Genomic DNA, 57671 nt, shown 5'->3' on the forward strand with positions numbered 1-57671 from the left:
GGAAATACGTTCCAGTTCAACACCATCCTGAGAATAGTGCACAATATGCGGCCCGTATTCATCAGAGATCCAAAACGTACCGTCGTGTAGCGCTACGATACCCTCGGCATCCAACCCAAAATCATCAAAAGGTAATTGATTTCCATCAATATCATAAGGAATTTCTCCGGTAGCACCTTTCCCTTCTGGATTAGGGATTCCTGAAATTGGGTTTCCATGAGGATCTTTTAATAAGATTTCTTTTTTGAGAATAATATTCCCTTCAGCAGTAACAGCAAATAACCCAATTCTTGGAGTGTAACTGGCAACAGGGAATTTTTTACCATCCAGAAAATCTGTATTGGGACCACGATCGGTAATGGCGTAAAATTCTCCCTTCTTTGTTGGGTGGGCGGTAGCACCTGATCCATATCCTCCATTTCTGATCTCTACACCTTCGGTAGTTGTGGTTAGCACCTCAAAAGGTAATTCGTATTGCGTATTTTCTTCTAATACTAATTGTGGTGGAACAGATATTGGACCTCCGGTATAGTCATCGAGGTAGTCACAAGAATACAAGAGTAGTGCCACCACAACAGGTAGCAAGGTTTTTAGAGTTTTCATAAGATTTAGATGTATTAATAAGACGTTGTGTGATTAGAAACCTGTAAAGCTTATATCTTTTTGTTCAAAATTGAGTTTATCAAGAAGGAAGGCTGTAATTCTTCCAAATCCAATCCGATATTTTCAACCTCTTCTTGAGGCTCTTCATAAGATTCCATTAATTCTTGATGGTAATGAACTAATTTCCACTCCTGATCATGATATTCTAAAGAGGTTAGATTCTCTATCCAATCTCCAGAATTCAAATACATACACGATCCGTTTTTATCTGTATATGTCCTCATTTGAGGTTGATGAATGTGTCCACAAACCACAAATTCGTAGTCGTTTTTCACGGCCAATTCTGCAGCAACATCTTCAAAATCACTAATGTATTTTACAGCTTTTTTTACGCTGTTTTTGATTTTCTTTGATAATGAGAATTTCTCCTTTCCGAATTTTACCAAAAACCAGTTGATCAATTGATTTAAGAGAATCAACATATCATATCCCCATCCTCCTAATTTTGCTAACCATTTTGCATTTTGGATAGACGCATCAAAAATATCACCATGAAAAAACCAGGCTTGTTTTCCATCAAGCTCTAAAACCAATTTGTCTACTAGTTTAAAGCTTCCCATCTCTGTATCACTAAATTTACGTAGCATTTCATCATGGTTTCCTGTAATGTAGATCACCTCAGTTCCTTTTGATGCAAACGATATGATCTTCTTAATCACCTTGAGGTGAGGTTTTGGAAAATAACGTTTCCTAAATTGCCAGATATCGATGATATCCCCATTCAGAATCAATATTTTGGGTTTGATACTGTTCAAATAATGAAGAAGTTCTTTGGCGTGACAACCGTAGGTGCCCAAGTGAACATCGGAAATAACAACAAGATCAACAGCACGTTTTTTCATAAAACAGGACTTATTCCTGCAAATAAAACATTCTTGAGTTAAAGTATAATTAACTAATTATAAGGAGATTGTTACCAGTAATTAAAGATTTAAACCTCGTATTACGTAAACATTATGTAAAAATTATTATCAAAAAGTTCTTAACATTACATGGATACTATTTAATTTTAGATAATTCGTCTATATAACTCAAATAATGAACTCTTGTCTAAAAAGTAACTCAGCTTTTAGACAAGGCGAAATAGAGATATGATTACAAAACCGGTGTTTATTGTTTATGGAGTTTCCGGAAGCGGAAAGACAACAATCGGCTCAGCATTGGCCAAAAAAATGGAGGTTCCATTTTATGATGCTGATGATTTTCATCCTGAGAAGAATATTCAAAAAATGGCCAAAGGTTTTCCCCTTAATGATGATGATAGAGCTCCGTGGTTACAGGATTTGGCAAATAACATTTCAAAATGGAGTAGTAATCAAGGTGCGGTTTTGGCTTGCTCTGCTCTCAAGGTGAGTTATCGTAATATATTAGCTTCTGTTGTTCCAGAAGCCGTAAAATGGATTTTTTTGGAGGGGAGCTATGAGTTGATCTTTGAACGGATGAAATCCAGGAAAGATCATTTTTTTACTTCAGAAATGCTTCAATCTCAGTTTGATACTTTAGAAGTTTGGAAAGATGGAATTTCAGTAGATATTGATCAGGAAATACAAAGAATTGTAAAGGAAATTGAATCAAAACTTAAGATGCAAAAATCAGAAATAGGAGTAATCGGTTTGGGAGTGATGGGTAGGAGTTTGGCAACAAATATATTATCCAAAGGATTTCGTTTGTCAGTTTTTAATCGTCATCTGGCAGGAAAAGAAGAAGATATTGCCAAGAACTTTGTAAGTGAGCATTCCAACATTCCACAAGGGTTTGATGATTTGTCATTGTTTGTGGCATCATTAGCTCAACCCAGAACGATTTTAATGATGGTCAATGCAGGACCAGCGGTTGATGTGGTGATAGAACAGTTATTACCTCTGTTAGACGAAAATGATTGTGTAATTGATGGGGGAAACTCACATTACAAAGCCACCTTGACTAGAGAAGCAAAACTCAGAAAAAAAGGAATTTTATACGTTGGGGCAGGAATATCTGGAGGAGAAGAGGGAGCGCTTTATGGTCCTTCGATTATGCCTGGCGGTTCTAAAAAAGGATATGAGAATTGTGGTCAATTTCTGGAAGTCATTGCCGCCAAAGATGAAAAAGGAAATCCGTGTTGTTCTTATATCAGTCCTGATGGAGCCGGCCATTTTGTAAAGATGGTGCACAATGGGATCGAATATGCAGAGATGCAATTGTTGGCCGAAATTTATCATTTTCTTCGATTTCATTTAGGGAATTCACCTGATGCTATCCATGAAATTTTTACGTCCTGGAGATCCAATAATAAAGACAGCTATCTTTTGGAAATTACAGCAGACATCCTTCAGAAAAAGGAAGGAGAAGATTGCTTAATTGATAAGATTTTGGACAAGGCAGGGCAAAAGGGTACAGGAGGATGGTCCACACAGGCAGCGTTAACCTATGGTATTCCAGTGTCTACGATTTCTGAAGCGGTAATGACTAGGTGTTTGTCCGCAAAAAAAGAAGAACGTATTGAAGCATCAAAAGCATATTCCAGAACTGCAAGTACAGTAGAGGCTGATACTGCAATTGTGGAGATGTTGGAGCAAGCATATTATGCGACCAGTCTGGTTAACCATGCTATTGGATTTGACTTGATGAAACAAGCCGCTAAAGAAAATAAGTGGGAGCTAAACTTCTCAGAAATTGCCAGAATTTGGACCAGAGGATGTATTATAAGAAGCGATCTGATGGAGAACCTTACAGTATTTTTTAAAGATAATAACGACACCCCACTATTGATGCTACAGGAAGTTGTAGAAACTCTGGATCAAAGTATAGATGCATTGACAACAGTGGTATCAAAAGGGATAGGTATGAAATGCCCTTTGCCTGTATTATCGGCTGCTGCTAATTATTTGTTGAATTATACATCGGAAACCATGTCTGCCAATATGTTGCAAGCACAGAGAGATTATTTTGGAGCTCATACGTATCAGCGGGTGGATAAAGGAGCTGGAGCATATTTTCATACAGATTGGAAAAATATATAACACATGGATTACAATTTATTGATTGCAGTAGGTATAGGCGTTTTTGCATTACTTTTTATGATATTGAAATTAAGAATGCAGGCCTTTATTGCATTGTTGATTGTATGCATAATAGTAGGAATTGGTGCAGGATTATCCCCAGACGTAATTTTTGAGAGTATCAAAAACGGAATGGGAAATACGCTAGGGTTTGTAGCCACAGTAGTGGGTTTAGGAGCACTCTTTGGAGGATTGCTAGAAAACTCAGGAGGTGCTCGAGGATTGGCTACCTATATCCTGAAATTGTTTGGAGATAAAAATGCTTCCTGGGCTTTGATGGTTACGGGTTTTATTGTGGCTATTCCTGTTTTTTTTGATGTTGCATTCATTATTTTGATCCCTCTGGTATACGCTATAGCAAAAAAGACCGGGAAATCGTTATTGTTATATGCGATCCCTTTGTTAGCAGGATTAGCGATTACCCATAGTTTTATACCTCCAACACCAGGTCCTATAGCGGTAGCAGATATATTAGGGGCAAATTTGGGATGGGTAATTGTATTTGGTTTTATCGTAGGTATTCCAGCGGCGATAATAGGAGGTCCTCTCTTTGCAAGTTATATTTCGAAACGAATACAAGTAGTACCTCCAGAGATGAGTTTGGTAGCTGATGAAGAGGTGACATCTCCCAATCCTTTTACTATTATTGGTATTATTGTACTACCTATTCTTTTGATAGTGATAAAAACTTTGTTGTTGGGGGATTGGTTTGATCATGAGTCTTTACCCAAACAAGTACTTTATATCGTGTCTTTGTTAGGGCATCCTTTTTCGGCCTTACTAATAGCTAACCTATTTGCATGGTATGTATTGGGAGTTCGGAGAGGTGTTGGTAAAGATGCGCTCTTAAAACTTTCTATGGAATCTTTTAAACCTGCTGGAGCGATTATACTATTAACCGGGGCAGGAGGAGCATTCAAACAAATCCTGGTGGATACCGAGGTGGGAGAATTATTGGCGTCTACATTGCAAGATGCTGCAATACATCCCTTGTTATTTGCTTTTATCATTGCTTCATTAATCAGAGTATTACAAGGATCAGCAACCACGGCCATGATTGCCAGTGCAGGAATTATGTCTCCTGTAATTGCTTCGGGTGATTTCAGTCCGGCTCAGATTGCACTTACAGTAATTGCAGTAGCTTCTGGGTCTACAATTTTATCTCATGTTAATGACAGTGGGTTTTGGTTGGTAGGGCAATATTTGGGACTCACTGAAAAGCAAACCTTTCGTTCCTGGACGGTAATGACCACTCTGATCGCTTTAACAGGGCTGTTTACAGCTATGATTTGTTGGTATTTGTTCTAAAAACTAGTGTAGGTATCCGCATACTAATCCCTTTTGAGACTTGTCTAATGTCAGATTTTCAAAAAAAATAAAGCTAAATTGAAATTGATTTAATTTAGAATAGACATTACCCATTTTTTCTGTCATATTACTAGCGGGTTTTTAGAGATTAACAATTACATTTGTTGAAAATAAGAAATGCATGGCAGGAAATACATTTGGAAACCTTTTTAAGCTCACCACTTTCGGTGAATCTCATGGGGTTGCAATTGGAGGTATTATTGATGGTTGTCCATCAGGTGTTACATTGGATTTAGAAGCAATTCAGCAGGAATTAGATAGAAGAAGACCAGGACAATCTGCAATCGTAACACAGCGGAAAGAACCGGATACAGTGGAGTTCTACTCTGGGATTTTTGAAGGGGTTACTACCGGAACACCTATCGGCTTCGTGATTAAAAATGCAAATCAAAAGTCGAAAGATTACTCCCATATCAAAGATTCTTATCGTCCTTCGCATGCAGATTATACCTATGACCAAAAATACGGGATTCGTGATTATAGAGGAGGAGGAAGGTCTTCGGCAAGAGAGACCGCTAGCAGAGTAGTAGCTGGAGCTATTGCAAAGCAAATCTTATCGGATGTATCTATTAATGCATATGTAAGTGGTGTAGGGACTTTAAAATTGCAAAAAAGTCATACTGAATTAGATTTATCACAAACAGAAAATAATATTGTTCGCTGTCCCGATCCAGAAATGGCTAGTGAGATGGAACAATACATCAAGCAGATACGAAAAGAAGGAGATACGGTTGGTGGGATCGTAAGTTGTGCGATCTCCGGAGTACCTGTTGGATTAGGAGAACCTGTTTTTGATAAGTTACATGCAGAATTGGGTAAAGCTATGCTTTCGATCAATGCAGTAAAAGGTTTTGAGTATGGTAGTGGATTTGATGGAGCTGCCTTAAAAGGAAGTGAGCATAATGATTTGTTTAATACAGATGGTAGTACAAAAACTAACCTCTCTGGTGGTATTCAAGGAGGGATTTCTAATGGAATGGATATCTATTTCAATGTGGCATTTAAACCTGTAGCTACCATTATGCAAGATCAGGAAACTATTGATAAAGATGGAAATACAGTGACCATGCAAGGAAAAGGAAGGCATGACCCTTGTGTAGTGCCTAGAGCAGTGCCCATTGTAGAAGCTATGGCCGCTTTGGTATTGGTAGATTATTGGTTAATGAATCGCACAATAAAAAAGTAAATACAAAATAACAGTATTATTAATTACGGTAATCTCAATAGGGTTACCGTTTTTTTGTATTTAATTCATATATTCGACCCACTTTATACAAATGACTTTTATGAAAAAGCTAGCACTGCACTGGAAAATTATGATTGGAATGCTATTAGGGATAGTATTCGGATTTATAATGACAACTGTTTCTTGGGGTAAAGGATTTACAGGAGATTGGATAGCTCCTCTAGGAACTATCTTTGTGAACCTTCTAAAGTTGATTGCAGTGCCTTTAATTTTAGCATCATTAATCAAAGGGATTTCTGATCTGAAAGATATTTCAAAATTCAAGGCGATAGGTGGAAGAACCATCGTGATTTATATTCTAACAACTGTGGTAGCGATTACGATCGGACTGTTGATCGTAAATGTGGCAAAACCTGGTGATGGAATTACTGAAGCTACTATCGAAAAGCTAACCAATGAGTATGCAGGAAATTCAAAGATTTCTGAGCGTATTGCGGAAGCTGGTAGACAGAAGGAAAGTGGTCCGTTGCAATTTATAGTGGATATGGTACCACAAAATGCGGTGGCTGCGATGAGTAATAACAAGTTAATGCTTCAGGTGATATTTTTCGCTATTTTCTTAGGAATAAGTATGTTGTTGGTTAAACCGTCAGAATCTGAGCCACTGAAGAAGTTTTTTGATAGTTTGAATGAAGTTGTGCTAAAAATGGTCGACTTGATCATGCTTACAGCACCATACGCAGTGTTTGCTTTGTTAGCCAATGTGGTAGTTACCTCTGATGATCCTGATATCTTATTAGCGTTATTGAAGTATGCAGGAGTAGTATTATTTGGATTATCCTTAATGATTATTTTTTACTGTATTTTGGTAGCTGTTATTACCAAAAAATCTCCTTTTTGGTTTTTAAAACAAATAAGTCCAGCACAATTACTAGCGTTCTCTACCAGTTCTAGTGCTGCTACGCTTCCTGTTACTATGGAGCGGGTAGAAGAACATATCGGAGTGGATAAGGAAGTTTCCAGTTTTGTATTGCCAGTAGGAGCAACTATTAATATGGATGGTACTAGTTTATATCAAGCTGTAGCTTCTGTTTTTATTATGCAGGTGTTGTGGCCAGAAGGGTTAACATTCAGTAATCAAATTACTATTGTACTTACTGCTTTACTAGCTTCTATAGGATCAGCTGCAGTACCTGGTGCAGGTATGGTGATGTTGGTGATTGTTTTGGAGGCTATTGGATTTCCTTCAGATAAATTACCGATTGGATTAGCATTAATCTTTGCGGTAGATCGACCGTTAGATATGCTTCGTACCACCATTAATGTAACTGGAGATGCTACTGTATCTATGATTGTAGCTAAGTCGGTTGGTAAACTAGGAGATCCGCATGTTAAAGATTGGGATGATAATTATCCTGGAGAATAAAGAGACTTTACTCCACAGACCAATTTTTTAAAAGTTCAAATAAGGTAGGATATTCTGATTCTCTTTCAGGATTCCATATCATAGTCAATTTGGCTTTTTGCACAATGTTATCCAATTCAATACTTTTTATTGGGAAATTGTGGTCATGTAATGAAGATATAGGCTCTAAGGATATTCCTAACCCAGCTTCAACTAATCTAAAACTGGAACTAGCAGAATCTGTTTCATGAACTACCTTAGGATTGAAGCCTGCATCAATACATATAGATTCTAGAATATGTACATAGTTGGGTCCATCTGCAACTGATGGGAAAATAAACTGATCAGTAGAGAACACAGAGAAATTAGTATAGTTGGATATCGTTACAGGATGATCTTCTGGCAAGAGCACGGCAAAATTATCAATGTGTAATACTTTACTGGTTAGATTAAAGGGGATCAAGGGATTGGTGGCAAATCCTATATCCAATTCATTTTGTTGTAATGCTAAGTACTGATCCCGGTTATTCATTTCTCGGAGTACGGTTTTGATTCCAGGGATTTGAGTATTCATGGTTTTCAATATGTTAGGTAATATGGTTTGCATAATAGAGTGTGTAAAACCAATTCTAATCTCTCCCACATCTCCATGATGAATGTATGCAGCCTGTTTAGTCATCCTATCTGCATTGGCAATGAGCTTTTTCGATTCTTTTACAAAGTATTCTCCTGCCGGAGTAAGCGCTACGTTACGTTTATCTCTTTTAAATAATATAGCACCAACTTCATCTTCTAACTGCTTGATCTGTCTGCTTAGGGCAGGTTGAACAATATTGAGCTCTTCTGCAGCTCGGGTAAAGTTTAATTTTTCTGCCAACACGATAATGTTTCGCAAAGTCTGAATATTCATTAATGCATTTTTGTTATTATTCTATCAAAATTAAGTATTTTTTATTATAAATAATGATGATTAATTTTGAAAACGAATAGATGTCTAATGGGAAAGATTTTTGCTATGAAAAAAAATGTTTTGGAGAATGTGTATGACCCATCAGTTTTTAGAACAATAGGGCATGAGCTTATTGATTTGCTTGCAGATCATTTGGAAAAAGTACAAAGTGACAGAGAACACCCGGTACTACCGTATAAAGATCCAGAAGTGGTTCTAGATTATTGGAAAAAAGATTTCTCTTCGGATACTGGGGTTATGGATATGTTTAGGAACATTTTGTCCCAATCGATCAATGTGCATCACCCAAGATATATTGGGCATCAGGTGGCAGTACCTGCATTTATTTCGAGTTTGTCGGGATTAATATCTGATGTGATGAGCAATGGAACAGGGGTTTACGAGATGGGAATGGCGGCTAATGCTATAGAACGAATTGTAACCGATTTGGTAGCTCAGCGAATAGGATACGATCAAAATGCCTCAGGATTGCTTACTTCGGGAGGAAGTTTGGCTAATCTTACTGCTTTATTAGCAGCTAGAAAAGCAAAAGCACCTTCTTCGGTATGGGAAAAAGGACATCAGGAAAAGTTAGCAATACTGGTTTCAGAAGAAGCCCATTACTGTATAGATCGAGCAGCAAGGATTTTAGGGTTAGGAGAAGAAGGTATTGTAAAGGTTCCGGTAAACAGTGATTATAGTATCGATACTTCAAAGATGGCTGGTTGTTTGGAAGATGCCCAATTAAAAGGATTGCATGTTATTGCTATTATCGGTTGCGCATGTTCTACAGCAACGGGATCTTATGATGATCTGGATTTTTTAGGAGATTTTGCGAATACACATAACCTGTGGTTTCATGTAGATGGAGCCCATGGTGCCGGAGTTATTTTTTCAGAAAAATATAAGCATTTGGTAAGAGGAATTGCAAAAGCAGATTCTGTAGTTCTGGATTTCCATAAGATGTTGATGACCCCTGCATTAAATACTGCTCTAGTATTTAAAAATTCAAGAGACTCGTATCGCACCTTTGAACAAAAAGCACAATATTTATGGGATTCTCAGCATTCTCAAGAATGGTATAATTCTGGGAAGCGAACTTTTGAGTGCACCAAATTGATGATGTCTATAAAAGTTTATGCGATTTTGAAAGCATACGGAGAAGAAGCTTTTACTCAAAATGTAAATACCTTGTATGATCTGGCAGAGACATTTTCTGAAATGATAGATAAACAAGAAAGTTTTGAACTTGCTCATCATCCACAAGCAAATATTGTGAATTTCAGATATGTTCCGGGACAGGTTGATATTGATTTAAATACATTGAATAATAACATACGACAGGCTCTTATTCAATCGGGTAAATTTTATGTAGTACAGACTACCATAAATGGAGAAAAATACCTGCGTACAACGATGATGAATCCTTTAACAACCAAGGATGATTTAATAGCATTGATAGAAGAGGTACATCATCTCGGAACCACGCTTGTAAAAGAAAAAGTATCTAATTCATTCTAATTTTTAACATTTTATCACGCAACGAACACTAAAAGGTCTTCATCTTCAGTTATATAGAAAGGATTAACCAAAACTTATTACAGATGAAAAGGGCACTCTATATAACGATATTAACCATTGTATTAGGATGCAGTGGAGATGATGATACTAATGTTATAATCCCGCTAACTGGTGTAGATGGAGTCTGGAATTTGGTAAATGTTACAGGTGGTTTTGTGGGTACAGATCATGATTTCGAAAGTGGGTTAATTACTTGGGATTTTGAAGAAAGTAGCCAAACCGTCACTATTACCAACAACAATACTGATAATACGCTGGAGGATTCTTTCCCTTCAGGGACCTATACGTATACGATCATTACTGCTCAAGGAGGTAATCAAGAAATGTTGGTTGATGGACGTAACATCGGTAATTTTGAACTCACAAGTAATCAATTTACCTTAGATGAGACTTTTAGAGACGGTTTTCGTTTTATATTTCGACGTTAAAGACTAATTCTTCTGCTACGTGGATGTTTTACTTGGTACGAAAACTGTTTCTCCAGTTTTTGGTTAGGTTGCATATCTAGCTTCCAGGTCATTATACCCTTTTTTGAATCGTAAACCGATTGATCTGTTTGAATTTCATCTAGTTTGATATCTTTATTTTGGGAAACAGGGATACGATCTTCTACCGTGATATTTATGTTGCTTTTTTTGTTGTTTTTGATGGTGATTTTATACGCTCGATTTACAATTTTACTATTACCATAAAAGTTTTTGCTTTTGAAATTTTTGAGTTGTTCTCTTTTCACCACAATATTAGGATCAACACCTAAAGAGACAGTCAAAGTGTCCGCAGTATGCAATGGATCTATATTTGTTTTGCCTGCATAACTACCTTCAAAGTAGATGTTGGCTTCTCCAGCAAGTAAATTGAACTGTTCCCAATTAGCAAGTTTTGCGGTTAGAAATACATTCTCATTTAATTCTGGAGCTACATAGTGATTGTAATCTGTTCGAATTTCAAAATTATCTATTTCTATTATCGTAATATCAGCATTAGAAGGGATACTGTATTTTTTCTTGATTTTGAATCGAGTATTGGTAATTCCTTCTTCTTTCACTTCGACCACCTCATTATAATACTCTTTTTTTTCTTTTTTTCTGGCATAACTAGATCTTGGAGAATAGCGACCAGATGACCCAGAAGTGGAATACCCTGTAATTACCACTTCATCTAAAACGGAAGCGTCTTCTTCTAAAGAAATATTCATCACCGAAGAATAAATCGGAAGGGATTGAGAAGAAAACCCTATGTACGAAAATGAAAGCTCTCTACCCTCAGTAACTTCTAGTGTGTAACGACCATCAAAATCAGTTTGCGTCCCATTTGAAGTGCCTTTTTCTATAACGTTTACACCGGGTAAAGGTAATCCACCATCGTCCAGGACAATTCCGGTAATGGTCTTTACAGTAGGGTTGTATTGATAACCATATCGTTTTATTGCATTTTGCTGTCGGTTACTACCATAGCTAAAGTTTAAATATTTTGGCGAAACGTTGGGTTTGATATTATTGGTGTTTGGATCACCAGTGGATAGTATAATGTTTACGTTATTCCAAGGAGTTCCTGTTTGCTGATATACATTGGCTTTGTAAGCCATTTTGATAGGATCCTTTATACTTTTGGATTTGATATCATATAACGGAAACCATCCCGCTTGGGTAACATTGTATTGTATCACAAGACTTAGTGTAGTAGCTACCGGTGCATCTAGTTTCACTCTGATTTCTCCTCGTTGTTCTTTGGTATCGTCATCCAACTTATCAATTTGCTGGGTAATTGCAGATATTTCATCAGATAGACGATCTATTTTTTGTGTATGCGTATAGGTTTCATTCTGAATCTCAATTGCTCTATCTCTATAATAAGCTGATATTTCTTTTACTTTTTCCAAAGAAAGCGATTCTGTTGTACTCGCGATACGCTGATTGTTTTCTAATAATTTTTTTTCTTGACCAAGTCCAGTTATGATATTTTCTAGCTTGTTTTTTTCAAGTAGTAATTGTTCTAATTGCTTTTGAAGGGCTGTTAACTCTTCAGAATTTTTTCTTTTTTCCAAATAGTCAATTCCAAAATTTATTGACAATATAGAAACATTTTTAAGTCCTGAAATCTGAATACTATTCTCATTAATTGTAGGGGATAGGTCATGGAGTAAAATTTCGTTAGTCCCTGGTTTTAAAGAAATATCAGCGGTTCTTTTTATTCGAGCACCAGTTAGATATACGGTGACTTCTTCAATATTTGATGCAGTCTTTTTTCCAGTATTTGCAATCGCAAGGTTGGCAATCAAAAGTAATATGGATAGTAATAAGGCTCTCATAGTGGTATAATTTTTGGTTACTATACGAATGTATCCTAATCTATACCCGTATGAAATGTAAAATGAGTGAAGTAGTATTTTTATTGAGTAAACATGATCATCGCTTAAACGATCAAGAAAATATGGAATAGAGAAGGGGGATTTTCCCCTCCCTAATTTTAGTTAAACTCCCCTTACATCGTGTTTACCTAATCTATACTTTTGAAACATCACTTTATCACACTAATAAACAAAAATAATTATGAAACGGCTGTTACTTCCTTTAGCACTTATTGCATTTGCTGTTATATGTTTGAGTATTGTACATATAGACAATGTAAATAAGCTTGATGCGCAATCTGAAGAGTTGCGAAAGAAAATAAATTCTGAAAATGGGACAGAACAATTAGATACCGCTACTCCAGAAATGAAATGAATAGATAAGGATACCATTCTTATTAATGAGTAGGGCTTATTTATGTTTTATATTCGTCCAGTATCACGTTATTTAATATATACTGGATAAATAAAAATTTAGTTAATATTACCTAAATTATAATCTGTTTGTATTTAGTAGGTTACATGATTTTACTATAAATCCAAGTACAAAGACTTAGCTAGATTGACGAATTCTAGTTCATGCTCTACGAATACTAAAAGTCGAAATGGGAATTAAATATTGGTTTTACTTTTATACCGTAAAAAAAGTAAGGTCTTTTTTTGTTCCAAATTGTTTTAATCCCAAAATAAAATGAAAAGGTTACTACTACCAGTATTATTAATTTGCTTTGCTATCTTTTGTTTATCTTACATACATATTGATAATATGAACAAGATAAACGAGGAGAAGGCCGCTATAGAAAAGCAAAAAGAAGAAGCCCTTCTTCTTACGGAGTAGTCAACGAATAGGTTACTCTTGTTCTTATTGGTCAATGAACAGTGCCTTAAGCTCAGGGGTAGGAATCATACAGCTATCCTTTTTACCAAACCATTTGTACCTATTTCGGGCGATAATATCATATACCCAATCCCTTAAGAATTTGGGAAGTATTAAAAAAACAGACAAAAGGGGATACCCACCCCTTAAGTGTTTTGCGATTTGCAATGCTGCAGTAGATTTATGGTAATACGCTATTCCTGGATCAATCAAGAGAATAGAATCTATTTCCTGGGTATTAATATTTCTTTCGGCAATTAGTTTTTGACCGATTTCACTTTGCAAAGAAGCATACACAAACACTTTGTGTTTGTCACGTTTGATGATAAAATTAATAGCTCCGTTGCATAAATTACAGACACCGTCAAAAAGAATGATTTTTTTCCCTTCTTCAATCATAATACAAAGATACGACGAATAATTTAGTGGCTTTTGCGCTTTAGTATTTTGTTATGTATTATTTCACAATCACGGATTCAATAACTTCTTGTGTAGTTATTTGAAGGTTTTTCGGGAGTTTGTTGTCTTTAGGGAGTACAGCAAGATATCTATCGTTATTAGAATCGTATACCTGTTTAAAAACAGGATTTTCTAGAACCATAGACTCGCATAATTCTTTGATCAAATCAAAATGATATGATAAATCATTACTCCCAAGATGAAAGATCCCTTTTTTATTTCTATTGATGATATAATGGATTTGCTGAGTTAGTTTAGAAATGGTGGTCGCATTAATAATCACATTAGGAAAGACCTCTATCGGCGCTTTAAGATCGCACAAGGTTTTTAGCTCTTGAATTCTTGGAGTAGCAGGCCCAAAGATCATGGGTACTCTGGCAATTACATATTTGGAAGTAGGAAGACGCATCAAAGCATTTTCGATTTTAATCTTAAATCTACCAAAAACGCTATTACTTAGCGTTTTATCAAATTCATACGACGGATAGTTACTAAAAGAATCAAATACATTAGCACTAGACATAAAAATTAATCTTGATCGATGAGTTTTGATCCAGTTGATGATCCGTTGATGAGCATCTAATTGCGAATTGAAATTTCCTCTAATCGCAGAAATAATAATCGCAGGTTTTAAATTATCCAGAAGAATAGAAATATCCTCTAATTCCATGTCATATTGGAAAAATTTCTGATTTTTTTCAAAGAACGTATTGTCCTTGCAATAGGTTCCATAGGTATCATAATAGGAATTGAGCTCTTTGTATAGAGCATTTCCTATAAAACCACTGGCTCCTATGATCAGAATTTTTTTCAAAATGAAACGATGCTAAAAAAATTAAGTTTCAAACATTACATATCTGTAACCTTGAAACTTAATCCTATTACTTTTATTATATAATTATCCTTTGTAAAATGGTAATTTAACTACTGTAGCAGGAATTGCCTTTTTACGAACCTGAATATTAATCTTACTATCAGGTTTAGCAAAAATGGTAGGAACATATCCTAATCCTATACCTTTACCCAAAGATGGAGACATCGTACCTGAGGTTACATTACCGATAACATTTCCATTGCCATCTACAATATCATACCCTTGTCTAGGGATTCCTCTTTCGTCCAATTCAAAACCTACTAGTTTTTTCTCAGCTCCTCGCTCTTTCTGCTTCCCTAATTCTTCGGCGTTGATAAAATCTTTGGAGAACTTGGTGATCCACCCTAAACCAGCTTCAATAGGAGAGGTGGTGTCGTCAATATCATTACCATAAAGACAGTATCCCATTTCCAGACGTAGTGTATCTCTAGCTGCCAATCCAATAGGTTTGATTCCAAAATCAGCTCCAGCTTCTAGTACTTTATCCCAGATTTGTTTTACTTCGGTATTCTTGCAATAGATTTCAAAACCTCCACTTCCAGTATATCCCGTTGCCGAAATGATTACATGTTCAATACCAGCAAAATCAGCCACTTCAAAAGTGTAGAATTTCAAAGCTTCGAGATCTACAGAGGTTAGAGATTGCATAGCAGCGGCAGCCTTTGGACCTTGGATCGCCAATAAGGAGTAATCCTCAGATAAGTCACGCATTTCTGCACCCATACTATTATGACTACTGATCCAATCCCAATCCTTTTGAATATTAGAAGCGTTAACTACCAATAGATATTTTTCGTCTGCTATCTTATATACGATTAAATCGTCAACAATACCACCTTTATCGTTGGGCAAACAACTATATTGTGCTTTACCGTCAATTAGCTTTGATGCATCATTAGAGGTTACTTTTTGGATAAGATCCAATGCGTTGGGTCCAGTGATCAAAAACTCTCCCATGTGCGAAACATCAAAAACGCCAACCCCATTTCTTACAGTTTCGTGTTCTATATTCACACCTTCATAGGATACGGGCATATTATATCCTGCAAAAGGAACCATTTTGGCGCCAAGAGCAATATGAGTTTCTGTTAATGCAGTATTTTTCATTGTTAGCAGCTTATTTAATTGAAGGCCGAATGTAAAAAACTTTGGGTAGCTACACAATGCTTTTTTGTTATAATCTTGATAAATTGTTAACTAAAGTGCTCTACTTTTACTGCTACTTATGATATTCGCAATTTTCGTACAACTATCTCAATGATTATATATTTTGAACGGCCCTAACCAAACTTTTAATATCTTTAGAAAACATACCTAACTTTTAAACTGTTTGATCATGCCAACAGCAGGATATTCTGGAACACCCCTTGCAAAGAAACTTGGTATTAAAAAGGGGAATGCAATATTGTTATATAATGCGCCTAAGCACTACTATGAGCTTTTCGCAGATTTTCCCGAAGGTGTGACGGAACTTGATGCTGTTGCAGAAGAGGTGGCTGATTTTATACATATTTTTTGTACCTCTTTAGAAACACTTAAAGAAGTAGTACCTGAATACAAATATGCTTTGAAAAAAAATGGAATGCTTTGGGTGAGTTGGCCAAAAGGTAGTTCCAAAATTACTTCGGATCTGAAAAGAGATCCTATTAGAGAGTACCTCTTGAATATTGGATTGGTAGATGTTAAAGTAGCCGCTGTAGATGAAGATTGGAGTGGATTAAAGTTCATGTACCGAGTAAAAGACAGAAAGTAAAAACAAAGAACAATAAGCAACCTTTTTCTTTGTAGATCATCTCCTTTATAAAAGATCAATACCATGAAAAAGCATATCATCATTCTATTATTAAGTGTTGCCTTTGTTTCCTGCTCAAACGACGATGATAATCAGAACCCTAAAGCAATAGTTATTGGCAAATGGAAATTGGTCGAAGCATTGGTCGATCCTGGGGATGGTAGTGGAACATTCCAACCTGTAGAAAGTAATCAAACTATCACTTTTTTTGAAACTGGTAGCGTGGTGTCAGAAAACGGATCACTTTGTAATATTTTTTCGGAATCTGCGGAGACAAGTACGGGTACGTTTTCGTTTGAAACCAATACTTTGGAAATCGGTTGTGTGGATGATGTGATTACACTTACCTTTGAGCGCACTACGTTAAATCTAATTATTTATTACCCTTGTATTGAAGGATGTGCTTTTAAGTATATAAGGGTCGATTAGTACACAAGAAACCTTCAAAAAAACATAATATTCGCAAATTATTTCTACATCGATTTTATAACCAAAACGTTTTTTGACTTAAAATTTTGCTGATTTCCCATAAATCAAATTAAATAATAATAGGATTCATGAAAATTGAACATCTTTTATTAAATGATTGTTGGTAAAATGTTAAGAAAACAAAAAAATATATACCTTTATGATGTATTATTGTATCGTTGGAAAGGGAAATACACATAAGGAACAGTTACTTTATTAAAGGTATTAATGAAGGAAACAAAGAGGCTTTTAAAGTGCTTTTTGAGCTTTATTATGCCAAATTGTTATTTGTGGCTAGCAGCTATATTTCCAACAAAGAAGATGCTGAGGAGATCGTACAAGATGTATTTGTAAAAGCCTGGAAAAAAAGAAAAAATATTTCTTCAAATATCAATGGTTACCTCTTCAAAATCACTAAAAATAAGTGCTTAGATTATTTACGATCTAAAAAAGGAAAGCTAAGTGCTTTGGCTAATAATGTCTCACAAATTGAGGCTTATATCAATCATCAGGCATTATCAGATCTCGATTCGAATACAATTATCGAAAAAGAATTAGAACTTCAGATACAAGCAGGAATTGATTTGCTACCTGAGAAGTGCAAAAAAGTTTTTGTAAAAAGTCGAATTGAAGGCTTGAAAAACAAACAAATCTCTGAAGAATTGGAGATATCTATCAAAACTGTAGAGAACCATATGTCTAAGGCTTTAAAGCATATGAGACTGCATCTTCGCGAATTTTTATCTTTTTTTTAAACTTTGAATAGGGGGTAATACTTTTTTTCTCGTCTTTATATATATAACACATATATAGATGCAGGAAAAGGAACTCATAAAATATATAAAAGGTGAAGCTAGTCCAGAAGAAGTAAAGGAAATCTTAAAATGGATTAGAGAAAGTAAAGAACACCAAAAACGCTATGCTATTCTTAAAGCCAACTACGTCGCATCCAATCTTGATCGTTTGGATCATGAAGATGTAGGCTCAAGTTATAAGAAATTTTCTTCTAAAAGAAATAAGAAGAAAAACAATTTGTACAAAACAGCTGTTGCAGTGATATTACTTCCTTTGCTGATTTGGCAATCTTATACTTATTTTCAGAATGATGGTCTAATTGTAAATCAGGATAAATTTTCTACTGTTGTTGTAAAAAATATAGCGACAAATTATGGCGGACAGAAAACCATCAACTTACCAGATGGATCTACAGTAATATTAAATTCGGGAAGTTCGATTTCTTATCCCGAAAACTTTAGTGATACTTTACGTCAAGTAACCTTAAAAGGAGAAGCATATTTTGATATCGAAAGAGATGTCACAAAACCTTTTATAGTGCAAACAGATCGCTTAAAAGTAAGAGTACTAGGAACTTCTTTTAATGTAAAATCATATCCCAAGGATGATAAAATAGAAACAACTTTAGTTTCCGGTAAAGTAGAGGTGATTCAAGAAGAGATTGAAGCGCCTGTTGTATTAACTCCTTCTCAAAGAGCTACATTTCATAAAGAAGAAAGTGATATCAAAATAGATCAAGTTGATTCTGATAAAATTGTTGCCTGGAAACAAGGAAAATTAGTGTTTGATAAAACTCCATTAAAACAAGTAGTCCTGGATCTAAAGCGAAAGTATGATGTTGAATTTGTAATAGAATCAGATTCGTTATTGCATTATCGATATACGGGAGAGTTTGACAACTTAAGTTTAGAAGATGTTCTGGAGCTGATCAAACTTTCTTCATCAATAGATTATAAACGTAAAAACAATAAAATTATGCTAAACTCAGAATAAGAAAAAAAAGAGGGTGTTGCAGCACCCTCTTCATATCGGTCATTTAATTAAACTCAGAATTGAAATAATTAAAATCAAACAAAATTATGAAAAAAAACCATTCGGGAGTTTTCTTGTCGAGAAAACATCTCATAAGAATTATGAAAATCTACTCGCTACTTATTTGTATTACCCTATCGAAGTTATTTTCATTCAATACTTATTCCCAGAATATTTCGATTTCGTTAAAAGAGGCTACGTTAAAAGTAGCTATCGAAGAAATTGAAGAAAAGAGTGAATTTCGTTTCTTTTATAACAACAGTTTGATAGATATCTCCAAAAAGGTATCACTTACGGTGAATAACGAAAAGGTAAAAAGAATCCTAAACGATTTATTTATAGGGACAAATATTGATTTCAGCATCTATAAAAATCAAATAGTGCTTTTTCCACATGATGGAAAAACTTCAGAAGAAACCTTTAAAAAGGTGTTAGATTACATCAAGAAGAATGCGGAAAATTCGATACAAAGATCTGCAATGCCTACTAATTTCAGCTTTGCTCAAAATCGAATTAGAGGGACAGTAAGAGGATCCGATGGTGTTCCTCTACCTGGTGTTAATGTGGCGATAAAAGGAACGAACAGAGGAGCGTTAACCGATTTTGATGGGAACTACGAACTGGATGCTAATTTCGGAGAAACCATGGTATTCTCTTATGTAGGATTTGTTACTCAAGAAATTAGTATTGATAAGAATAGGATAGATGTCACGCTGCAAGAAGATGTTAGTACCCTTGATGAAGTTGTGGTGGTAGCTTATGGTACGGCTAGTAGATCTTCTGTAGTGGGGTCAATTGCACAAATCGAATCCGAGGATATAGAAAGAAGACCAGTAACTAATGTACTTACTGTATTAGATGGGGCAGCTCCAGGGGTAAAGATTACTCCAGCAAATGGGCAGCCAGGATCTAGTCCTGCTATACGAGTTAGAGGTTTTGGTTCTATTAATGCATCTAATAGCCCATTAATCGTGGTTGATGGTGTCGAATTTGTAGGTAATTTTTCCAGTCTTAATCCAAATGATATTGCCAATGTGACCATACTTAAAGATGCAGCATCTACCTCATTATATGGGAGTAGAGCAGCCAACGGAGTGGTAATTATTACTACGAAAAAAGGTAAGAAAGGAAAAGATACTTTTTCTATAGATATAAGTCAAGGTGTAAGTACAAGAAGTATAGGAGAATATGATAGATTAGATCCAGCTCAATATTATGAAGCCATGTGGGAAGCGTTGCGAAATAGTCTCTCTATTTCTGGTAATACCCCTCTAGCAGAAGCAAATCAACAAGCTACCGACGAGATTTTTGAAGAACTGGGGATCAATCCATTTAATGTTCCCAACGATCAAATTGTATTACCCGATGGGAATATTAATCCAAATGCCAGTTTGCGATATGATGATCTGGATTGGCAAGAACTTTTGGTACGCACAGGATACCGCTCAAACTTGAATTTTTCTTATAGTGGTTCTAGTGAGACAACAGACTATTTTGCATCTTTAAGTTATTTGGAAGAGGATGGATATATCATCAATTCAAATTTTGAAAGAATTACAGGTAGAATAAATATCAATAGTCAGCTACACAAAAATTTTAAAACAGGGATCAATTTATCAGTAGCTTCATCAGAATCGAATAATGCTAACGATGGAGGAAATACCAGTTTAGTAAACCCGTTCCGTACAACGAGATTAATTGCACCGATATATCCTGTGTTTTTACACGATGCTGATACAGGAGCTTTTGTTTTGGATGAAAATGGAAACAGACAATTTGATAGTAGTAATAGTAGGGTAGGAAGTTCTGCGGGAAGAAATGTAATTCAAGAAACGATATTGAATAGGGATTCTGATAAGATATTTTCGGTAAACGCCAGAGCTTATACAGAGTTTAAGTTTTTGAATGACTTTACTTTTACGTTTAACGCCGCTATGGATAAGCGTTTTTTTAGTAATATCCAGTTTAACAATCCAATAGTTGGAGATGGAGCTCCGGATGGAGTAGCTGAAAAAGATGAAATTACTAACACAACCATCAATTATAATCAACTTTTGAGGTACAACAAAAGCATTGGTGAACATGGTATAAGTGTACTATTAGGACACGAAAGTTTTGATACCGAAAGAAACTTTTTTACCGCAAACAGAAGAGGGCAAGTAGTGGATGGTAATATTGAGTTGATCAATTTTACAACCACTCAAGATGTAGACTCCAATACTCGAAGATTAACAAGAGAAGGATATTTCGGGAGTTTTAATTACGATTACCGAAATACGTATTATTTATCCGGCTCATATAGAAGAGATGCCTCCTCAAGATTTAGCGATGGTAACCGATGGGGAGATTTCTTTTCAGTTGGTGCCTCATGGAGATTGGATCAAGAAGCATTTATTAGTAGTGTAGACTGGATTAATTTATTAAAAATAAGAGCTTCATACGGGGAGGTTGGTAATGATAACCTGCTAGATGCCGCTGGAGTAAGTGATTTTTATATTAGTCAAGGATTATTTGACCTTGGATTTAATAATCAATTAGAAGGAGGTATTTTATCGGCTACTACTGGTAATCCAGATATCACCTGGGAAACCAATATTCAATCTGATGCTGCAGTAGAATTTGGATTTTTGAATAACAGAATTTCAGGAACGATTGAATATTATAGAAGAAAATCAAAAGACTTATTATTTCTAGTGCCAATTCCAACAGCTTCTGGCTTGGATACTAAACCCGATAATATCGGTAGCATGGTCAATAATGGTTGGGAGTTTGATTTGAATTTTGGGATCATCAATAGTGCAAATTTTGATTGGAAATTAAATATAAATGCGGCTACAATAGCTAATGAGATTACAGAATTACCGCAAGAAGAAATCATTAATGGTACTAAGAAACTAGTCGTAGGTGGTGATATTTTTGCCTTTTTCCTTAGAGATTGGTATGGTGTAGATCCAGATGATGGTTCTGGTTTGTTTGTGTTAGACCCAGAACTTGGTGCTATTGGAGATAGTGATGTTCGAACAGCTACTGATGGAACAATTGTGACCACCAATCAAAACAAGGCTTTACGAGATTTTGTTGGAACTGCTGTTCCAGATTTGTTTGGAGCATTTACCAATACGTTTAGATATAAGAATTTTGATCTTGGATTTACATTTACCTATCAAATAGGAGGACAGACCTATGATACAAACTATGCTAATCTTATGGAATCTGGTGAGTTTGGAGTAGCATTAAGTACTGATATCTTGAGACGTTGGCAACGACCAGGAGATATTACCGATGTGCCTAGATTAGATGCAAATCAAACAGCTGCTTTCGGTGCGGCGTCTGATAGATGGCTGGTGAATTCAGATTTCCTTGCGCTACGACAAGTGAATATGTCATATAATTTTGACAAGGATTTGGTGAACAAATTGGGACTTGCAAATGCTAGAATATATGTAAGTGGAGAAAATATTTTTGTAATTAATGAACGCAAAGGTCTTGAACCTGGTCAAAGGTTTAATGGTACTACATCAAACCGATTTACTCCTTCAAGAGTAATTTCATTAGGATTCAACGCAATATTTTAAAAAAAAGAAATCATGAAAACATATAGAAGATTATTGATGTTCAGTATGGTTTTATCCGGTCTTGTATTTAATTCTTGCTCAGAGGATTTCTTGGATGAAACACCCACAGAATCAGTTTCTATAGAAGAAGCGACGGCAACAACTACCAACTTATTTACCATTGTTAATGGTATACATAGATCATTGTATATTAGGTATGGCTCGCAAGGGAGAACAGGAGTAGGAGCACTTATGTTACAAAATGAAGTGCTTGGGGATGATTTTGTAATGACTTCAAGAGCTAATGGTTGGTTTATAAATGCATATCAGTGGAATGATCATACCAATGCTGCAGATGCCGATGATTTATTTCCTTATAGAACTTATTATAGAATTATTAGAAATGCTAATACAGTAATCAACGGAGCCGACAATGCTATGGGGCCGGACGAAGAAAGAAATGCAGCCAAAGGACAGGCTTTGGTATATAGAGCTTGGGCACATTTTCAACTCGTCCAGTTATACGGCATTCGATACCAAACGGGCCAAGTAAATGATCAAATGGGAGTACCTATTGTATTAACTACTGCATTTGAACCATTACCACGTTCTACCGTTGAAGAAGTGTATACTCAAGTCAACGAAGATCTGGATGAAGCCATCATACTTTTGGATGGATACGGCAGACCAAATAAATCTCACTTGGATCAGAGTGTAGCACAAGGATTAAAAGCTAGGGTGGCATTGGTACAAGGAAACTATGCTACTGCTGCGGATTTTGCTGAAATGGCCAGGGCTGGGTATCAGTTGATGTCAAGAGATGACTATTTTAATAATTTTAGTGATTACGAAAGTGATGAATGGATGTGGGGAAGCCATATCGTAGAAGACCAAAGTGATACCTTTGGTAATTTTGGAGCCTTTATTTCTAGGAACTTCAGTTCTTCTAACATACGAGGTAATCCAAAGGCTATTAATAGTCTATTGTACGATACCATGTCTGATACTGATGTACGAAAATCATTGTTCGATCCCACCGGAGATCATGATGTATTACCTCCTGGAGTTGTAATTTCATCAAGACATCGTAAACGACCATTTACCAGTCAAAAGTTTATTGCTGAAGGAGTAGGAGATAGTAGGATGGATGTACCCTATATGCGGGTTTCTGAAATGTATTTGATTGAAGCTGAAGCAAAGGCGAGATTAAATGATCCTACAGCTGCTGATGTTCTCTTGGTGATTGGTGCCGAGCGAGACCCAGCGTATACCAGATCAACTAATACAGGAACAGCTTTGATTGACGAAATTTTACTACATAGGCGTTGGGAATTATGGGGAGAAGGTTTTAGGTTTTATGACCTAAAACGAACAAATGCCGTGCTTAATAGAAATGGTGCAAACCATTCTACAACTCTGGCAGTCGTTTTCGACGTTCCTGCTGGCGATAACAGATGGCAATGGCTTATTCCTCAACGCGCATTGGATGCTAACCCTTTATTAAGGCAAAATCCATTGTAATTAAGCCTTAATTAATAAACTGAATTATATAATTGTTTAGTTTGTGTTAGCCTTTTGTAATGAGTTCAATTGTTTTGTAAAAAACATTGGACTCATTATCAAAGTGTTTTGATGATTAAAGCATTGCTTTATCCATTTGCTTTTAAAAAACAAAGTTTTTTTAGATCTCTGGATAAATTAATCTGTACTTTTAAAATATGAAATTTCATATTCTAAAGGAGATGACTGTTTACCAGGATTTTTTGAGAATAAAAAAAGCCTGGATCAAACACGACCGTTTTGACGGAGCAAGTAGTGTTACTTATGATCGAGAATGTTTGGATAAAGGAGATTTTGCGACGGTATTATTGTTTGAAAAAGATACGAAACAAATTATTCTGGTTAAACAATTTCGATATCCCAGCATTCATCATGGTGATGGTTGGGTCCTAGAAATTCCAGCTGGAGGAATAGAAGTAGGAGAGGATCATCAGGAATCTGCTATTCGAGAAGTATATGAAGAAACGGGATATGTGATCAAGAATCTTGAGCATATGGTTACTTGTTATACTTCGCCAGGAATTACCACAGAAAGAATGATTTTATATTATGCAGAAGTAAATCAAAGTGATAAAACAGGTAATGGAGGAGGAAATATACATGAAGACGAAGATATCCAACTACACAAATACAGTATCTCAGAAATCAAACAGCTTTTACTATCAGGAACCATCAACGATGCAAAAACAGTCATTGCTTTACAATGGTATTTGCTTCATAAAATTTAGGAGATAGATATACTATTTAAGATTGGTTAGGATAAAATCCAGCTTTTTATTGGTATTCAAATTTTGAGCAAAAGAATCGGTAACATGCTTACTGCGATTGGCAAGCCCCAGTTCCTGTAAACGTAAGATACTATCTTTATTTTCTAAGGTCACTTTACCGGTAAGTAATAGATTCATATCCTGCTCAGAGTGGTAGTAATCATATACTTTCTTTAATCCGGTAAGGTATAAGTAATCTTTGGTAAATCCACCTCCTCGATGCACTCTAAGTGTGATCTGCCAAGCAGCTTCGCGATCTAATTTGTATTGGCTATATAACAAATCAAAAGTACCTTTAAAGTCGTATCCTTTGATCAGACTATCAGCAGCAATAACTCTATAGGCAAGTTCTTTCATTCTTTTCAAAGTCAAGCTTCCTGACATGTATTCGCTAAATACTGCTAGCCCTTCCTGAGTTTCCGTATTGTTTACAAAACCATTTGAGAATACTTTTAGCGGTTGACTTTTTCCATTGAAAGTAGTCACCATATGTACTCCAATTTCATGATTGGCTAGTACTTTTAACTCATTTTCACTGAATTTGTAATTCCTTTTTAATACCAACGTTTCAGAAGCGTTTAATACCATAGCAGAAGCCGAAATATGCGTGGATTTTTTGATATTAAAATCAAAATCATATCGTTCTGAAAACTCATTGAAATAACTTTCAGCTTCATCAACAGAGTACTTCTTGATCATACTGTCAGGAACAGGTTCGTCCTCAAAATGAAGAATAAAACGAGCATTTTCTACATCACGCTCCTTAGGTGTTCCAAATACTTTTAAAGAATTGTAATAAAAATTCTTTCCGCTCCCTATGGTTTCTATGCATTGTATCAGGCCAGAATATTCGTAAATAATATCTTGATATAGCTTTCTGATCTGTCTATCCTCGATACGCTCTAATTTTTGATCAAAAAATAATCGCTGCATTTTATAAGGGTTAAACTTGATCTTGCGATATTTGAAAGTGGGATTTTTCCGGTATTTGCTGGTAAAAAACAGTTTTTTTTCCTGCTCAATATTCAAAGGATTAAGAAAATTGAGTAATTCAATATTCTTGACCAGACGATCCAAATTTTGATCGATCTTAAAAAGATCACTATAGGTAGCTACAACATCTTCAATCATTATCTTGTCGTTGATTCTTTAAGGATTCGAGAATCACAAACTAACTGCAAAAAATGCAGATTAACAAATAGGTTAGCATTTAATCAATGAATCGATCAAAAAATGATTTTGCGTGATCGGGGAGTATGGTTTTTAACTGTGTTTCTATAGCGTGAACCACTTCAGGATATAGAATATAATTCAGTTCATCGCAATATATTTTCGAAAATTCCGTAGCGAGCACCAGAGTGTTCTCAAAGTTTTCGGTGATGTATTTTAGAAAATAACCATTCCCTTGAAAGGTATCATTTATGGCCGCAGATGTTTTCTCAATATGTGGAAGCTTTATGTTAGACAGCGCATTACACCAAGATTGTACAAAGGCATCGTATTTGGTGTGATCAATATTTTTGGTCCCCAAGTTGATAATAGGCACTTCTCGATCCCATCGCCGCCAGTTGTACGAGTGCATATCATAAACGATTGCAGCTCCATGTATTGACTCGATTTTTGAAATCAAAGCCTGAACAACTTTGTAAAAATTATGATGCTTTTCAAGAGATCGACGCTTTATTTCAGGTAGTAAAGGTGTTTTCCAAAGCTTTTTGCCCCATGCATCCTCATAAACCGCAATTTCAGGAGATCTGTTTAAATCATATTCAAATCTTGAGTCACATCCGGCGATAACGATAGGATGACTTTGTACCATTTGTCGGGTAGCAGGATCCTCTTCATACCAACGATCGTATTCAGAATGTAGGCAGTACTCCCAAAGCTCTTTTCGAAATTGATGGCCATCATGTACGGCTGCACACACATAATAGTCATAAGCCTCGATTTTCAAAGTAAAAGAATAGTCGTTCGAAACAGCATGGAAAGGTTCTTCCCGGTGTATTTTTTCAATAATATCCTCAATGGATAGTTTAAGCATCATCTACAGTTTTTCTGAGTTTCGCTTTGCGATCGAATCTATTTACACGTTGCACTACCTTATCTTCGATAAAATCAACTACCTTTTCTTGTAGTCTTACTTTATATTTTTTATTAATATATGTAATTCCTCCAGGACTCATCACATTTACTTCGACCAACATTCCATTAATAACATCGATCCCTACAAAATACAACCCATCTTTAACTAATTTGGGTCCAATCTTTCTACAAAGTTCTTTTTCGGTCTTCGTTAGTGAGTGTTTTACTACAGAACCTCCAGCGGTTACATTAGATCTGTGATCATCTTCCCCTGGAATTCTTCGCATAGCTCCGATGGGTTTCCCGTTGAGGATCAATATACGTACATCACCTTGATCTGCACCTTCTATGTAATCCTGAAGAATCACATAATTACTAGATCCATCTTTGTTATCGATATAGAAATCCAGCAAAGATCTGATACTTCTCATCGCTCCTTTTTCGATCAGGATCACTCCAGAACCACCAAAACCATTTAATGGTTTCAATATCATCTTGTCGTTAGGAGCCTCTTTGATGATCTTGATAAGGTACTCTTTGTTTTTGGTAACATGAGTTTTAGGAATAAAATGAGTTTCCAAATCATCAAATGCTGCGGTATATAGCTTGTTGTTGGATCTACGGATACCGTCGATATCATTCATGATAAAAACATCGTCTTTTACCGAATCCAAAAAGTTAAGCATGATCATATCCAGAGGAGGATTACTACGTAAAATGATAACATCAAATCCAGCCAACGGCAGCATTTCATCCCTAAAAGTAGTTTTGGCATGAAAGGATTTCATTGAAGAAGATATCTTTTCGGCTCTATTGATTACTTTACAAAAAGAGAAGGTAACACTGTCCCTAATCGTCAAATTATAGGGAGTAGCAAGAGCAACACCATGTCCTCGTTTAGCACATTCATGAATAAGTGTTAGGGAAGTATCATTTTCAGGATCTATTTCTTCCCATGGATACATTAAAAAGCAAACATTCATTATAGACGATTTTTGAATGTGAAAATTTACGTTTTTTATTAGAAAATCAAGAAAAAACCTATAATAAAGTTTCTTCTCTTTTCAAACTATTATTCGCATTCGATGTTAACCCCCACTTTATTTAATTTTTTCCATACGGGATGACTTGTAGGTTGCGGTGAAATATCAAAACGCACTAAATGTTTGTTTTCCTTTTGACAGGTTGTGTGATTTACTATAATGAAAAGCTCAACGGGTTGTTTTGTAATAAAAGCATCATAAGTTAACACTTTACCGACAAAGGTTGTTTCATCGATTTTTTCGAAAAAAGCCTTTGATTTTGGGATTTGATTCTCATTATCGTTGGATTTTGCAATGATATTCATGAGTCCGTCGTAATACATTTCAAGCTCTTTTTCTATTTTTTTTGTGGTTAAACTTGGATTTTGATCAATTTCCCACAAAAAAACATAAGAAAAATAATCCTTTGCTCCTTCGGTTCCCCATCCAGGAGCAAATTGTACGTACTCTACACCGGTATATGCTAATGAAGGCGCAAAATCTAAGGGAAGTTGAAGAATTTCACTTCTCCAGCCATCTGGTGCAGAAAGCTTGTTTTTGACAGATTTTTCTGGGCTACATTGTAAGAATAATAAAAAAAATATAAAAAAAGGTATGGTTTTTGTCAATTTCATTTTTGAAGTATTATTTTAGTGCTAAAAGTACTAAATTGTATTATTATAGAATTTTCATAGATTTGTGTTAAAGCAAATGGAATACAAAACCTACAAAATGAATTATTATAGAACATTTTTACTATTGCTCTTTTTCGTGATTCAGGTGGCCCCAGCTCAAACTGAACAGGATAGAAGAGAAGCCGAGATCATTAATATCCAGAGGGACATCGTTGCCAAACTTACTGGGCACGAACCTATTAAGGGTAAAAAGAAACTAAGCAGTAGATTTACCAATGCCGAGAGAAAAGCAACGGCCGACTATTTAGTAAATTCTTTAAAAGACATTGGTTTAAAACCAGTGAAGGAAAATTATAACGTTCAAGACAAAAAGGGAAATCAATATAACGGAAATAACGTTTATGCAGAAATTCCTGCTACCAATGGTAGCGACGAATGGGTGTTGATTTGTGCACATTATGATACCGTAGAGAAAAGCCCTGGTGCAGTTCATAACGCAACAGGTGTTGCAATTGCTTTTTATGTGGCTAAAAAAATTGCAGAACTAGATGTTCGAAATAAAAACTTTATGGTTGTATTCTTTGATCATTGGAAAAGTAATATGATTGGTACTCGAATATTTACCAAAAAATTACAAACCGATGGATATAACGTACACTCCATGCACAGATCAGATTATATGGGATGGGATAATGACGAAGATCGTGCGATAGAACTATTGGCGTCTAGCATTAGCTTGGAATCCTTATATCGTATCGAATCTCCAGTACCTGTGTATAAGCGTGAAGTAGCTACTCCAGAAAGTAGATTCTTTTCTAACTTTGGTTATGAAACAGTTACTCTTACAGCAGAATTAAAAAATGCAGATAATTCTCCTTTTGTTAGACAAAGCGAGGACAAGTATACGACGGTTAATTTTAAATATTTGGCGTCAACTACAGAGATTACCTATAATGTAATGAAGGCATTAGCCACGGAATAAGAAAGATCGGAAAATTTTATAACGAAAGAGTTCTTACTGCAGTAAGAACTCTTTTAGTTTTTGATAACTATCAATAGAAATACTTTGCTTTTCTTTATCAAGAACACTTTGAATTTGTTCAGGAATGTCAACAGTAACATTCAGTGTGTCTTCAACAATATCAAGAAATTTTACAGGATGAGCAGTTTCCAGGAAAATGCCATAGTCTGTCCCATTTAATTGATGTTTTTTTAAACCTAAATATCCTACTGCACCATGAGGATCTGTGATATAACCACTAGTGTCATATACGCTTTTCATTGCTTCTTTGGTGTGTTGATCATCAAAGCTATATGCAGAGAAGGAATCCTTTAATACTTCAAAATTATTGTCAAACAACTCCTGAATTCTAATAAAATTACTAGGATTACCTACATCCATTGCATTTGATATGGTTGCCTTTGAAGGTTTAGGCTCATACTTTTTGGTTTTCAAATACGAAACAACGGTATCATTGATATTGGTAGAAGCGATAAAATGCTTTACCGGGAGACCTAATTTCTTAGCGACGATACCTGCACAAATATTTCCAAAATTACCACTAGGAACCGAAAATGTAATTTCCTTTCCTTTATGTTTTACTTGCTTATAGGCAAACAAAAAATACAATAGTTGTGGAAGCCATCTGGCTACATTAATTGAATTTGCTGAAGTTAGTTGAACACTATCAGTAATACTAGTGTCTAGAAATGCAGTTTTGACCATGTCCTGGCAATCGTCAAAAACGCCATCAACTTCTAATGCGGTAATATTTTGACCAAGAGTTGTCAACTGCCTTTCTTGAATATCACTTACTTTTCCTTTGGGATAGAGAATCACAACTTCGACTCCCTCGACTCCTAAGAACCCTTTTGCTACCGCTCCTCCTGTATCGCCAGAAGTGGCTACCAAAACAGTAACCTTGTTTTTATTATGTTGATTAAAATAACCCAGACACCTTGCCATAAAACGAGCACCTACATCTTTGAAAGCCATGGTGGGACCATGAAACAATTCTAATGTACCTATGTTTTCTTGGATATCTACTACAGGGAAATCAAAGCTCAGAACATCTTTCAAAATATCTTTGAGTTCTTCTTCAGGAATTTCATCACCTACAAATTGTTGGATCGCCTTAAAAGCAATTTCAATGTTATCCAGCGTATCAATAGTTTCAAAAAAACTATCGGGCAAGGGAGTTATGTTTTCTGGAAAATATAGGCCTCTGTCCGGTGCTAGACCTTTGATAACAGCTTCAGAAAAGGAAACCTTTGGTGCATTATGATTTAAACTATAATATAACATTTGTTAGCAGATTAATGGTTGAGTACAGCCGAAAATTCAATTTCGACCAAAATTTCGGGATCAATGAGTTTAGATACTTCTACTAGAGTAGTAACAGGTCGTATTTCTTTAAAAAATTCTCCATGTGCTTTTCCTATCAATTCCCATTTTGAAATATCGATACAGTACATTCTTGTACGTACTACATTATTAAGGTCTGCTCCAAGATCCTTTAATGCTTGTTCAGCAATTTTGATGATACCTACAGTTTGTTCATATTCATTTGCTCCGCTGGCGGTGGTTCCGGAAATTTCAATAGTATCACCTATTTTGATAGCTCTTGAATATCCTACAATATTTTCCCAGGGAGCTCCAGTACTTATTTTCTTTATTTCTTTCATTATGAATCGATTATTTTAACGCCTTGATCATTAATTTTTGAGACATGGATATCAAACGCAAGTCCCGTCGTATCATACACTTCTCGAATTGCAGCAGCAACATGATTAGCTGTTTCAGTTCCTTTGCTAAGCGCAAAGATCGAAGGTCCAGATCCTGAAATACCACATCCAAGAGCTCCTTTACTCATTGCAGCTTCTTTTACTGCATTAAATTCGGGTATCAGAATGGATCGCAATGGCTCAATAATGACATCCTCCAGACTACGACCAATAAGGTTATAATCCTCGGTATACAATCCAGCTACAAGCCCACCAACATTTCCCCATTGCCGAATCCCATCTTTGAGGGTGATATTGGATTTAATTACAGAACGAGAATCTGAAGTTTTCACCTCGATTTGTGGATGAATTACGGTCATCATTAAATCTTCCGGAGTATGTAATTTAATCACATCGAGAGGAGTGTAACTACGTACGAGGGTAAAGCCACCCAAAAGGGCAGGGGCTACATTATCCGCATGAGCATTACCACTTGCCAGCTTTTCTCCTTCCATAGCAAATGCAATAAGATCCAAAGGTGAAAAAGGGTTGCCTAGTAAATGATTAACCGCCCAAACCGCTCCGGCACTGCTGGCAGCACTACTACCGATACCGCTTCCTGCTTTTATTTTTTTATAGATTTCTATATCTACTCCCAGAGGGCGATCGTACTTTTTAAGCATAGCTTCGACAGCAACACCTGCTACATTTTTGTGTGTTTCTACAGGGAGATCAGCACCTTCGATTTTGGTGATTTTTACACCTGGATCTTCATGCAGGGAAATCACCATTTCGTCACCTACAGTATCCAAACAACATCCTAACACATCAAATCCACAGGATAGATTGGCTACAGTAGCAGGAGCGAATACTTTAATACGTTTGTTCATCTCCACTATTTTTTACCTATTCTAATGATATCTGCAAAAATTCCTGAAGCAGTTACATCCGCTCCGGCACCTGCTCCTTTAACAATAAGAGGCTGTTTTGGATACCTGTCTGTATAAAAAAGAACAATATTATCACTACCCTCAAGGTTGTAAAAAGGATGATCGGCAGGAATGAATTGTAGTCCTACTTTTGCAGTACCATCTTCGTATTGTGCTACATATTTCAATCGACTATCTTTTGTATTTGCCTCCTCAAGAATAGATTTAAAATGAGACTCATTTCCAGTTAGGGAGGTGAAAAAATCCTCCACGTTATTGGTTTCCAAACTATCAGCAGGTAAGAAAGAATCATTTTCAATATCTTCTAGTTCCATGATTTTACCACTTTCTCTGGCGAGAATCAAAATTTTACGAGCTACATCGACACCGCTTAGATCAATTTTTGGATCAGGCTCGGTATATCCTTCTTGCTGGGCTTGTTTTACTATATCATGAAAGGTAACACCTTCTTTGTAATTGTTGAAAACAAAATTGAGACTTCCAGAAAGTACAGCCTGTATTTTGTGAACATTGTCTCCTGAAGCGATAAGATTATTGAGCGTGTCTATAATCGGTAAACCGGCACCTACGTTGGTTTCGTACAAGAACGAAGCATTAAATTTTCTCGATAGGTTTTTCAACTCTTCGTAGTTGTTATACTCATCAGCACAAGCAATTTTGTTACAGGTCACTACTGCCATACTTTCGGCCAGGTAATATTTGTAAATTTTGGCAATATCTGGATTAGCGGTATTATCTACGAATATGGAGTTTCGTAGGTTCATCTCCTTTGCTTTTTCAAAAAATGCCTTAGCATCTGCCTTTTCTCCATTATCCAATGCTTCTTCCCATTGATCTAAAGCAATACCTCCTTCATCAAAAATCATTTTTCGAGAATTCGACATACCGACTACTCTAATTTTTAGTCTTAATTTATCTTTAAGGTATTTTTTCTGCTGATCTAGCTGTTCTAATAATTTGCTTCCCACATTTCCTACACCGGTAACAAACAAGTTTAATTGTTTTGTCTTCACCTCAAAGAATCTTTCGTGTAGCGTATTCAGTGCTTTTTTGATGTCTTTTTCTTCGATGACCACAGAAATATTTTTTTCTGAAGCTCCTTGTGCAATGGCTCTAATGTTGACATTGTTTTTTCCTAAAGTACTGAACATTTTACCACTCAATCCCTGATGAGAATACATATTATCTCCAACCAGGGCAACAATGGCAGCTTTTTTTTCAATTTTTACAGGATCTAATCTCTTTTTAGCAATTTCAAATTCAAAAGTAATATCCAAAACCGTTTTGGCTTTTGACGCTTCAGATGCTTCTATCGCCAAACAGATGGAATGTTCTGAGGATGCTTGAGTGATGAGAATCACATTGATGTTATTAAGAAAAAGCGTTTCGAACAAACGTTTTGAAAAACCTGGAATACCCACCATACCACTACCTTCCAAAGAGATAATGGAGATGTTATCGATATGGCTGATCCCCGTAACTGGTTTTTCCCGATCCGAGACTTCTCTTGTGATTAATGTCCCTTTGACTTCGGGTTCGAAAGTGTTTTTGATAACTATAGGTATATTTTTATCCAATACCGGATGGATAGTAGGAGGATAAATCACCTTTGCTCCAAAATGAGATAGTTCCATGGCCTCATGATATGAAATATGAGCTACAGGTTTGGCTTGTTTTACCAATTTTGGATTGGCGGTATACATACCGCTTACATCTGTCCAGATTTGTAACTCATTGGCATCTATTGCAGCGGCCAGAATTGCAGCCGTAAAATCGGATCCTCCTCTTCCTAGAGTAGTGGGTTCTCCATCTTGTGTTCTTGCCACAAATCCTGGAAACAGGCATACTTTGTGTTTTGTAGCAGAAGCAAACTCCTTGATTCTTTGATTAGTTTCTTTATAATCTATAGAAACTTTTGAGTTTACAGTTTTAACAATCAGGTCTCTTGAATCCTTTAGAAGAATATCAAGCCCTTTTACTTTAGCCGCTTCAGATATAATATAAGAAGACAACATTTCACCAAAACTTGAAATTACCGAAGCGGTTTTTTCAGACAATTCACTTAATAGAAAAACTCCTTCACAAAGAGATTCTAGTGCATTAAGTTCAGATTTTACTTTACTGATAATAGCACTTTGTGAGGTGATAGGAATTAATTCTTTTATGGCATCAAAATGCCTTTGCTCGATAGTAGCAAGCGTTTGTTTATATTCTTCATTATTGTTTGAGGCTTCTTCTCCTGCCTGTAGTAATAGATCTGTAATTCCTCCCATCGCAGATACTACCACATACAAAGGTGTGGTAGATGATTGGTTTTCAATGATATGAATTACCTTTTCTATGGTAGCCGCATTGGCTACAGACGAACCTCCAAATTTTAGAACGTTCATAATATGTTTTTTAGATTGAAATAAAAGTGATAAAGCTTAATTTTCGGCAGCTTACTCGCTATAAACTACGTACTCTTTCTGTGGTGATATATAATGCATTAACCCCTAGGGGTAATAGTAGTACCAGTGATAGAAGTTCTCCCAGAAAGGGTAATCATTTCTAACCTAATCCACAAAGCCGAGATGTAAACGGTACTTAACATTAGTTTGCTTTATATTATAAGTTCAAATGTATAATTTTTTACTTTTAGAGAAAATTAAATTAGAACTATCCTTAAACTTTTGTTAATTCAATAATATAGGTATAGTTTCGTTGTAGAATTCTCAAAAAAAATAAGCAAAGTAAGCTCATGAAAATATTTTCGGCATCACAAATGCGTATGGCAGACGAAGTTACCATAAAATCAGAGAAAATAACTTCTTTAGAATTAATGGAACGGGCCGCAAGTCAAATTTTTAATCTTTTGCATCATCGATTACAGGGAGCACAAATACCTATCCATGTGTTTTGCGGTATAGGAAATAATGGAGGAGATGGATTGGTGATTTCAAGATTATTAGTAGAACATGGTTATAATGTAAAAACTTATATCGTTAACTTCAGTGAGAATCGATCCAAAGATTTTCTGGTGAATTATGATAGATTAAAGGAAATAGCAAAAGAATGGCCTTTCCAAATTAAATCTGAAGAAGATTTTCCTAATGTTCAATACCAGGACATGGTGATAGACGCCATTTTTGGGATTGGATTAAATAGACCGTTGGTACCTTGGGTGACTCAACTGATTAAGCATATTAATAATGCACGTTGTTTTACGCTCTCTGTTGATATTCCTTCTGGTCTGTATGATTACAAAAAACCTGATGATCCTGAAGGAGTAATTTTTGCTGATGTAACTGTTACTTTTCAATTACCTAAGTTAGTCTTTTTCTTACCGCAAACCGGAGGGTATACCAAAGAGGTGGAAGTGATTGATATTGGGTTAGATCGCAATTTCTTACATCAAACACCTGGTATCGCAGAATTGATTAATAAAAACGAAGTAGTCCCTTTATATCGTTCGCGTCATAAATATAGTCATAAAGGTACTTTTGGACATTGTGTATTGATAGGAGGAAGTTATGGTAAGATAGGAAGTATGGTATTGGCCACCAAAGCAGCTTTAAAAATGGGAGCAGGTTTGGCCACTGCCTATGTTCCTGAATGTGGATATGAAATATTGCAAACTACTGTACCAGAAGCGATGATAATTACCGATAGCGATGACGAGTTGGAAGAGATCAATTTGGATTTTGAACCTTCTGCGGTAGGTATAGGAATGGGATTGGGAACCGATGAGAAAACGATTAAAGCGTTTGAAGAGTTTTTGAAAGAAAATAAAGCTCCTATGGTTATTGACGCAGACGCTATAAACTGTATGGCTAAAAGACCTGAGCTTTTAGAACATCTTCCTTTGCAAACCATCATTACACCACATCCTAAGGAGTTGGAACGTTTAATAGGGAAGTGGGAGGATGATTTTGACAAAATAAGAAAAGCACAGGAGTTTTCTGCTAAGCATCGTTGTGTTCTTATCATAAAAGGAGCTAACTCTATTATTATATACGAAGATCAAATGTATGTTAATAATTCTGGGAATCCTGGTATGGCTACAGCTGGTAGTGGAGATGTGTTAACAGGAATGCTTACTGGACTTTTGTCACAAGGATATGATCCAATCAGGGCAGCAGTATTGGGTACCTATTTACATGGTAGTGCTGGAGACCTGATCGCTCAAAAAAATGGCTTTGAAGCGTTAATTGCTGGCGATATCGTGAACAACATTGGTCAGGCTTATTTGGAGTTGTTTAGGCAGCCACAGCAACAGGCACAAGAACAAAAATGATCAAAATATAGAGTATTTACTTTTGCTCAAATGATAACAGAAAAAAGCCTTTGAATAACTCTTGGGCTTTTTCTTTTTCCACCCCAGAGATTGGGTTGTTATCTAATAGTAATCCCGCTAAGGGATATTTTTCAGTGCTATAAACCTCAGGAATCATGCTTATTTGATTGTTATTCATATGTACCATAAACAATCCAGGGATTTTGGTAAAAACCGGAGGCAACTCTTCGAACTTATTGTATCCTCCGTGAATCACCCATACCTTTCTCATGTCTTTCATGGTTCCTGGTAGATGTGATAATTCATTATGATCAATATATAAGAAACGTACTTGGTCAAGTTTTCCTATAGTTTCTGGGAGTTCTTTTATTTCATTATGATCTAACCATAGCGAATATAGTTTTGGAAGTTTTGCTAAGAATTCAAAATTTTGAGTTCCTTCTAAATGATTGTAGGAAAGGTTGAGATCTTTAATCGATCTTAGCTCCACTATATTTTCTGGTAGCGTTTTGATGTCATTTCGTTTCAGGTTGAGAAAATCTAAAGGAAGTGTAGATAATACAGTAAAGGACTGCTTCCAATCAAGACCTGGATTGTTTACCAAAGATAGTTGAGATAGATTAGTAAGCTTTCCTAAGGATTCGGGCAATCTATCGATATCCATACTATCCATAATTAGAATGCTTAGTTCTTTATTCCCAGTGATTGTTTTTAATACGTCTTCAAGATCTAGATTTGGATTATTACTGATGTTCAGCATTCTTAGGTTTGATAATTCCTGAACCTCTTTGGGTAATGCATTTAAGTTTTGACCACTTAAATCAAGTCTATAGATCTTTTTTAGTTTACTATTTTCAGTAATGAAATAGTGCGTTTTCTTATAGAAGCTCTTGTAGGTATTACAACCACTTAGTACGGATAATAGACCGAGAATTAAAAGATATGTATGCCTAACTTTAATCATTCGTTACATTTTTGTATAAAGCGTTTCCTGAAACTTCTATATAAATTTTGTCATTGGTGTCCACTGCCCATGGGAAACGAGGATTCAAACCTATACTATCGTGTAAGGTATTTTGAATAAAAGCACCAGCTTTTTGACTGTTGATTCCTAGTTTGGAGTGTACACTATAATATTCATCCTGATACGTTCCATATGCATATAAATTTCCATAAAACAAATCTTTGAAAGGAGGTAAGGTATACCAAACATTTTTACGTCCGTCATCAGAGTTCACAGGATTTCTTGGGGATCTGCTATAATCGGGACGAGCGGTAAATATATCTATACCCAAGCCGACCTGATAAATGGTATTTGGATTTTCAATTTTGGTAAATCCAACGTTTAAACTACCAGTTACTCCATAATCTGTTCCGGCACCATTAAACCATCCGATTTTAAAATCATTCATAAATGCAAAATGAATATTATGATTAGCATTACTAAAGCGCATTAGTAGTGCACCTCGCTTTAACCCATAGGATTTTAATTCTTTGGGTAAATGATCTTTACCGAAACCAAAACCTAATCCGTTAAAGCCTCCTTTTCCTGTGGTATTGAAGATGATCCCAGTATTTGTGTTAGAAACCGCTGATCCTAACAAATTAGTGTTTTTACCAATACCTCCCAAACCGAAAAACTCATAAGAATAGGCCAATCCAGAAGTTTTTTTGGTGTGTCTTTTTATGAATTGATAGGTTGTAAAAGAGACACCACTTTCAACAGAAAGATCACCATAATTGATAGTCCCAAATCCAAATACACCAAGTTTTAACCATTGATTCTGGTTTCCGAGTGTAATTTCTGCCTGTAGTAGGATTCCGCCATCAATATTTAGATTTTGAGCGTACAGCGATTGATTTAAGAGAATAAAAAAGAGTGCGATAAACCTTAAACAAATCACTTTCATAAATTATCTTCTAGGATGGAAATTATTCATTACTTCGCTTAAATGACTACGATCAACATGCATGTATATTTCTGTAGTCGTAATACTTTCGTGACCTAACATTAATTGTATGGCTCTTAAATCTGCGCCATTTTCTAATAAATGAGTGGCAAAAGAATGCCTAAAGGTGTGAGGGCTCACTTTTTTATGGATACCAGCTTTTTCTACCAAACGCTTAATAATTGTAAAAATCATGGCTCTGGTTAGTTGTTTTCCTCTTCGATTTAAGAATAATGTGTCTTCATGGCCTTTCTGAATATTGATATGATTGCGTATTTCCTTGTGATAAATATTGATGAATTTTTGAGTGGTCTCACCAATGGGTACAAATCGTTGTTTATCTCCTTTTCCTATTACACTTATATACCCTTCGTCAAAAAAGAGGTGGGATAACTTTAACTCAATAAGTTCGGTAACCCGTAGTCCACATCCATATAAAGTTTCTACAATGGCTCTATTGCGTTCTCCTTCGGGTGTACTTAAATCAATTTGTGAAATGATCAAATCGATCTCCTCCACAGATAGGGTGTCGGGTAGTTTTCTTCCTGTTTTAGGAGACTCAATCAACTCCATTGGATTGGATTCCCGATAATCTTCAAACACTAAATAATTAAAAAAACTTTTTAACCCAGAGATGATTCTTGCTTGGGATCTTGCATTCACCAATTTTGCGGTCTCAAAAACAAACTGTTGTAAGATTTCTTTGTCTATAGATAGTGGAGAGGTTTCTATTTTAGAATTTTCAAGAAAGGATAATAAGCGTTTGATATCCAGTGCATAATTGATTATTGAGTTTTCCGAAAGTCCTCTTTCTATTCTAAGATAGTGTTGATAATCCTTTAAGGTGTGTTCCCATTTCATTAGCATAAAAATAACAAAGAAAAGCATCTTTATGCAAACTGGAAGCGATTAAAATGTGAGTTGTTTTCTTCTTCAAATTTGTAGTGAATGATCAGAAGAAAAATAAAAGTGGCAAGGTCTTTGTTTCATCAGCTTCTGTAAATTTTAAATAAACAAACATTAATTATGAAAAAAATTTTAGCATTTATCGCAATTGCATTTATCGGGGTTAGTATGAACGCACAAGAAGACTCAATTCGTTTTGGAGCCAAAGCGGGTGTAAACTTCAATAATGTAAAAGGAGATAATGAAGGAACAGATAATCGCACCGGTTTCCATATTGGTGGACTTGTAGAAATTCCGATCTCTGAAAAATTCGCGTTTCAACCAGAATTACTGTATTCTTCTCAGGGAACTCAGGTAGATGAGGATGGTTTTGAATCTAAAACTAAATTAGATTACTTAAACATTCCTTTAATGGCTAAATTTTATGCAGCAAAAGGATTTAGTATCCAGGCGGGTCCTCAGATTGGGGTCTTATTATCTGCAAATTCTGAAGGTACTGATCTTGGACAACCATTTGATGACGATATCAAAGATCAATTGAGGTCTGTAGACTTCGGTCTTAATTTTGGAGCAGGATATCAATTGGATATGGGACTGTTTTTTGAAGGTCGTTATAACTTAGGATTATCCAATATTTTTGAAGAAGATGTAATCGGAGATGATAGTGTTCAAAATTCGGTATTCCAAGTTTCTGTAGGGTATAAATTCTAATCCTTAGAAAAAGATTAGTATAAAGGGCGTTATGTGAATCATAACGCCTTTTTCTTTAATACCTTTAACATATGTTCCTTGAAGTTCATTTTGAGAAACATATCTCCTCGATAATGAAACAATGATACTATTTGTAGTACTATTTTGCAAGTAGATTTGCTTTCTAAACTAAATCAATAAATAATAATGAAAAAAGTTTTTTTAGCAATCTGGTTATTGGGTGTTTCGGGCAATCTTCTAGGGCAAGAAGAAAAAAAACGTTTTGGAGCTAAGGGTGGAGTAAATTTTTCAGACTTTAGTTCTACGGATTATAGAACAAGTTTTCATATCGGAGCATTGGTAGAAATACCTATATTCAAAAAAATACACCTACAACCAGAATTAGTATATTCTTCACAAGGAGGAGAAAATGTATTTCAGGATATAGAAACAATAAGTAAGGTGGATTATATTAACATCCCTGTTATGTTTAAACTTTTTCTAAGTAAAAGATTTAATATCCAGGCGGGGCCACAATTAGGTATGTTATTATGTGCTAATGATCAAATAACTGCTAGGATTGATGGTGTTGATCAACGATTTGAGGGAAGTATTAGATCACTACTAACAGATTTCGATTTTGGCCTTAATTTTGGATTGGGATATCAATCAGAGGTAGGGGTTTTTATAGATGGTCGATTTAATTGGGGATTGACAGATGTAACCAAAATTGATTCTGATATTTCTGAAGTAAACAATGTGGTTTTTCAGTTTTCCTTAGGATATATGTTCTTATAATAGGTGAAAAATAAAGATTAAAAAGCTTCTTAGACATAGTAACAAGAAGCTTTTTTCTTTTATAGATGTACTTATGTTTAAAAATAAAACTACATTTGAGTACGTTTTATAGAATAAAAAAATGAAGAAAACATTCTTTTTGCCCCTAATTGTACTGTTTGCTACTTTTTCATCCTATGCACAGGATGAGGAACCTTTGTATACTAGAGCAGGTTTTAAAGCCGGACTGAACTATGCCAATATTGGTGGAGATATTGAGGATACCGATGCTAGAATTCGAATGCACCTTGGAGCTGTAGTCGAGTTTCCGATTACACAGCAAATCTATATACAAGCAGAAATACTATACTCTGCACAAGGATATACCATTGAAGAAAATGGTGCTGAAAATAAGATCAGCCTAAATTACCTAACCCTTCCTTTAATATCAAAGTTTTATTTCGGAAATCATTTTAGCTTAGAAACAGGTCCTCGTTTTGCTACTTTGGCTAATGCTACAGAATCCGATGATGATACTCCAGAAGAGTTTTTTGATTCCTTTAATAATTTTGATTTTGGTTGGATCGTGGGAGCAGGATATAAATTCGAAAGCGGATTGTTTCTTCAAGCTCATTATAATCTAGGACTTAGCGATGTGATTGATACCAATGTGCTGGATGTATCCACCAATACTTCATTAGTCCAGTTATCCGTAGGCTATTTATTTAAGACTAAAAACAATAGAAGACAAGAACCAGCAGTACAAGAATGAAATTGTTAATACTCAACGGACCAAATTTAAATTTACTGGGCAAAAGAGAGCCTGGTATTTACGGAGATCAGACTTTTGAAGGTTTCTTTAAGCAATTACAGGAACAGTTCCCTTCTGTTGACTTGTCGTATTACCAATCCAATATTGAAGGAGAATTGATCGATAAAATTCAAGAGGCAGATGATACTGTTGATGGTGTAATTCTTAATGCCGGTGCATATACACATACTTCTATTGGCATTGGAGATGCGATTAAGGCCATTGCCACTCCTGTAGTAGAAGTACATATATCCAATACTTTTGGGAGAGAAGCGTTTAGACATCAATCTTATATTTCTCCAAATGCGAAAGGGGTTATTTTGGGCTTTGGGTTACAGAGTTATGAATTAGCCATACAAAGCTTTTTAAAATAACCTATGGATAAGACTTATTTTAATTGGAGCAGCGGGAAGGATTCTTCCCTTGCACTATACCATGTGCTTCAACATAAAGAATTTGACATCTCGCAATTGATCACTACGGTAAATAGAGATTATAACCGAGTTTCTATGCATGGTTTGCGTGTAGAATTATTGGATCGACAAGCGGAAAGCATAGGGATTCCTTTACATAAAATTGAATTTCCTGCACGAGTGTCTATGCAAACCTATACAGACACCATGAGAACAGAGGTAGAACAGATGAAAAAGCAAGGATATTCTCATTGTATTTTTGGAGACATTTTCTTGGAAGACCTCAGGAAATATCGAGAAGAACAATTAAATGAAGTAGGAATACAGGCTTCTTTTCCTTTATGGAAACAAGATACCAAAGAACTCCTTCGCGAATTCATTGACCTAGGCTTTAAGGCCATTACCGTTTGTGTAAATGCAAAATATCTGAATGAACATTTTTGTGGTAGAGTATTGGATCACAGTTTTATCGAAGAATTACCTGCAGAAGTGGATCCTTGTGGAGAGAATGGTGAGTTTCATACTTTTGTGTATGATGGCCCTATATTTAAATCCCCTATAGATTTTGAAATAGGAGAGAAGGTACTGCGTGGCTATGAGCCCGCCTCTGATCAGGATGATGATTGTTTTAAAGATGACGCAGATAAGAATTGGGACACTTCCTTTTGGTATTGTGATTTGATTCCTAAATGATAGTTTTAAAAAAATAAAAAACCTCAAAGTGTTTACTTTGAGGTTTTTTTATGATAATTTGAAAATCTATTACAAATGAATCACCTCGTCGTAAGCATCAGCAACGGCTTCCATTACTGCTTCACTCATGGTTGGGTGAGGGTGAATTGCTTTTAACACTTCGTGTCCTGTAGTTTCTAATTTTCTACCTAAAACCGCTTCAGCGATCATATCGGTTACTCCAGCACCAATCATGTGGCATCCTAACCATTCTCCATATTTGGCGTCGAAAATTACCTTTACAAATCCATCCTTAGTACCTGCGGCACTTGCTTTTCCAGATGCAGAAAATGGGAATTTCCCGATCTTCAATTCATAACCAGCTTCTTTAGCTTGCTTTTCTGTCATTCCTACACTCGCGATTTCAGGAGTAGCATAAGTACAACCAGGAACGTTTCCATAATCGATAGGCTCTACGTGCATTCCAGAAATTTTCTCAACACAGGTAATAGCTTCTGCAGTAGCAACGTGAGCTAAGGCAGGACCAGGAACCACATCTCCAATAGCATATACACCAGGGATATTAGTTTGGTACCAGTCATTTACTACAATCTTATCTCTATCGGTAGCAATACCCAATTCTTCTAAGCCTATATTTTCGATATTACTTTTAATTCCTACAGCTGATAACACGATATCTGCTTCCAGAACTTCTTCTCCTTTTTTAGTCTTTACAGTAGCCTTTACACCATCTCCACTGGTATCTACGCTTTCTACAGAAGAATTAGTCATTACCTTGATTCCAGATTTTTTAAAGCTTCTTTCGAACTGCTTTGATACTTCTTCGTCTTCAAGAGGAACAAGATTAGGTAGGAACTCTACAATAGTTACTTCAGTTCCCATGGCGTTGTAAAAATGTGCAAACTCAACACCAATAGCTCCAGATCCAACTACAATCATTTTCTTTGGTTGTTCTGGTAAAGACATCGCATCTCTATAACCAATAACTTTCTTCCCATCTTGTGGTAAGTTTGGAAGTTCTCTTGATCTTGCACCTGTAGCAATAATTAGGTGTTTTCCTTGGTAATCTGTTGCTTTACCATCTGCATCTGTAACCGTGATGGTGTTGCTTGATTTTAGTTTACCAAAACCTTCAATTACATCAATTTTGTTTTTCTTCATTAAGAATTGAACTCCTTTGCTCATTCCTTCAGCAACTCCTCGGCTACGTTTTACAACCGCTCCAAAATCCTTGTCAAAATTCTCTACAGTAAGCCCATAATCTGATGCGTGTTTTAAGTAATCAAAAACCTGTGCACTTTTTAATAAAGCTTTGGTAGGAATACATCCCCAATTTAGGCATACACCACCTAAACTTTCTTTTTCTATAATTGCGGTTTTAAACCCAAGTTGTGAAGCTCTAATCGCGGCAGGATAACCTCCAGGACCACTACCTAAAACAATGATATCATATGTGCTCATAAATGTCGATTTTTTTGAAGTCACGAATTTAAGGATAATTCGGCGATTCTAAAAAGGAATTAGATTTTCCTTAAAACAAGGTTTTCATGTATTTAAGCATAAAAAAAACACTATCCCAAGGATAGTGTTAATTTTTTGTGCGATTTATCGTGTGTTCTGTGATATATTAGTTTTATATCAAATCTTTAGAACTCTAGTTTTAAAGCTGTTTTTACTGCTTCCAGGTTGTTTAAATCTACTGGAGGATTCTGTGCAAATGCAGAAGGCACAACTACAATTCTAAATACCTGATTGTCGGTAATATCTGCCGCTAATGCTCCCAGATCGTCGCTTTCTAAAAATATTTCTATACTAGCGATACTTTGCTCTGCATCGAATATGAAATTAAATTGAAACTGAGCAAAACCACTCGGTGAGAAGAAGAATGTTCTTGGTAGTGGCTCCCACACATCTAATTGTGCAGTAGATCTTGTAGGATCTAATATATATACAAGTGCCACATCAGCATCGAATACATCTACATTGTCGGGTACAACTGCCTCTACGGTGAAGTTATTAGCAGGGTTAAAACTTCGGGTAATTTCAAAAGTACTTCCAATAGTATCAAAATCTGTATCATCATCACTGGTACAAGAAGTAATTAATAAGGTAGAGAAACAAAGTAATGCAATAATCTTTTTCATAAATTCTAAGTGTTTATTTGTTGTAAATTATTTTTTGTCAAAATCGATACTAACCGAATTCACACAGTACCGTTGTCCGGTCGCTGTAGGTCCATCATCAAAGACATGACCCAGATGGCTTCCGCAATTTGTGCATACTATTTCGGTTCTAATCATCCCATGTGAAGTATCTCTTATATATTCGATACTTCCCTCTATCGACTCATCAAAACTTGGCCATCCACACCCAGAGTCGAATTTGGTGTTGCTATGAAATAGGGGAGCACTACAAGCCATACAAGTGTACGTTCCTTTTTCGAAATGCATGTTGTACTTACCAGTAAATGGTCTTTCGGTTCCTTTCTGACGTAACACAACATATTCATCATCAGAAAGTTGTTCTTTCCACTCTTGCTCGGTTTTCTCTACAGGGTATTTTTTCATTATTTGGTTTTTTCTGGTACAAATACTAAGGCATCTCCATTGATGCAATGCCTCCATCCAGTGGTTTCTCGCGGACCATCATTAAATGCATGTCCCAAATGACCACCACAGGTTCCACATTTTAATTCTACCCTTGCATATCCTATTTTATAGTCAACGTCTTTTTCAATATTTCCTTTTACTGCTCTGTCAAAACTTGGCCAACCTGTTCCGCTGTCAAATTTATATTTGCTTTCATACAAAGGCGTATCACAAGCGGCGCAGTGAAAGGTCCCATCGTCATATACTTTGTTTAATATACTAGAATAGGGTCGCTCTGTTCCTGCTTGTCTCAAAATATAGTACTGTTCTGGTGTTAAAATCTCTTTCCACTCCTCATTGGTTTTAGAAACAGCATATACTTTCTTTTCCTTTTTGACATTTTTTTGAGCGTTACCTGCACAACCTACTACTAAAGCTACAAAACATAATACAAATAATCGTTTCATATTTTTTAATTAAAATTAAATAAAGTTTTAGTAATAGTCGTACAAATTCGTTTTCAATAACGTATCAACAACTATTCCAAAATAAATTTTACGATTTGGGAAATGACTTTTTGGTCTCCAAGAATTTTGCGATGCCCTAATTGTTCGGTTAACAATAGCTCTCCACTTTCTAAGGCGTCAGTAATCTCATGAGCCGAACTATAATGTACATCCACATCGTTTTTGTCATGAACCACAAGCGTAGGAATTTTGATTCCTTTTGCCGAAACAGCTCCAGAATAATTATTAAGATCCTCTCCATATCGATGATCAAAATAAGATTTAAGCAGTGTAGCTACTTTTTCAGTTAACTGCAGATTTTTAGCAAAGTTTTTGGTGATTGCAGTTATACTATTGGCGGTACCTATAATAATGAGTTTTTGAATGTTGAGTCCATGTTTTGTACTTCGCAATAAAGACATACCACCCAGAGAGTGACCAATTGCGGCTTCAAAAGGACCATATTGTTCTTCGAGGTAATGGATCGCTTCAATAAAATGTGGTAAAAGGGTTCTTTTTCCTGGAGATTTTCCATGAGCGGGAGCATCAAAACTCACCGTACTATATCCCTTGGCTAATAATTGATCTGCAATTTTTGATAACTGTGTGCCGCTACCAGACCATCCATGTACCAAAAGTATCTTTTTGGGAGCGTCTCCATAATGATACACCATAATGTCTCGATTGATGGAATTTACTCGAACCAACTCTTTTTTGCTTTGCTCATACATGCTTTTTTCTCGTTCTGGCATTTCGTAACTGAATGGAGTAAGAAAAATACGAGCAGCAAATCGAGAAGCGAGAAAAGGAGAAATCCAATTCAGTATTTTGCCAGCATATAGAATGGGTTTTGGTATAAGTAACGCCTGAACAGGAATTAGATCTTTTTCCACGTGCTATTTAGATTTATTTTGCGCATTAAAATTATAACAAGAGATACTTCTAAATGAAAGAATTATCAATAATTAACATTTCATAACAACAAAGTGAAGAAATATATTTCAAGAATTGTTTCGTATAACCTGATAAAGTGCTTAATTTTGTAGCTTATTTTTAACCAAAGCTGCATGGGATTTTCCCCCACCGAAACAAAAAATACAGGAAAAAAGGTCTTATACGATTATCAAAAAAGAGATATCGATAAAATCTTTAGTCGTTTAGAAGAGTTTCCTGAAAAATACAATCTTTTGTACCAACTACCAACAGGAGGAGGGAAGACGGTTATTTTTTCTGAAATCGTAAGACGATATATTGAAAGTACCAAGAAAAAGGTGGTGGTACTCACGCATCGTATAGAACTATGCGGACAGACTTCTAAGATGCTAAGTGAGTTTAGGGTAAAAAATAAGATCATTAATAGTTCTGTAAAGCAGTTATATGATCAGGATGAGTATATGTGTTTTGTGGCCATGGTCGAAACACTAAATAATCGCTTGAACGATGATCAGTTAGAACTGAATGATATCGGAATGGTGATCATTGATGAGGCCCATTATAATTCCTTTAGAAAACTATTTAGATTCTTCAAAAACTGTTTTATTCTGGGGGTTACGGCGACACCTTTGAGCTCCAACATGAAGCTTCCAATGAAAGATAATTACAACGAACTTATCGTTGGGGACACTATTAATTCTTTGATTGGAAATGGGTTTTTGGCCAAACCAGTTACCTATACCTATGATGTAGGTTTAGGATCCTTAAAAATAGGAATGAACGGAGACTACACCGTAAAATCCTCTGAGGAATTATATACTAATATGCTGATGCAGGATAAGCTGCTACGCGCATATGAAGAGCGTTGTAAAGGTAAAAAGACCTTGGTTTTTAATAACGGGATCAACACTTCGATTTATGTGTATGATACCTTTAAAAGAGCAGGATATCCGATACGCCATTTAGATAATACACATAGTAAGCAAGAACGAGAGGATATCTTAAAATGGTTTAAAGAAACCGATGATGCTATTCTAACATCGGTAAGTATTTTAACTACTGGTTTTGATGAACCTACCGTAGAAACTGTTATCCTAAATAGAGCGACAAAATCACTCACGTTATATTTTCAAATGATCGGTAGGGGATCTAGAATACTCCCCACAAAACCAGAGTTTTCGATCATTGATTTAGGAAATAATACGGCAAGGTTTGGATTGTGGAACTCTGACGTGGACTGGCAATCTATCTTTAGGTCTCCAGATTTTTACTACGATAATCTAATTGGCGATGAAGAAATTGAAAGAAATTTCAAGTATGTCATGCCGGATGATATCCGAAAAGAATTTGCAAACTCCACGGATTTTGACTTTGATATAGAAGAAGAATATTCCAAAACGAAAAAATACAATCTACGCAGCTTGACGGTTTTAGAAAAATCGATTGAACAACATGCTCGTATGTGTGTAGAGAATAGCGAAGATGTTTTTGATGCGAGAATCCTCAGTAAACTGCTGGCTTCGGATATCGAATATAGAGTTCGTAGATATTCTTATTGTATAAGTAAAAGTACCAAGAACTACAGGGATTGGTTAGAAGAGGATTATAAGCGGAAACTAAGATCCAAGATCAATCAATTGTTTATGGATAACTAGATTGTGGACTTGACCATTAGTTTTCCTTTATTTTTTCCATGAAATAACATATTCAAGGCATTGGGTAGGTTTTCAAATCCATCTATTATGGTTTCTTGATATTTCAAACGTCCATCTTTAACCCAAGGGGTCATTTCATCGAGCATTTCATCCATTCTGTCATTATAATCTCGAGCTAAAACCCCTTGAATAGTTGCGCGTTTATATAATATGTGGTGTAAAAATCGTGGTCCCATTTCAGGAGTATCTAATCCTCCCGAATATTGAGATATTTGTCCGCAAATAATAATTCTTGCTTTGTGGTTAATTAACTCAAAGATCGCATCTGTAATAAATCCACCTACATTATCATAATAAATGTCAATACCTTCTGTACATACCTGTTTAATTGCTTCTTTAATTTTCTGATGAGATGGATGTTTTTTGTAATTGATTACTTGATCCACATCGAGTACGTTTTTTAAATATGCTAATTTTTCATCTGATCCAGCAATACCAATCACTTTGCATCCTTTGATTTTTGCAATTTGAACAACAATTTGCCCCACAGCCCCCGAAGCACCAGAGACTACTACCGTTTCCCCTTCCTTTGGTATTCCGGCTTCGATCAATCCAAAGTATGCAATACGTGCGGGCATTCCTAATATGCCCAGTGCTGTGGTTACTGGAACTTCGTTGGGGTCCAGTTTTCTTAATTCACTTGTTTTGGCAACAGCATATTCCTGCCAACCGGTATAGGATAATACCCAATCTCCAGCTTTTATATTGGATTTAGGATCTTTACATACAAGCACTTGGCATACTGCTGCACCACCTTGTAAAGAATCTAAGGGGTGTGGTGCCTCCCAGGTGTTATTTTGAGATTGCTGAATTCTCATATACGGATCTACACTCCAGTACTTTGCTTGTAACAAAGCTTCACCTTCTTTAATAATTGAAGTATCTATAGTTGATTCTTTTAATGTATAGTGCTCATTAGTAACTATAGATTGCGGACGTTTGGTATAGATCCATTGATGGTTTTTTAGTAAGGCCATAGGTGCTTGTATCTAGTTGTTTAGTGCCAATTCTACAGCACGCTCAGCATGAATCTTTGTGGTGTCAAATACAAATATGTCAACATCATCTGGTTTGATCAATAAAGGAAGCTCTGTACACCCTAGAATGACTCCTTGTGCGCCTTGGTTTTCTAAGGTCTTGATGATTTTTTTTAGTGCTTCTCTGGATTCATCAACAATGTTGCCTAGTACCAGTTCTTTGTATATGATGTTATGAACGATTTCTCTATCAGTTTCGTTAGGAATGATTACGTCCAGACCAAAATCCTGCTGCAAAGTATTTTTATAAAAATCTTTTTCCATAGTGAACTTAGTCCCAAGCAGAACTATTTTTTGTAATCTTGAAGCTTTTATTTTCTCCCCAGTTGCCGTAGCAATATGTAAAAAGGGAATGGAAACGTTGCTGATAATCTCAGGACTGGTTAAATGCATGGTGTTGGTACAAAGCACGATAAAATCGGCTCCAGCCTTTTCTAATTGCTTTGCTGCGTCTACCATTAATTGATTGAGAGTTTCCCAGTCTCCTTGACGTTGCAATTGTTCGATCTCTGCAAAATCAACGTTTAGTAATATACTCTTGGAAGAGTGTAAACCGCCAAGCATATTTTTTGTGTATGTATTGATGAGTTGGTAGTACATAGCTGATGATTCCCAACTCATTCCTCCGATTAAGCCTATTGTTTTCATGTGTCTGATGTGTGTTATTTTGAATTCACTTCAATTTCTCCTGTTAAATACGGTACAGCGTATCCGGTAAGGAATACACGGTCGTTTTCTAATCTACATTGCAATTCTCCTTTTCTGTCTGATAATTGAGTCGCTTTTAGCTCAGTTTTGTTTAATACGTTTGCCCAATAGGGAACAAGCATGGTATGCGCAGAACCGGTTACAGGATCTTCTAAAGGGATTTCTGGATTAGCATCAAATACCCTGGAAACAAAATCTGCTTGTTCTCCCTTTGCTGTGATTATGGTACACAAATAGGGGAGTCCCTTCAGTTTGAAAAGATCCGGAGTTACATTTTGTATTTCGGCTTCAGAAGAAACGGTGATCATTAAATCTCTACCTGCAAAAGCTTTCAAGGGGGTTACATCAAATGCGTCATACACTTCTTTCGGGATGTCAATTTCTTGTGGTGGGTTAGCTGGGAAATCTAAAGTTATACTTCCGTCCTCTTCTTTTTTTGCTTTCAGAATACCACTTTTTGATGAAAAAATAACTTCATCAAGATGTGTATCGATATGATTAAAGATAACATATGCCGCAGCCAGAGTAGCATGACCACAAAGATCAATTTCTTCGTAAGGCATAAACCAGCGTATTTCAAAATGATCTTCTTTTTTTACAAAATACCCGGTTTCCGCCAAATTGTTTTCTTTGGCAATGTTTAATAGTGTTTCATCATCTAACCATTCTGGTAAATGACAAATTGCAGCTGGATTACCACCAAATAATGTTTTGGTAAAAGCGTCGATTTGATAGATAGGAATTTTCATTACTCGTAAATTTTTAAGATTTGACCTGTGCTATTTGTTTCTATAGTTTGTTTGTATACTTCAATGACTTTCTGTATGTCTACAGGGTAGTAGCCCGCAAATTTTTGGTTTTCTGGAAAATCTCCAGCAATTGCACCAGGAGCTACAACATTAAGTCGAATGTTATTTTTTAGTTCGTTGGATGCCGATTGTACAAAGCTATGAATGGCTCCATTTACTAATGACAATGCGGTAGCTTTGGGTTCATAGTGCTCTGCAAGGATTCCTGTGGTTAGTGTAATAGCCCCATTGTTATTTAAATAATCCTGAGCTATACGGACCAAATTAACTTGCCCCATTAATTTACTTTTTATTCCGATATAATAATCTTCTTCTTTAAGGTCCGAAAAAGGTTTCCAGGTTGCGGTTCCTGCTGCATTGATTACAATATCTAATTTAGGAAGTTTTTCAAATAGGTTTTTAATGGAGTGGCTATCGGTTATATCAACAGGGAAGGAAGTGCTCTTACGATGAGCTGCATATACTTCTTTGTATTGTTTTTTTAGCGAATGATAAATCTCTTTTCCTATAGTGCCCGTGGCACCGATCACTAATATTTTCATAATTATATATTTAATTTTATAAATATGTTGTTTCAAATTTTTTATAACTCTCGTAGAGAATTCAAATACTCAGCTATCATCTTCTCATTTCTTTTGAAGTAGGTCCATTTCCCATGCCTGGTGGTTATCAACAAACCGGCTTTATGCATACCGGATAAATAATGAGAGATGGTAGGCTGAGATAAACCAGACTTATCCTGAATATATTGCCCACAAACACCATCATCAAAATGTCCTAATTCCTGATGAGGAGGAAAATTAGCTTCAGGATCTTTTAACCATCTCAAAATATCCAATCGAGTAGGGTTAGATAGTGCCTTGTTGATGTCTAGTATTTTGTCATTATCCATGGATCAAATATACATATTTAATTTTATAAATATGTTAAAATTATTTTTTTTAGTTTTTGATGTAACGAAATAAGGATTGTTTCGTCTAGTAAGTAAAGGCTATTAAAGTTAGTATATACCTAAACCCTAGATAGTTTTAACGATACATCTGGAGAGCGCCTATCCTGATATTTCTTGGGATAGGTGCTTTCTCTTTATAGGATAAGAAACTTAATTTTATTGTATGATTGCTACCAAAATATTCTTATTCTTGTCAACGTATGAATATTACACCACAATTAGATACCAAAAGGATAGCGATCAAACTTAAACCAGCTGTAGAGAAGAAGGTAAGGCAAGAGCATCCATGGGTTTTTGAAGATAGTATTGTAAAGCAGAATGTAGCTGGAGATCCTGGTGATCTGGCGATTATTTATGATCACAAAAAAAATAGCTTTTTGGCATGTGGTTTATACGATCCTTATTCTCCTATTCGTATCAAATTGATTCAGTTTAAAAAATCTGCTCGGATCGATGGTGCTTGGTTTTTAGATAAAATTAGAGCTGCCTTTGATATGCGTAAACCATTATTGGCTACCGATACCAATAGTTATCGATTACTTTTTGGTGAAAATGATGGATTACCGGGGTTTATTGCAGATGTTTATGATCAGGTCTTGGTTATCAAATTGTATTCCCATATTTGGTTTCCTTATCTCAATTGGATCATTCCAGAGTTGATTAAAGTCTCTAGAGCTCAAACAGCAGTAATGCGATTCAATCGATTGATTCAATCCAAAGGAGAAACTTATGGCTTATATAATGGTCAGGTCATCTATGGGGATCTGGAAGACGAGGTGGTCGTATTTAGGGAACATGGTGTACTTTTTTCTGCTAACGTGATCAAAGGGCACAAAACTGGATATTTTTTGGACCATCGGCATAATAGAAAACGGGTAGGGGAGCTTTCAAAGGGAAAAACCGTGCTAGATGTTTTTTCGTACGCTGGTGGTTTTTCGGTTCATGCATTAAGTCAAGGCGCCAAAAGTGTTACTAGTCTGGATATCAGTAAACATGCTTTGGAAATGGCTAAAGAAAATGCATCTTTAAATACTCATACCGGGACGCACAATATAGTGGTAGCGGATGCATTTGAAGGGTTGCAAGATTTTATTAATCAGGGACAACAATTTGATATTGTAGTAATCGATCCTCCTTCTTTTGCCAAGAGAGAAAGCGAAATCAAAAGAGCAGAGAAAAGTTATGCGAAATTGGCTGCTTTGGGAGCCAAATTGGTAGCCCGTAATGGAATTTTGGTATTAGCCTCATGTTCTTCCAGAGTAACGGCTATAGATTTTTTCAGGATTTCAGAAGAACAAATTACTGTTTCAGGGAAACCATTTAAAGTACTGGAGAAAACATTTCATGACGTGGATCATCCAATCACTTTTCCAGAAGGAGCTTATCTTAAATGTGGTTACTATCAAATACAATAAGAAAACACCTGATACGCTAAACATAAACAGGTGTTGGTCATAAAGTTTAGTGATATTTTAATGTCTACCAAAGACATGTACTTTTGCTCTTTTTCTTGATAAGTTTTTGGTGTCGTAAAAAAATGTAATATCTCTTATCACTCTTTTTCCTCCCTCTAAATCAATAAGTCGTGTTGCGCTTTTTCTTGAAAAATTATATCGTAGCGGAATGATGTCTTTTTTACCGTTACCGTATTGAACGACCATTTTATGCATGTTTAAAGAACCTCCTGTTACTTTTATCTTTAGTTTGGTAAATCCTCCTTCACGTGCAGTTACCTTGATCACATCTTTATCCAATCTATAATTTACCGTTCTTGATCCCAGGTGTTCCCAACGTACTATTTTTGTTGTAAAACTACTACCAACAAATAGGATTACTAGTAGCGTAGCTATAACCGAACTTTTTGTAATTGCATTTTTCATAGTCTAATTATTTGATTCAACATTTATTTGACTACGATGTGGTAAAAAGGTTTAAATCCGATTTGTTTTTTTACGAATTGGGTATAAAAAAAGGATAGCTATTGGTTAGCTATCCTTTTATATGTCAATAGTTAGTGTGTGTCTAGTTAGCAGATAATAATGCAAAGAATTTATCCATATTCGGTAAAAGAACGATTCTGGTACGTCGGTTGATGGCCATATTTTCCTCAGTATCATTTTCTACGATAGGCTTGTAACTACTTCTTCCTGATGCAATTAATTTTGATGGATCTACATCATAACTGGTCTGTAATTTTCTTACAATAGAAGTTGCTCTTTTAACACTCAAATCCCAGTTATCCTGAAGTACTGCAGTGCTAATGGTTCTAGGATCTGTATGTCCTTCAACCATAACTTCTAGGCTAGGTTCAGAATTGATAACGTCTGCCAACTTTTGTAAAATACCGTCTGCCTTGTTACTCACTCTGAAACTTCCGCTATTGAATAACATTTTGTCAGAGATAGAAATCATTACTACCGTATTGTCGATATCGATAGAAATATCTTCATCTTCTTTTAAATTATCATCAAGCGAATTTTTAAGATTGTATGAAACTGCCAAGTTCATAGAATCTTTTAAGGAAGTAGCTCCCTGAAGTTTTTGAGCATCCACTTTGCTTAATGTTTGCTTCATTTTTTCTTTGGTAACATTAGATATCATTGCAATATCATCTACCATCACCATTTTTTCATCGTTAGACTCTCTTAACGAGTTGATTTTGGAATTGTAATCTGCTACTCTGGCTTCGATTTTTGCAAACTTTTCCTCCAATTCCTCTTTTTCCACGACAGTCTTTTGCAAAGAGCTACGGGTGTCTTGTAACTCTTGTTCTAAAGCCACATATTTTTTCTTTGATACGCAGGAGGTTAATAATAAAGCTCCTGAGAAAACGATTAATGTGAATGATTTTTTCATGGTTATTTAATTAATATTTTATGCTTTTTTAACTGGTTCAACTCATATTTATTGCTCCTACGATTACTAATTTTTTCACATCAATTTCTTAAAAAGTGTTAATAAATACCCTTAAAAATGTAGTCCCGTAATTCTTTTATGGTTGCAGAGTATTTTTGGATTTATTTAAAATTTTGATTTTCAAAAGAGTAAAAAGAATGACGAAAAAATGACAGAATCTAATTCTATTTTAAATTATTCTTATATTGCAACGTTGTATTATTTTTACGGTCATTTGTTGTAAAAGATACCTCATAGCCCAGATTTACCTATAAACTAGAAAAAAGAAGTAACATTAATGTTTATAATTAATAATAGGCGAGTATCTTATTATATTCTAACCGTGTCCATAACTCTGTTATCCTTACAGGGTCTATACAGTCAGCAAGAAATTCATAGTATAAAGTACAAACCGCTAGCCAGTAACGGTAAGATCATCTATTTACCGATAGTTCCAGAACATAAAGTGATCACTGCAGATAGTACCTCAAATCATATTGAAGATGACGTTGCATACAATGTATACGAAGATCATTGGGATAATGTTCGTTTTAATCCTTATGGTAATGAACTTCTGGATTTCCCATTAGAGCTTCATTTTGAGGATGAACATTTTGCGGCACCAGTAAATCGTAAGATGGTAGTTACCTCTCGATATGGCTGGCGTAGGGGTAGACCTCATAGAGGTATTGATATCGACTTAGTGGTTGGTGATAGTGTAAATACGATCCTTGATGGTAAGGTACGCTATATAAGATATCACGGAGGGCATGGAAAAACTGTGGTAGTAAGGCATAACAATGGATTAGAAACGGTGTATGCCCATTTATCTAAGTACTTGGTAGAAGAGAATCAGGAAGTTAAAAAAGGGCAGGCCATTGGTATTGGCGGTATCACTGGAAATTCCAGAGGAAGTCATCTGCATTTAGAAGTTAAATATCGAGGAAAAGCCATACACCCAGAATATGTCTTTGATTTTTCTCCAGACACCAAAGTACGAGCCGAGACCGTTTTTATAACCCGAAAATGGGCAGTAGCTCGATATCATAGATCCACTAGAAAGAGTAATATCGAATTGATTACTTCATTAGAAGGTCTAGATAAATTTAAAGAAGACCAAAAGAAAGTATATACCGTCAAAAAAGGAGACACGCTCTATGCTATTGCCAACAGACATGGCTTACCACTTTCAGAAATTTGTAAAATGAATGCTATAAGACGTAATTCTGTGCTTAAAATTGGTCAGCAAATTATTTTGGTAAACAGCGAGGTGCAGTAAGTTGTTGTATGTTATGAAGGACTGGTATCCTTCAAGTGTTTGTCGATAATTTCTAACAACTGTCCTTTACTGTAGGGTTTCAGAATATAATCATTCAATCCAGCATGTAAAATCTGTCTATTTAGTTGGGTGACATCAACGGCCGTAAGCGCAATAATTGGTGTTTTGGGATCGAATTCTCTAATTCGTTTTGTGGTACCAATTCCATTAAGCTTTGGCATGTTGATATCCATTAGGATTACATCATAGGTATTATTTTTTGCCAGTTCGATGGCATCAAAACCATTATCTATAGTGGTACAATTAAAGTTCTCTTTGGAAAGCATTTTGTCTGCAACCAGGAGGTTCAGTTTATTATCATCTACCACCAAAGCTCTTACTTGTTCTGGTATAGTTGACGTTTCTTCGTCTTTAGAGGCCATACTTGAAGTAGTAGGCTGTTCAGCGGTCTTTTCAGTCTGATGTATAGGTAGGTTTACTACAAAAGCATATTCTGAACCTGTCTTCGCGTTATTTTCTTTGATCACTTCACCGTTCAGTAAATTGGCCAACTTATTTACAATTCTAGAGTTTAATCCAGTACCCAAATAAGAGGTTTTGGCCTGATCGATGTTCATAAACTCCTTGTAAATAGATTTTTGGTCTTCTTTTGAAATCTCAAACCCGTTATGATGCACTTTAAAGGATATGGTATAGGTGTTTTCTTGATTTTTAATCAGATCCACCGAAAAGTGAACACTACCGTTTTCTGTAAATCGTAGCGCATTACTTAAAAGATTCATAAGTATTTGAGTTAACACGGTAGGATCGCCAACTACCTGATTCTGAATCTCAGGATCAAAATGATATTCTAACTTATTATCACTATTCTCCGTAGCATAACTAAACGAATGAATCAAGTTTTGAGTGATTTCCTTTACATCAAAAATCGTATTCTGAAGTTCAATTTCTTCTGCATCCATATAATTGATATGCAGTACATTATTAATCAACATTAATAAATAGTTACTACTGAATTTTAAAGACTTTATTTTTTTATTGTCCTTTAGTTTGGGATTTTCCTCTTCTATAAGATGGGTAAGTCCCATGATACCATATAAGGGGACTCTTAACTCCTGACTTAGCAATGAAATGTAACTTTGTTGCGCCTCGTACTGCTTTTGCGTTTGTTCTTGCAACTGCAGTAATTCTTTGTTTTTATTCCCAAGAGTTCTTTTTACTTTGATACATTGCACCAGTAAATAGGCGATGATAACAAGCAGAATTCCACCGATTACGTAGTAAGTCATTGTTATTTGTTTAGTATAACTAAAATAAGATATATAAGGTTTATCTTACAAATTTGAAATGGGTTTTTTATAAAATGGCAAGAAAATTGTAAGTTTTGCAACGAATTAACAGACTTAAGGTTTATAATAAGTATATTTACTTTAAAAGGTTGTAATGCATTATGGATATGAAAATGAAATTCTTTTTTCTTTTACTTCTAGGAATAGGCATTCATGTAAATGCCCAGATAGAGAAGACTTCTGGTTTGCGTATTGATCAAGGAGATTTAAATACTGACAAATATCGATTGTCTACTGCCAAACCTAATGCAAAT

The 57671-nt window shown here is 35.6% G+C and carries 56 protein-coding genes (2 of these 56 only partly in view); 25 read left to right on the forward strand and 31 right to left on the reverse strand.

What is annotated here, in order from left to right; genetic code table 11:
- Window positions 1-603: the 5' end (the start) of an esterase-like activity of phytase family protein gene (locus ACXAGJ_RS01280; protein WP_474836409.1), read on the reverse strand. Its footprint begins 696 nt before the window's first position; 603 of the gene's 1299 nt are visible here — the first part of the coding sequence; the start codon lies at window positions 601-603; the stop codon falls past the left edge of the window.
- A gap of 50 nt (window positions 604-653) precedes the next feature.
- Entirely contained in the window at window positions 654-1505 is an 852-nt protein-coding gene (locus tag ACXAGJ_RS01285) for a UDP-2,3-diacylglucosamine diphosphatase (RefSeq protein WP_474836411.1), read from the reverse strand.
- Between the two features lie 249 nt (window positions 1506-1754).
- Here ACXAGJ_RS01285 and gndA point away from each other — a divergent pair, with 249 nt between their 5' ends.
- The 4 genes from gndA (at window position 1755) to ACXAGJ_RS01305 (ending at window position 7684) form a co-directional block, all read left to right on the forward strand.
- Entirely contained in the window at window positions 1755-3665 is a 1911-nt protein-coding gene (gndA, locus tag ACXAGJ_RS01290) for an NADP-dependent phosphogluconate dehydrogenase (protein WP_474836413.1), read from the forward strand.
- Between the two features lie 3 nt (window positions 3666-3668).
- The gene (locus ACXAGJ_RS01295) at window positions 3669-5012 is read left to right on the forward strand and encodes a GntP family permease (protein ID WP_474836415.1); all 1344 of its coding nucleotides are present in this window, start codon (window positions 3669-3671) and stop codon (window positions 5010-5012) included.
- Between the two features lie 181 nt (window positions 5013-5193).
- A complete protein-coding gene (aroC, locus tag ACXAGJ_RS01300) occupies window positions 5194-6258 on the forward strand; it encodes a chorismate synthase (RefSeq protein WP_474836417.1) in 1065 nt (354 codons plus the stop codon).
- A 100-nt stretch (window positions 6259-6358) separates the two neighbouring features.
- Window positions 6359-7684: a cation:dicarboxylate symporter family transporter gene (locus tag ACXAGJ_RS01305; protein WP_473286798.1), complete on the forward strand. Its 1326-nt coding sequence runs from the start codon at window positions 6359-6361 to the stop codon at window positions 7682-7684.
- 7 nt (window positions 7685-7691) lie between these two features.
- Here ACXAGJ_RS01305 and ACXAGJ_RS01310 read toward each other — a convergent pair whose 3' ends face one another.
- A complete protein-coding gene (locus tag ACXAGJ_RS01310; RefSeq protein ID WP_474836419.1) occupies window positions 7692-8573 on the reverse strand; it encodes a LysR family transcriptional regulator in 882 nt (293 codons plus the stop codon).
- Between the two features lie 105 nt (window positions 8574-8678).
- Between ACXAGJ_RS01310 and ACXAGJ_RS01315 the strand changes: the two genes are divergently transcribed.
- A complete protein-coding gene (locus ACXAGJ_RS01315) occupies window positions 8679-10133 on the forward strand; it encodes a pyridoxal phosphate-dependent decarboxylase family protein (protein WP_474836421.1) in 1455 nt (484 codons plus the stop codon).
- Between the two features lie 83 nt (window positions 10134-10216).
- Window positions 10217-10621, forward strand: a complete 405-nt coding sequence (locus tag ACXAGJ_RS01320; protein WP_474836423.1) for a hypothetical protein — start codon at window positions 10217-10219, stop codon at window positions 10619-10621.
- Here the strand turns inward: ACXAGJ_RS01320 and ACXAGJ_RS01325 are convergent.
- On the reverse strand, window positions 10618-12501 hold the full coding sequence (locus ACXAGJ_RS01325) for a mucoidy inhibitor MuiA family protein (protein WP_474836425.1): 1884 nt from the start codon (window positions 12499-12501) through the stop codon (window positions 10618-10620). The genes ACXAGJ_RS01320 and ACXAGJ_RS01325 overlap by 4 nt on opposite strands.
- A 241-nt stretch (window positions 12502-12742) precedes the next feature.
- Here ACXAGJ_RS01325 and ACXAGJ_RS01330 point away from each other — a divergent pair, with 241 nt between their 5' ends.
- The gene (locus ACXAGJ_RS01330) at window positions 12743-12916 is read left to right on the forward strand and encodes a hypothetical protein (protein WP_474836427.1); all 174 of its coding nucleotides are present in this window, start codon (window positions 12743-12745) and stop codon (window positions 12914-12916) included.
- A 486-nt stretch (window positions 12917-13402) separates the two neighbouring features.
- Here the strand turns inward: ACXAGJ_RS01330 and ACXAGJ_RS01335 are convergent, their stop codons facing one another.
- From ACXAGJ_RS01335 to gcvT, 3 genes are all read right to left on the reverse strand, one after another.
- Complete coding sequence (locus tag ACXAGJ_RS01335; RefSeq protein WP_474836429.1) at window positions 13403-13816, reverse strand: thiol-disulfide oxidoreductase DCC family protein; 414 nt, start codon at window positions 13814-13816, stop codon at window positions 13403-13405.
- Between the two features lie 58 nt (window positions 13817-13874).
- Complete coding sequence (locus ACXAGJ_RS01340; RefSeq protein ID WP_474836431.1) at window positions 13875-14690, reverse strand: sugar nucleotide-binding protein; 816 nt, start codon at window positions 14688-14690, stop codon at window positions 13875-13877.
- An 84-nt stretch (window positions 14691-14774) separates the two neighbouring features.
- Window positions 14775-15857 carry a glycine cleavage system aminomethyltransferase GcvT gene (gene gcvT / locus ACXAGJ_RS01345; RefSeq protein WP_474836433.1) on the reverse strand — a complete coding sequence of 361 codons (1083 nt, stop codon included), beginning with the start codon at window positions 15855-15857 and terminating at the stop codon, window positions 14775-14777.
- 229 nt (window positions 15858-16086) lie between these two features.
- Here gcvT and ACXAGJ_RS01350 point away from each other — a divergent pair, with 229 nt between their 5' ends.
- The 7 genes from ACXAGJ_RS01350 to ACXAGJ_RS01380 all read left to right on the forward strand — a co-directional run bounded on the left by ACXAGJ_RS01350 (window position 16087) and on the right by ACXAGJ_RS01380 (window position 24679).
- Window positions 16087-16503 carry a DUF3052 domain-containing protein gene (locus ACXAGJ_RS01350; protein WP_474836435.1) on the forward strand — a complete coding sequence of 139 codons (417 nt, stop codon included), beginning with the start codon at window positions 16087-16089 and terminating at the stop codon, window positions 16501-16503.
- A gap of 63 nt (window positions 16504-16566) precedes the next feature.
- Window positions 16567-16971: a lipocalin family protein gene (locus tag ACXAGJ_RS01355; protein WP_474836437.1), complete on the forward strand. Its 405-nt coding sequence runs from the start codon at window positions 16567-16569 to the stop codon at window positions 16969-16971.
- Window positions 16972-17189: 218 nt separating this feature from the next.
- Window positions 17190-17765, forward strand: a complete 576-nt coding sequence (locus tag ACXAGJ_RS01360) for an RNA polymerase sigma-70 factor (RefSeq protein WP_474836439.1) — start codon at window positions 17190-17192, stop codon at window positions 17763-17765.
- 58 nt (window positions 17766-17823) lie between these two features.
- A complete protein-coding gene (locus ACXAGJ_RS01365) occupies window positions 17824-18798 on the forward strand; it encodes a FecR family protein (protein WP_474836441.1) in 975 nt (324 codons plus the stop codon).
- An 86-nt stretch (window positions 18799-18884) separates the two neighbouring features.
- Complete coding sequence (locus tag ACXAGJ_RS01370; protein ID WP_474836443.1) at window positions 18885-22412, forward strand: SusC/RagA family TonB-linked outer membrane protein; 3528 nt, start codon at window positions 18885-18887, stop codon at window positions 22410-22412.
- A 12-nt stretch (window positions 22413-22424) separates the two neighbouring features.
- Entirely contained in the window at window positions 22425-23912 is a 1488-nt protein-coding gene (locus ACXAGJ_RS01375; protein WP_474836445.1) for a RagB/SusD family nutrient uptake outer membrane protein, read from the forward strand.
- Between the two features lie 197 nt (window positions 23913-24109).
- Window positions 24110-24679, forward strand: coding sequence for an NUDIX domain-containing protein (locus ACXAGJ_RS01380; protein ID WP_474836447.1), 570 nt, complete (start codon window positions 24110-24112; stop codon window positions 24677-24679).
- A gap of 12 nt (window positions 24680-24691) precedes the next feature.
- Here ACXAGJ_RS01380 and ACXAGJ_RS01385 read toward each other — a convergent pair whose 3' ends face one another.
- The 4 genes from ACXAGJ_RS01385 to ACXAGJ_RS01400 form a co-directional block, all read right to left on the reverse strand.
- Entirely contained in the window at window positions 24692-25849 is a 1158-nt protein-coding gene (locus ACXAGJ_RS01385) for a flavohemoglobin expression-modulating QEGLA motif protein (protein WP_474836449.1), read from the reverse strand.
- A gap of 79 nt (window positions 25850-25928) precedes the next feature.
- On the reverse strand, window positions 25929-26759 hold the full coding sequence (locus tag ACXAGJ_RS01390) for an N-formylglutamate amidohydrolase (protein ID WP_474837121.1): 831 nt from the start codon (window positions 26757-26759) through the stop codon (window positions 25929-25931).
- On the reverse strand, window positions 26752-27783 hold the full coding sequence (gene gshB / locus ACXAGJ_RS01395; RefSeq protein WP_474836451.1) for a glutathione synthase: 1032 nt from the start codon (window positions 27781-27783) through the stop codon (window positions 26752-26754). The genes ACXAGJ_RS01390 and gshB overlap by 8 nt, the downstream gene beginning before the upstream one ends.
- A gap of 89 nt (window positions 27784-27872) precedes the next feature.
- Entirely contained in the window at window positions 27873-28457 is a 585-nt protein-coding gene (locus tag ACXAGJ_RS01400; RefSeq protein ID WP_474836453.1) for a hypothetical protein, read from the reverse strand.
- Window positions 28458-28554: 97 nt separating this feature from the next.
- Between ACXAGJ_RS01400 and ACXAGJ_RS01405 the strand changes: the two genes are divergently transcribed.
- Window positions 28555-29439, forward strand: a complete 885-nt coding sequence (locus tag ACXAGJ_RS01405; protein WP_073313409.1) for a M28 family metallopeptidase — start codon at window positions 28555-28557, stop codon at window positions 29437-29439.
- A gap of 33 nt (window positions 29440-29472) precedes the next feature.
- Here the strand turns inward: ACXAGJ_RS01405 and thrC are convergent, their stop codons facing one another.
- The 4 genes from thrC to thrA are packed head-to-tail and all read right to left on the reverse strand — an operon-like array spanning window position 29473 to window position 34521.
- Window positions 29473-30762 (reverse strand): threonine synthase, encoded by a 1290-nt coding sequence (gene thrC, locus ACXAGJ_RS01410; RefSeq protein WP_474836455.1) that lies wholly within the window; start codon window positions 30760-30762, stop codon window positions 29473-29475.
- Window positions 30763-30773: 11 nt separating this feature from the next.
- Window positions 30774-31142, reverse strand: a complete 369-nt coding sequence (locus ACXAGJ_RS01415) for a RidA family protein (RefSeq protein ID WP_474836457.1) — start codon at window positions 31140-31142, stop codon at window positions 30774-30776.
- Entirely contained in the window at window positions 31142-32071 is a 930-nt protein-coding gene (locus ACXAGJ_RS01420; protein ID WP_474836459.1) for a homoserine kinase, read from the reverse strand. Before ACXAGJ_RS01420 ends, ACXAGJ_RS01415 begins: the two co-directional genes overlap by 1 nt.
- Window positions 32072-32076: 5 nt before the next feature.
- On the reverse strand, window positions 32077-34521 hold the full coding sequence (gene thrA, locus ACXAGJ_RS01425; RefSeq protein WP_474836461.1) for a bifunctional aspartate kinase/homoserine dehydrogenase I: 2445 nt from the start codon (window positions 34519-34521) through the stop codon (window positions 32077-32079).
- A 350-nt stretch (window positions 34522-34871) separates the two neighbouring features.
- Between thrA and ACXAGJ_RS01430 the strand changes: the two genes are divergently transcribed.
- On the forward strand, window positions 34872-36407 hold the full coding sequence (locus ACXAGJ_RS01430) for an NAD(P)H-hydrate dehydratase (protein WP_474836463.1): 1536 nt from the start codon (window positions 34872-34874) through the stop codon (window positions 36405-36407).
- Window positions 36408-36423: 16 nt separating this feature from the next.
- On the opposite strand, the gene ACXAGJ_RS01435 is transcribed toward ACXAGJ_RS01430, so the two are convergent.
- Genes ACXAGJ_RS01435 through xerD form a run of 3 tightly spaced genes read right to left on the reverse strand, consistent with a single transcriptional unit; the run spans window position 36424 to window position 39217 of the window.
- Window positions 36424-37371 (reverse strand): leucine-rich repeat domain-containing protein, encoded by a 948-nt coding sequence (locus ACXAGJ_RS01435; RefSeq protein ID WP_474836465.1) that lies wholly within the window; start codon window positions 37369-37371, stop codon window positions 36424-36426.
- Window positions 37364-38317, reverse strand: a complete 954-nt coding sequence (locus ACXAGJ_RS01440) for a hypothetical protein (protein ID WP_474836467.1) — start codon at window positions 38315-38317, stop codon at window positions 37364-37366. Before ACXAGJ_RS01440 ends, ACXAGJ_RS01435 begins: the two co-directional genes overlap by 8 nt.
- Before the next feature lie 3 nt (window positions 38318-38320).
- Entirely contained in the window at window positions 38321-39217 is an 897-nt protein-coding gene (gene xerD / locus ACXAGJ_RS01445) for a site-specific tyrosine recombinase XerD (RefSeq protein WP_474836469.1), read from the reverse strand.
- Window positions 39218-39382: 165 nt separating this feature from the next.
- Between xerD and ACXAGJ_RS01450 the strand changes: the two genes are divergently transcribed.
- From ACXAGJ_RS01450 to ACXAGJ_RS01470, 5 genes are all read left to right on the forward strand, one after another.
- On the forward strand, window positions 39383-39973 hold the full coding sequence (locus tag ACXAGJ_RS01450) for a porin family protein (protein WP_474836470.1): 591 nt from the start codon (window positions 39383-39385) through the stop codon (window positions 39971-39973).
- 186 nt (window positions 39974-40159) lie between these two features.
- Window positions 40160-40750 carry a porin family protein gene (locus tag ACXAGJ_RS01455; protein WP_474836472.1) on the forward strand — a complete coding sequence of 197 codons (591 nt, stop codon included), beginning with the start codon at window positions 40160-40162 and terminating at the stop codon, window positions 40748-40750.
- A 121-nt stretch (window positions 40751-40871) separates the two neighbouring features.
- Window positions 40872-41501, forward strand: a complete 630-nt coding sequence (locus ACXAGJ_RS01460) for a porin family protein (protein WP_474836474.1) — start codon at window positions 40872-40874, stop codon at window positions 41499-41501.
- Entirely contained in the window at window positions 41498-41914 is a 417-nt protein-coding gene (aroQ, locus tag ACXAGJ_RS01465; protein WP_474836476.1) for a type II 3-dehydroquinate dehydratase, read from the forward strand. The genes ACXAGJ_RS01460 and aroQ overlap by 4 nt, the downstream gene beginning before the upstream one ends.
- 3 nt (window positions 41915-41917) lie before the next feature.
- Window positions 41918-42646, forward strand: a complete 729-nt coding sequence (locus ACXAGJ_RS01470) for a Dph6-related ATP pyrophosphatase (protein WP_474836478.1) — start codon at window positions 41918-41920, stop codon at window positions 42644-42646.
- 69 nt (window positions 42647-42715) lie between these two features.
- Here the strand turns inward: ACXAGJ_RS01470 and lpdA are convergent, their stop codons facing one another.
- The 5 genes from lpdA to ACXAGJ_RS01495 all read right to left on the reverse strand — a co-directional run bounded on the left by lpdA (window position 42716) and on the right by ACXAGJ_RS01495 (window position 46633).
- Window positions 42716-44107, reverse strand: coding sequence for a dihydrolipoyl dehydrogenase (gene lpdA / locus ACXAGJ_RS01475; protein WP_073313440.1), 1392 nt, complete (start codon window positions 44105-44107; stop codon window positions 42716-42718).
- A gap of 185 nt (window positions 44108-44292) precedes the next feature.
- Window positions 44293-44790 (reverse strand): hypothetical protein, encoded by a 498-nt coding sequence (locus ACXAGJ_RS01480; protein ID WP_474836480.1) that lies wholly within the window; start codon window positions 44788-44790, stop codon window positions 44293-44295.
- A gap of 27 nt (window positions 44791-44817) precedes the next feature.
- Window positions 44818-45213: a peptide-methionine (R)-S-oxide reductase MsrB gene (msrB, locus tag ACXAGJ_RS01485; RefSeq protein WP_473286858.1), complete on the reverse strand. Its 396-nt coding sequence runs from the start codon at window positions 45211-45213 to the stop codon at window positions 44818-44820.
- The gene (msrB, locus tag ACXAGJ_RS01490) at window positions 45213-45701 is read right to left on the reverse strand and encodes a peptide-methionine (R)-S-oxide reductase MsrB (RefSeq protein WP_473286859.1); all 489 of its coding nucleotides are present in this window, start codon (window positions 45699-45701) and stop codon (window positions 45213-45215) included. Before msrB (ACXAGJ_RS01490) ends, msrB (ACXAGJ_RS01485) begins: the two co-directional genes overlap by 1 nt.
- A gap of 71 nt (window positions 45702-45772) precedes the next feature.
- The gene (locus ACXAGJ_RS01495; RefSeq protein ID WP_474836483.1) at window positions 45773-46633 is read right to left on the reverse strand and encodes an alpha/beta hydrolase; all 861 of its coding nucleotides are present in this window, start codon (window positions 46631-46633) and stop codon (window positions 45773-45775) included.
- Window positions 46634-46807: 174 nt separating this feature from the next.
- Between ACXAGJ_RS01495 and ACXAGJ_RS01500 the strand changes: the two genes are divergently transcribed.
- On the forward strand, window positions 46808-48328 hold the full coding sequence (locus tag ACXAGJ_RS01500) for a DEAD/DEAH box helicase (protein WP_474836485.1): 1521 nt from the start codon (window positions 46808-46810) through the stop codon (window positions 48326-48328).
- On the opposite strand, the gene ACXAGJ_RS01505 is transcribed toward ACXAGJ_RS01500, so the two are convergent.
- From ACXAGJ_RS01505 to ACXAGJ_RS01525, 5 genes are read right to left on the reverse strand one after another with little or no spacing between them, the layout of a single operon-like run.
- Window positions 48325-49365, reverse strand: a complete 1041-nt coding sequence (locus ACXAGJ_RS01505; protein WP_474836487.1) for an NADP-dependent oxidoreductase — start codon at window positions 49363-49365, stop codon at window positions 48325-48327. The two genes, ACXAGJ_RS01500 and ACXAGJ_RS01505, sit on opposite strands and share 4 nt — an antisense overlap.
- Before the next feature lie 12 nt (window positions 49366-49377).
- Window positions 49378-50073, reverse strand: coding sequence for an aspartate/glutamate racemase family protein (locus ACXAGJ_RS01510; RefSeq protein ID WP_474836489.1), 696 nt, complete (start codon window positions 50071-50073; stop codon window positions 49378-49380).
- Between the two features lie 14 nt (window positions 50074-50087).
- Entirely contained in the window at window positions 50088-50882 is a 795-nt protein-coding gene (locus ACXAGJ_RS01515) for a PhzF family phenazine biosynthesis protein (protein WP_474836491.1), read from the reverse strand.
- Window positions 50882-51484: a short chain dehydrogenase gene (locus ACXAGJ_RS01520; RefSeq protein ID WP_474836493.1), complete on the reverse strand. Its 603-nt coding sequence runs from the start codon at window positions 51482-51484 to the stop codon at window positions 50882-50884. Before ACXAGJ_RS01520 ends, ACXAGJ_RS01515 begins: the two co-directional genes overlap by 1 nt.
- 41 nt (window positions 51485-51525) lie before the next feature.
- A complete protein-coding gene (locus tag ACXAGJ_RS01525; RefSeq protein ID WP_474836495.1) occupies window positions 51526-51834 on the reverse strand; it encodes an ArsR/SmtB family transcription factor in 309 nt (102 codons plus the stop codon).
- 260 nt (window positions 51835-52094) lie between these two features.
- Here ACXAGJ_RS01525 and ACXAGJ_RS01530 point away from each other — a divergent pair, with 260 nt between their 5' ends.
- A complete protein-coding gene (locus tag ACXAGJ_RS01530) occupies window positions 52095-53309 on the forward strand; it encodes a class I SAM-dependent rRNA methyltransferase (RefSeq protein WP_474836497.1) in 1215 nt (404 codons plus the stop codon).
- 57 nt (window positions 53310-53366) lie between these two features.
- On the opposite strand, the gene ACXAGJ_RS01535 is transcribed toward ACXAGJ_RS01530, so the two are convergent.
- Window positions 53367-53774, reverse strand: coding sequence for a DUF2541 family protein (locus ACXAGJ_RS01535; protein WP_474836499.1), 408 nt, complete (start codon window positions 53772-53774; stop codon window positions 53367-53369).
- Window positions 53775-53916: 142 nt separating this feature from the next.
- The gene (locus tag ACXAGJ_RS01540) at window positions 53917-54750 is read right to left on the reverse strand and encodes an OmpA/MotB family protein (protein WP_073313473.1); all 834 of its coding nucleotides are present in this window, start codon (window positions 54748-54750) and stop codon (window positions 53917-53919) included.
- 337 nt (window positions 54751-55087) lie between these two features.
- Between ACXAGJ_RS01540 and ACXAGJ_RS01545 the strand changes: the two genes are divergently transcribed.
- On the forward strand, window positions 55088-56068 hold the full coding sequence (locus ACXAGJ_RS01545) for a peptidoglycan DD-metalloendopeptidase family protein (RefSeq protein ID WP_474836501.1): 981 nt from the start codon (window positions 55088-55090) through the stop codon (window positions 56066-56068).
- 11 nt (window positions 56069-56079) lie between these two features.
- Here ACXAGJ_RS01545 and ACXAGJ_RS01550 read toward each other — a convergent pair whose 3' ends face one another.
- On the reverse strand, window positions 56080-57357 hold the full coding sequence (locus ACXAGJ_RS01550; protein WP_474836503.1) for a response regulator: 1278 nt from the start codon (window positions 57355-57357) through the stop codon (window positions 56080-56082).
- A gap of 161 nt (window positions 57358-57518) precedes the next feature.
- On the opposite strand from ACXAGJ_RS01550, the gene ACXAGJ_RS01555 reads away from it, so the two are divergent.
- Window positions 57519-57671, forward strand: partial view of a hypothetical protein gene (locus tag ACXAGJ_RS01555; protein ID WP_084549366.1) — the 5' portion only. It continues 501 nt past the right edge of the window; 153 of the gene's 654 nt are visible here — the first part of the coding sequence; its start codon is at window positions 57519-57521; its stop codon lies beyond the right edge, outside the window.

The sequence above is a fragment of the Aquimarina sp. AWH4_224 genome (assembly GCF_056160245.1).

Coding starts and splice junctions, on each gene's coding strand:
- ACXAGJ_RS01440 (WP_474836467.1), bottom strand. CDS start 38,317: ATGAAAGTGATTTGTTTAAGGTTTATCGCACTCTTTTTTATTCTCTTA.
- ACXAGJ_RS01505 (WP_474836487.1), bottom strand. CDS start 49,365: ATGGCCTTACTAAAAAACCATCAATGGATCTATACCAAACGTCCGCAA.
- ACXAGJ_RS01350 (WP_474836435.1), top strand. CDS start 16,087: ATGCCAACAGCAGGATATTCTGGAACACCCCTTGCAAAGAAACTTGGT.
- gcvT (WP_474836433.1), bottom strand. CDS start 15,857: ATGAAAAATACTGCATTAACAGAAACTCATATTGCTCTTGGCGCCAAA.
- ACXAGJ_RS01450 (WP_474836470.1), top strand. CDS start 39,383: ATGAAAAAAATTTTAGCATTTATCGCAATTGCATTTATCGGGGTTAGT.
- xerD (WP_474836469.1), bottom strand. CDS start 39,217: ATGAAATGGGAACACACCTTAAAGGATTATCAACACTATCTTAGAATA.
- ACXAGJ_RS01460 (WP_474836474.1), top strand. CDS start 40,872: ATGAAGAAAACATTCTTTTTGCCCCTAATTGTACTGTTTGCTACTTTT.
- ACXAGJ_RS01305 (WP_473286798.1), top strand. CDS start 6,359: ATGAAAAAGCTAGCACTGCACTGGAAAATTATGATTGGAATGCTATTA.
- ACXAGJ_RS01400 (WP_474836453.1), bottom strand. CDS start 28,457: ATGAAATTGACAAAAACCATACCTTTTTTTATATTTTTTTTATTATTC.
- ACXAGJ_RS01530 (WP_474836497.1), top strand. CDS start 52,095: ATGAATATTACACCACAATTAGATACCAAAAGGATAGCGATCAAACTT.
- ACXAGJ_RS01545 (WP_474836501.1), top strand. CDS start 55,088: ATGTTTATAATTAATAATAGGCGAGTATCTTATTATATTCTAACCGTG.
- ACXAGJ_RS01325 (WP_474836425.1), bottom strand. CDS start 12,501: ATGAGAGCCTTATTACTATCCATATTACTTTTGATTGCCAACCTTGCG.
- ACXAGJ_RS01520 (WP_474836493.1), bottom strand. CDS start 51,484: ATGAAAATATTAGTGATCGGTGCCACGGGCACTATAGGAAAAGAGATT.
- ACXAGJ_RS01390 (WP_474837121.1), bottom strand. CDS start 26,759: ATGCTTAAACTATCCATTGAGGATATTATTGAAAAAATACACCGGGAA.
- ACXAGJ_RS01500 (WP_474836485.1), top strand. CDS start 46,808: ATGGGATTTTCCCCCACCGAAACAAAAAATACAGGAAAAAAGGTCTTA.
- ACXAGJ_RS01380 (WP_474836447.1), top strand. CDS start 24,110: ATGAAATTTCATATTCTAAAGGAGATGACTGTTTACCAGGATTTTTTG.
- ACXAGJ_RS01510 (WP_474836489.1), bottom strand. CDS start 50,073: ATGAAAACAATAGGCTTAATCGGAGGAATGAGTTGGGAATCATCAGCT.
- ACXAGJ_RS01535 (WP_474836499.1), bottom strand. CDS start 53,774: ATGAAAAATGCAATTACAAAAAGTTCGGTTATAGCTACGCTACTAGTA.
- ACXAGJ_RS01480 (WP_474836480.1), bottom strand. CDS start 44,790: ATGAAAAAGATTATTGCATTACTTTGTTTCTCTACCTTATTAATTACT.
- ACXAGJ_RS01370 (WP_474836443.1), top strand. CDS start 18,885: ATGAAAAAAAACCATTCGGGAGTTTTCTTGTCGAGAAAACATCTCATA.
- aroC (WP_474836417.1), top strand. CDS start 5,194: ATGGCAGGAAATACATTTGGAAACCTTTTTAAGCTCACCACTTTCGGT.
- ACXAGJ_RS01355 (WP_474836437.1), top strand. CDS start 16,567: ATGAAAAAGCATATCATCATTCTATTATTAAGTGTTGCCTTTGTTTCC.
- ACXAGJ_RS01515 (WP_474836491.1), bottom strand. CDS start 50,882: ATGAAAATTCCTATCTATCAAATCGACGCTTTTACCAAAACATTATTT.
- ACXAGJ_RS01525 (WP_474836495.1), bottom strand. CDS start 51,834: ATGGATAATGACAAAATACTAGACATCAACAAGGCACTATCTAACCCT.
- ACXAGJ_RS01385 (WP_474836449.1), bottom strand. CDS start 25,849: ATGATTGAAGATGTTGTAGCTACCTATAGTGATCTTTTTAAGATCGAT.
- ACXAGJ_RS01415 (WP_474836457.1), bottom strand. CDS start 31,142: ATGAAAGAAATAAAGAAAATAAGTACTGGAGCTCCCTGGGAAAATATT.
- gshB (WP_474836451.1), bottom strand. CDS start 27,783: ATGAATGTTTGCTTTTTAATGTATCCATGGGAAGAAATAGATCCTGAA.
- ACXAGJ_RS01430 (WP_474836463.1), top strand. CDS start 34,872: ATGAAAATATTTTCGGCATCACAAATGCGTATGGCAGACGAAGTTACC.
- ACXAGJ_RS01420 (WP_474836459.1), bottom strand. CDS start 32,071: ATGAACAAACGTATTAAAGTATTCGCTCCTGCTACTGTAGCCAATCTA.
- msrB (WP_473286858.1), bottom strand. CDS start 45,213: ATGAAAAAATACCCTGTAGAGAAAACCGAGCAAGAGTGGAAAGAACAA.
- gndA (WP_474836413.1), top strand. CDS start 1,755: ATGATTACAAAACCGGTGTTTATTGTTTATGGAGTTTCCGGAAGCGGA.
- msrB (WP_473286859.1), bottom strand. CDS start 45,701: ATGAAACGATTATTTGTATTATGTTTTGTAGCTTTAGTAGTAGGTTGT.
- ACXAGJ_RS01405 (WP_073313409.1), top strand. CDS start 28,555: ATGAATTATTATAGAACATTTTTACTATTGCTCTTTTTCGTGATTCAG.
- aroQ (WP_474836476.1), top strand. CDS start 41,498: ATGAAATTGTTAATACTCAACGGACCAAATTTAAATTTACTGGGCAAA.
- thrC (WP_474836455.1), bottom strand. CDS start 30,762: ATGTTATATTATAGTTTAAATCATAATGCACCAAAGGTTTCCTTTTCT.
- ACXAGJ_RS01435 (WP_474836465.1), bottom strand. CDS start 37,371: ATGATTAAAGTTAGGCATACATATCTTTTAATTCTCGGTCTATTATCC.
- ACXAGJ_RS01310 (WP_474836419.1), bottom strand. CDS start 8,573: ATGAATATTCAGACTTTGCGAAACATTATCGTGTTGGCAGAAAAATTA.
- ACXAGJ_RS01375 (WP_474836445.1), top strand. CDS start 22,425: ATGAAAACATATAGAAGATTATTGATGTTCAGTATGGTTTTATCCGGT.
- ACXAGJ_RS01315 (WP_474836421.1), top strand. CDS start 8,679: ATGAAAAAAAATGTTTTGGAGAATGTGTATGACCCATCAGTTTTTAGA.
- lpdA (WP_073313440.1), bottom strand. CDS start 44,107: ATGAGCACATATGATATCATTGTTTTAGGTAGTGGTCCTGGAGGTTAT.
- ACXAGJ_RS01320 (WP_474836423.1), top strand. CDS start 10,217: ATGAAAAGGGCACTCTATATAACGATATTAACCATTGTATTAGGATGC.
- ACXAGJ_RS01285 (WP_474836411.1), bottom strand. CDS start 1,505: ATGAAAAAACGTGCTGTTGATCTTGTTGTTATTTCCGATGTTCACTTG.
- ACXAGJ_RS01470 (WP_474836478.1), top strand. CDS start 41,918: ATGGATAAGACTTATTTTAATTGGAGCAGCGGGAAGGATTCTTCCCTT.
- ACXAGJ_RS01455 (WP_474836472.1), top strand. CDS start 40,160: ATGAAAAAAGTTTTTTTAGCAATCTGGTTATTGGGTGTTTCGGGCAAT.
- thrA (WP_474836461.1), bottom strand. CDS start 34,521: ATGAACGTTCTAAAATTTGGAGGTTCGTCTGTAGCCAATGCGGCTACC.
- ACXAGJ_RS01540 (WP_073313473.1), bottom strand. CDS start 54,750: ATGAAAAAATCATTCACATTAATCGTTTTCTCAGGAGCTTTATTATTA.
- ACXAGJ_RS01365 (WP_474836441.1), top strand. CDS start 17,824: ATGCAGGAAAAGGAACTCATAAAATATATAAAAGGTGAAGCTAGTCCA.
- ACXAGJ_RS01295 (WP_474836415.1), top strand. CDS start 3,669: ATGGATTACAATTTATTGATTGCAGTAGGTATAGGCGTTTTTGCATTA.
- ACXAGJ_RS01550 (WP_474836503.1), bottom strand. CDS start 57,357: ATGACTTACTACGTAATCGGTGGAATTCTGCTTGTTATCATCGCCTAT.
- ACXAGJ_RS01335 (WP_474836429.1), bottom strand. CDS start 13,816: ATGATTGAAGAAGGGAAAAAAATCATTCTTTTTGACGGTGTCTGTAAT.
- ACXAGJ_RS01330 (WP_474836427.1), top strand. CDS start 12,743: ATGAAACGGCTGTTACTTCCTTTAGCACTTATTGCATTTGCTGTTATA.